The organism is Burkholderia sp. AU30280, from assembly GCF_020420125.1.
In the GTDB taxonomy this organism is placed as follows: Bacteria; Pseudomonadota; Gammaproteobacteria; order Burkholderiales; family Burkholderiaceae; genus Burkholderia.
On record NZ_JAIZRY010000011.1, the window covers coordinates 224,828 to 273,868 of the forward strand.

Here is a 49,041-nt window from a genome sequence, read left to right on the forward strand (position 1 = left end):
GGCCCGTGCTGAACGCTTGACGCGGCCGCGTATCGTGACTCAGAACGCGAGCGCCTGCTGCACCGGATGGCGGGCGCCGCGCTCGAACCCCGCGCCTTCGAGCGACAGCAGCGCGCGCTTGCGGTCGATGCCGCCAGCATAGCCGGTCAGGCTGCCCGACGCGCCGACCACGCGATGGCACGGCACCATGATCGACACCGGGTTACGGCCGACCGCACCGCCCACGGCGCGCGCGCCGCTCATCGGCAACCCGACGCGTTCGGTGATGTCGCCGTACGTCACGAGTTCGCCGAACGGAATGGCGAGCAATGCCTTCCATACCCGTCGCTGAAACGCGGTGCCGCGCAAGTGAATCGGCACCGAGAACGTTTCGCGCATGCCGGCGAAGTACTCGGCGACTTCTTCCGCGACCTTGCGCGCAAGCGGCGACCTCGCGGCCGCGTCCGAATCGGTCACGATCGCAAGCGGCGGGAAGTACTTCTGGCCGACGAAGTAGAGGCCGGTCAGCGCATCGTCCTCGATGCGCACGGCGATGTCGCCCAGCGGGCTCGGAATCAGGTGAGCGGGAGTCATCGCAAAACATCTCCATGAAGGCGCCACACGTGCAGTGCGGCATACGCGCGCCACGGCGCCCAGCGCGCCGCATGCGGCGCGGATGATGGCACACGGGCGCGTTCGGCGCGGGCGGGAAGCCACGCATCGTCGGCCGGGAACGCATTCGGCCACGCCATCGCGCGCATCGCGACGTACTGCACCGCGTGTTCGTCGAAGCCGGGCAGCGCGCGCAATGCGTCAAGCGTCGTATCGAGCGGCGCCATCGGTTCGAGCGAGAGCGTGCCGTCGTCGACGGCGCGGGAGAGCGACACGATCGCCTGTGCGGCGTCGCGTGCGATGCCGATCGTTTCGAGCGCGGAAGGCGGTAGCGCGGCCAGCGTCGCGGCGGATGGCAGCGCGTGCGTGAAGCCCGGCGGCGCGCCGTCCACCGGCGTGCCGAAACGTTCGGCGATGCGTGTCAGCACAGGCGCGCCGGCATGCGCTGCCGCAAGCCGTTCGCCCGCGATCGCACGGAGCGCGATCTCGACGCCGTCGAACGCGCCCGGTACGCGCAGGCCCGGCGAGCCGCTCGCGAGTTCGCCGAGATGCGCGTCGATCACGTCGGGGCGGCTGTCGAGATCGAACAGCCGCCGCACACGCGCGAGCACGGCCGGCACGACCGGCGTCAGCGCGGGCGACACGGTGACGGCCAGCGCGAAGCGCTGCGGCACATGCGCGACGGACAGCCAACCGGTGACGCGCCCGTTACCGCCGTTGCCGTTCCGGCTCGGCCATTCCACGACGCGCGCATAACCCTGCGCATCGATCCGCTCGACACCGGCGATCTGCCGCTGCGCGAGAAAGCGCATCAGGTCGGCCCACGCGAACGGCGGGCGATACGGCAGCGGGAATGTCATGTCGCCGTCGGCCGACGCGCGGGCCCCTTTGCGCAATCGCAGCGGATTGAGGCCGTAGCGCTGCAGGAACAGGTCGTTGAAGCGCCGCACGCTGCCGAACCCGGCCGTCGACGCCACGACAGCCACCGGCAGCGCGGTATCGGTCAGCAGCCGCTTGGCCATCAGCAGCCGGTGCGTCTGCGCGAACTCGACCGGCGATACGCCGAACTGCGCACCGAAGATCCGGCGCAGGTGGCGCTCCGTCACGCCCACGCGCTGCGCGAGCGCCTCGACGGAATGCGCGTTCAGGAACCCGTCCTCGATCAGCGTGGCGACCGCGTCGGCGAGATTGCCGGACAGGTCGAGCAGCCCGTGGCCGGGCGCGAGCTCAGGGCGGCAGCGCATGCAGGGCCGGAAGCCGGCTTTCTCGGCGGCCGCGGCGCTCAGGTAGTAGCTGCAGTTCGGCGCTTTCGGCGGCTTCACCGGGCAGACCGGGCGGCAATACACGCCCGTCGTCGCCACGCCGACGAAGAACCAGCCGTCGAAGCGGCGATCCCGCGAAAGCAGGGCGTCGTAGCAGGTGTCGGGATCGAGGCGCATGAGGCGACTGTAAACCATCCCGGCCCCCGATTCTGGCTGGAATCGGACATGTGTATCGACCGCCGTCCCCGCGCGCACCCGTCGGGAAAATTCGGGAAAAACGGTTAATGCCACGTTGCGAAACAGTCGTCTCTTTTGCCGCGATGAATTTGAGATGACTCATCGAAATCCCCGACTGACAGGGCGCCGGCACACGCCCTATCCTTTAAAAAACGTTTTCCTGATTGATCGGTGGGATCGGCCATGCGCGACAGCGCGCCGCCGTCCGCCCCGGCGCCGGTCGCCGGACAACGAACATCGTGCGGCGCGACGGGCGCGGCCGCGCATCGGAGACAATCATGCAATCTGCCGTCGTCGGCACGGTGCGCGCCGTCGCCAGCCGCTACCGCTGGACCGTCTGTGCGCTGCTGTTTTTCGCGACCGTCATCAACTACATGGATCGGCAGATCCTCGGCCTGCTCGCGCCGATGCTCCAGCACGACATCGGCTGGAGCCAGGTGCAGTACGGCCGCATCGTGATGGCGTTTTCCGCGTTCTATGCGCTGGGCCTGCTCGGCTTCGGGCGCATCGTCGACCGGCTCGGCACGCGTATCTCGTATGCGCTGGCGATGCTGGTGTGGAGCATCGCCGCGATGCTGCACGCGGCGGTCGGCTCGGTGATGGGCTTCGCGTTCGTGCGCGCGCTGCTCGGCATCGGCGAGGGCGGCAATTTCCCGGCCGCGATCAAGACGACGGCCGAATGGTTCCCGCGCCGCGAACGCGCGCTCGCCACCGGCATCTTCAACTCGGGCGCGAACATCGGCGCGGTGTTCGCGCCGGCGATCATCCCGGCGATCGCGGTGGCCTACGGCTGGCGTGCGGCGTTCGTGATCATCGGCGCGATCGGCCTCGTGTGGCTCGCGGTGTGGCTCGTGTTCTATCGCCAGGCCGATACGCGCGCGCTGGCCGCGGAGTACGACGAGCCGCGCGACGAAGCCGAAGCGATGGATGCGGCAAACGCGAATGCCGGTGCGCCGCGCTGGGGCGAACTGATCCGCAAGCGCGAGACGTGGGCGTTCCTGATCGGCAAGTTCCTGACCGACCCGGTGTGGTGGTTCTACCTGTTCTGGCTGCCGAAGTGGCTCAACGAATCGCGCGGGATGGACATGCAGCACATCGGCCTGCCGCTCGTTTGCATCTATGCGCTGACGACGGTCGGCAGCATCGGCGGCGGCTGGCTGTCGTCGATGCTGCTGCGCGCGGGCTGGAGCGTGAACCGCGCGCGCAAGACGGCGATGCTGATCTGCGCGTGTTGCGTGCTGCCGATCGCGTTCGTGTCGCAGGTGCAGAGCCTGTGGGTCGCGGTGCTGATCGTCGGCCTGGCCGCCGCTGCGCACCAGGGCTGGTCGGCGAACCTGTTCACGACGGCATCCGACCTGTTCCCGCGCCGTGCGGTGGCATCGGTGGTCGGCATCGGCGGGATGGCCGGATCGATCGGCGGCGTGCTGTTCTCGGAAGTGATCGGCCAGGTGCTGCAGCGCACGGGCCACTACTGGGTGCTGTTCGCGGTCGGCGCATTGGCCTACCTGATCGCGCTGGCCGTGATGCACGTGCTCACGCCGAAGATGAAGCCGGCGCAGCTTGACGCATGAGTGCGTGATCGCGCGTCGCCACGCGAACGCGCCGCCCAGGGGCGGCGCGTTTTCTTTTGAAGGTGCGAAGCAGGGCGCTCAGCCGGCCGCGGCCGTCGACGCGCGCATGATCAGCCGCGGCTCGAACGTCGAGTAGCTCGCATCGGTGCGGCCCGCGAGCGCATCGATCAGCTTCTGCATCGCGAGTTCGCCCATGTTCTCGCTCTGGATGTCGACGGTCGTCAGCGCGGGGGCCGCGTATGCGCCGTACGGCACGTTGTCGATGCCCGCCACCGATACGTCCTGCGGCAGCCGGAAACCGAGCGACGCGGCTTCCTTCATGAAGCCGAGCGCGATCAGGTCGTTGTAGCAGATCACGGCCTGCGGGCGCTGCGGCCCGAGCATCACGCGCGAGCACGCACGCTCGCCGGCCTCGGCGGTCGGCGCATGCGCATCGTGCACGTCGAGCGTGAGCCCGGCTTCCGCGAGACAGTCGCGCGCACCCTGGATCCGCTCGTCGTTCACGCGCGCCGTGCCGAAGCCGAGATACGCGATGCGTGTGTGACCGAGATTGAGCAGGTGGCGCGCGAGCATGTAGGTCGACAGCCGGTTGTCGATGCCGACGCTCGGAATCGGCAGGCCGGGGCTGCGGCGCAGCAGCACGAGCGGCTTGTTGAGATCGAGCATCCAGCCGGCTTCTTCATCCGGCATCCGCGTGCTGACGATCAGCCCGTCGACGCGCTGCGCGAGCGCCTCGATCAGCGAGCGCTCGCGTGCCTGGCTCTCCTCGGTATCGACGAGCAGCAGCGTGTAGTCGTGCTGCAGCGCGACGCGGTTCGCGCCCTTCACCACGTTCGTGAAGTGCGGGTTGCTGATGTCGAGGATCACGAGGCCGATCGTGCGCGTGCGGCCGGTGATCATCGAGCGCGCGAGCGGGTTCGAACGGTAGCCGAGCCGGTCGATGGCTTCCTTGAGCCGGGCTTCGACGGTCGGCGAGAAGCGCTGCGTGCCGTTCACGTATTTCGATACCGTCGCGACCGACACGCCGGCTTCCGCCGCCACATCGCGGATCGTCGGGGAAACTTTTTTCATCGGAAGGGTAACGTTTTCGTTCGATAACGCCGGATTGTGGCAGAAAAAGGGGCCGTGCGGCCACGCGCCGATATCGGGAAAGTGCGGATGGTTGCCAACGGGTTCGACCATTGACGTTCAGCGGCGCTCCCGCGTATAGTTGGAAAACGTTTTCCACCTCAGTCAGATTTCAGGTCAGATTCAAGGAGATTCGATGAACGCCTCATCCACCGGCACGCGCAAACCGTTCGGGCGCCTGCTGCTGACGGGCGCGGCCGGCAACCTCGGCCGCCAGTTGCGTAGCGCGCTCGCCGACTGGGCCGACGTCGTGCGCGTCAGCGACATCGCGACGCTCGGCGACGCGGCTGCGCATGAAGAAACCCGCGTCGTCGACCTGGCCGACCGGGCCGCGGTGATGCAGCTCGTCGACGGCGTGGACGCGATCGTCCACCTCGGCGGCATTTCGGTCGACGCACCGTTCGACGATCTCGTCGGCGCGAACATCACCGGCACGTACAACCTGTACGAAGCCGCGCGCAAGCATGGCGTGAAGCGCGTCGTGTTCGCGAGCTCGAACCATGCGATCGGCTTCCATCCGGTCACGGAGGTGCTCGACGCCGATTCGCCGTTGCGGCCCGACAGCCTGTATGGCGTGACGAAGTGCTTTGGCGAATCGCTGTCGCGCTACTACTTCGACCGCTTCGGGATCGAAACCGTGTGCCTGCGGATCGGCTCTTCGTTCGAAGTGCCAAAGAATCCGCGCATGCTCGTGACGTTCCTCAGCTATCGCGACTTCATCGAGCTCGTGCGCTGCTCGCTGCTGACGAATCGCGTCGGGCACGCGATCGTGTACGGCGCGTCGGACAACCCGGTGAAGTGGTGGGACAACACGAAGGTGGGTTTCCTCGGCTTCCGTCCGCGCGACAGCTCCGAGCAGTTCGCCGGGCTGTTCCCGGTGACGGCGCCGACCGCCGACTACGACGATCCCGCGCAGCGGTTCCAGGGCGGCGGGTTCGTCGTCGGCGAGCCGATGGAGCGCAAGGCCTAGGCGGTCATGGCAGGCTCCTCGACGTGATGCGGTTCGTGCGTCGCTGGCGCCATCATCGCGACGCGGGCGGCGCGCGTCGATTGCCTGCGACGCAAGCGAATCTGCGCGGCTGCGGAACGGCGCACGCGCGTGCCGGCAGAGACACCGTTCGCGCGGCACGGCAGCACCCATGCGTGTCGCCGGCCCGCCCGCATCGTCAGCCAGTGCAGCCGTGCAGCCGCGTCGCCGTCAATGCGGCTTGCCGCACGCCGGATCGGTGTCGTGCCGTTCGGCCGACTCGCACCAGTCACTCGGCCGCCACGCTTGGAACGTGACGGCTTTCGCCGCATTGGCGCGCGTGACGCGCACCGGGTCGGCCTTCAGCGCATCGCCGTTCGGGTCGTCGTTGGGCTGCCAGTTCCGCATGACTTCGCGATGGAACACCCAGGTGCGATGCGCGGCGTCGTAGCGAAACGTCACGCGGTCGCGCCAGTGGCTCGGCCCCGCGAATACGCCCTGTTCGACCGTGAAGGTGCGCGGTTCGATCGTCAGCGCGTTTTCGGCGACGCCATCGAGATACGGGTCGCCCATTCCGCCTTCGTCGGCTTTCATTATCACGGTGTCGTTGCGCGCCGCGAGCCGGTAGTGCCCGTCCTTGTCTGGCACGAAGATCATCAGCGGCCGCGGTGATGCCTTGCGCATCGAGTCGTCGGGCCGATGCGCGACGACGACATAGCCGATGCGGGCGCTGTCGGTCAGGCGCCCCGACGCGGCATCCAGCGCGGCGTAGCCGGCGGGAAGCTGCGCGACGATGTCGGCCGGAAGGTCGGGGGTGTCGGCGCATGCGGACGACGCAGGTATGTCGCCGCACGTCGCGGCGCAGGCGTCGCCGATGCCGAACGTCAGCAGTGCGGCGACGAGGAATCCTCTGATGCGGGGGATCGTCATGCGGATCGGGTCTTGAAGTCGCGCTGCGCCAGCCGGCGCACGCGCGTCGGCTCGTCTCGCCGTAGCGCGGGTTGACTGTTTTTCAGGTGACGCAGTGTAACGAGTCATGCGCGCTTGCGCGCTGGCCGCGGAACGGGCGCGGGCGCGGACACGGGCGGTTCGTCGGCCTGCGCGCACAGCCGGTCGAGCATCCGTTGCGCGGTTTCCGCGCAATCCTCGCCGTCCGGCTTGTTCTCGATTTCGTCGATCAATACCGCCAGATGTTGCCGGTTCTGCGCGAGACGCTGTTCGAGCAGCACGATTTCGTCGACCTTGTGCCGCAGCGCGACCAGCAGTTCGTCGCGCGGCCACGCGCCGAGATCGGGCGGCAACACCGCGCGGATTTCGTCGAGCGCAAAGCCCGCGCGCTGCGCACGGTCGATGATCGCGAGACGCGTCAACGCTTCCGACCCGTATTCCCGATAGCCGTTGGCCTGCCGACGGGCCGGTTCGAGCAGGCCGCTCGCTTCGTAGAAGCGGATGCGCGATGCCGCGATACCGCTGGCCCGCGCCAGTTCGCCTATTTTCATGCGGTGCTCCAAAAGGGCTTGACCTTAAAGTTGACTTTAAAGTTATCGTTGGGCATCGTCAATCGAGGGTGCCCTCCATGAACCTGTTTACACCGCTGACACTGCCCAACGGGGCGGTGATTCCGAACCGTCTTGCCAAGGCCGCGATCGAAGAGAACATGGCCGATGCGAATCACGCACCGTCCGACGCGTTGCTGCGCCTGTACCAGGCGTGGGCCGATGGCCAGGTCGGCCTGATCCTGACCGGCAACGTGATGGTGGACGGCCGCGCGATGACGGGGCCGAACGGCGTCGTGCTCGAGAACGACGCGCATCTCGACCGCTTCCGCCGCTGGGCGCAGGTGGCGCGTTCGGGCGGCGCGCACGCGTGGATGCAGATCAATCACCCGGGGCGCCAGATGCAGGCGGCGCTCGGCCAGACGACGCTCGCGCCGTCGGCCGTGCCGCTCGCGCTCGGTGCGCTGTCGAAGCGGTTCCCGGTGCCGAAGGAGATGACCCAGGCCGATATCGCCGACGTGCAGCGGCGCTTCGTGCGCGCCGCGCAACTCGCGGAGCAAAGCGGCTTCACAGGCGTGGAGATTCACGCGGCACACGGCTATCTGCTGAGCCAGTTCCTGTCGCCGCTGACGAACCGCCGGCAGGATCGGTGGGGCGGCAGCGTCGAGAATCGCGCACGCCTGCTGCTCGATGTCGTGCGGGACGTGCGCGCGACGGTGTCGCCGGAATTCGCGGTCGCGGTCAAGCTGAACTCGGCCGATTTCCAGCGCGGCGGCTTCAGCGCGGACGATGCGAAGCGCGTGGTCGAGCTGCTGAATCCGCTTGGCGTCGATCTCGTCGAACTGTCGGGCGGCAGCTATGAAGTGCCGGCGATGCAGGGCGAGGCGCGCGACGGGCGCACGCTGGCCCGCGAAGCGTATTTCCTCGAATTCGCACGCGACATCACGGCCGTCGCGCGCATGCCGTTGATGGTCACGGGCGGCATCCGGCGCCGCGTGGTGGCCGAGCAGGTGGTCGACAGCGGCGTGTCGATGGTCGGCATTGCGACCGCCTTGTCGATCGAGCCGAACCTGCCGCGCGACTGGCGGGCCGGCAAGGACAGCGCGCCGGTGCTGGAGCCGATCCGGTGGAAGAACAAGTCGCTGGGCGCGCTGGCCAACATGGCCGTCGTCAAGTTCCAGCTCGCGCGGCTGAGCGTGGGGCGGCGCACCCACCCGCAGGTGTCGCCGCTGCGCGCGCTGGTCGGGCAGCAGCTGGCCACGCAGTGCCAGACGCGGCGCTACCGGAAGTGGATGGCGGGGCGCACAACGGACACGCGTGCGTGACGTGCGCGCGCGGGGCTGAATCGACGGCCCCCCGCTGATCGGCCCGCCGCACGGCGGGTCGTCTCAAGGCTCGATTCTTTCGGATTGCCTTCTGAAATATCGAGCCTGTTTACTGCATTAATCAGAACCGGTAGTTCGCCACCACTTCGAACCGCCGGTCGTTGCCGAGCAGGTATTGCGTCTCGTTGTAGTACGCGGACTGCACGAAGCGGCGGTTGAACACGTTGTACGCACGCGCGGTGATCGTCGTGTCCTTGCGCGGCTTCCACGCGAGGCCGAGGTCGACGGTGGTGTACGACGGCATCACGAGCTGGTTCGCGGTATCGGCGAAGCGCTTGCCGACGTACTTGACGCCCGCGATGCCCGTCCAGTCCGGCGCGAAGCGCCAGCTCACCCACAGGTTCGCGAGCCGCTGCGGCACCGACACCGGCACGTTGCCCGCGCGCGAGACGGTCGCGCCGCCGGACGTCTGCTGGAAGTCGTCGTATTTCGCGCGCAGGATCGACACGTTCGCGTCGACGCGCCAGTCCTTCGCGATCTCCGCGCCGACCGTCGCCTCGAGCCCGCGCGACGACTGCTGGCCGACCTGGATCGACTGGTTCGGGTTCAGTGGATCGGCCGTCAGGAGATTGTTCTTCACGATCCGGTACGCGGCAAGCGTCCATTCCGCCTTGCCGCCGAGGAGCGACTGCTTCACGCCGATCTCGATCTGCCGGCCGGTCGCGAGCGTGAAGTTCGCCTTCGACGCATTCAGCGACAGCAGCGAGCTGACCGGGTCGGCCGCGACCGAATACTGGCCGTACACGGCGAGGCCGGGCTGCACGTCGTACACGGTGCCGATGCGCCAGCCCGTGTTCGCGAACACCTTCGTGAACGCGGCGCCGTTCACGAGATCGTCGCGGTTCACGCTCGCATGGTCGTAGCGCAGCCCGCCGATCACCGACCAGCGCGGCGTGATTTCCAGCCGGTTCTCGGCGAACAGCGCGTACTGGTTCGCCTGGCTGCGGTACTTCGGATAGGTGCCGGCCGTGTTGATGAAACTGCCCGGATCGAAGTTGAACGGATCGACCGTCGACGTACCCGAATACGGCGAGTTGTTGTCGTGCTGGAACGTCGTGTGATTGAACTCGAAGCCCGTCGAGAACGTGTTGCGCATGCCGAGCAGCGCGGTGGTCACGGTGGCCGCCGTCACGTTGCCGTACTGCTCCTGGTCGTGGAAGATCTCCGTGAAGCTGCTGCGCCGCACTTGCGCGGTCGACGGCAGGTACGTGTAGTACTCGGCGTCCTTCCAGTGACGGTTGCTCTTCATCCGGTACAGCGTGCTCGTCACGTTCAGGCTGTCGCTCGGCTGCCAGTTCGCCGATACCGTCGCCCAGCTGTCGCGGAATGCGATGTCGCTGTCGCCGACGTTGTAGTTCTTCTTGTCGAGCGCGCGATCGAGCGCGCCGTTCACGAGCGGCACGCCGAAATACTGCATCGGATGCTGGAAGCCCTGCGCATACGATGCCGTCACGTACAGGTCGGACGTCACGTCGTAGCGCAGCGCACCGGAGATCGACAGGTTGCGGGAATCGCCGCGATCGACCCAGTTCGACGAGCGGTTGCCGCTGATGTCGAAGCGGTACGACAGCTTGTCGTTGATCGCGCCGCCGCTGCCGAACGCGACTCGCGCCGTGCCCTCGGTGCCGCCGCCGACCTGCAACTCGTTCTGGATCGCGCCGCGCGTCGGCTTCTTCGGCACGATGTTGACGACACCGCCGATCGCGCCTTCGCCGTAGATCACCGATGCCGGGCCGCGCAGCACGTCGATATGGTCGACCGACCACGTGTCGAACGGAAACGTGACGCCGATCGCGCCGTACGGGCGCACGCCGTCATAGAGCTGCGTGACCGACGACGTGCCGACGAAGCCGCGCGCGCCGAGCTCCGAGTCGCCGTTGCCGGGATGCGGCGACGCGCTGATGCCGGCGGCGCGGCTCACCGCGTCGACGATCGAGCTGTCGCCGCGGGTGTCGAGCGTCTTGCGATCGATCTGCTCGACGCTCGCGGGCGTTTCGAGCGAAGTCAAGCCGAGGCGGCTGCCGGTGTCGAGCGGCTGCGTGAGCGGCGTCGCCTTCTGTGCGTTGACGCGAATCGGCGCAAGCGTGGCGCCGGTGTGCTTGACGTCGCTTTCCTGTGCCTGCCCGGCGGCCGAGAAGGCGGCGAGCAAGGCAGCCGGCAGCATCAATCTGAACTTCATGTTTCGGTTTCCTTCGAATCTTTGCAATGAGCACGGCTGCGGGCGGCGACGCATCAGAACGCGTAGCGCATGCCGGCGAACACACTGCGTCCTTCACCCGGATAGAAGATCGCGGTGTTCGCGGTGCGCGCATCCGCGACCGTGCTGATGTCGCTCACATAGCGCTTGTTGGTCAGGTTGCGTGCGTCGACGAACACGGACAGCCCGTTGCGGAAGTCGTAACCGGCCTGCAGCCCGAGCAGCGTGTAGCTCGGCACGCGCAGCGTGTTCGCATCGTCGGCCCATGCGCCCGACGGCACCCAGTCGAGGGTCGCCGCGATGTGGAAGCCGCTCGGGCGCGCGTAACCCAGCGTCGCGCGCAGCACGTTCAACGGCACGCCCGCGATCCGGTTGTTGCCGTACTGCGGGTCGTTCTTGAAGCGGAAGTCGTTCAGGTTCCAGATGCCCGACAGCGTGACCTTGTCGCCCGCGCCGCGACCGGTGACGTTACGCAGCAACTCGACCGACGCGCCGGCCTCGATCCCTTGCAGCACCGTCTTGTTCGCGTTGAACGTCGACGCCGGGACGTCCGGGTTCGTCGTGTACTGCAGCAACTGGTCGCGCACGAGCGAGCGATAGGCGGTCACGTCCCAGCTCACGCGCTCGCGCGAGCCGCGCGTGCCGAACTCGATCGTCCACGCGTGCTGCGCCGCGAGCGGCGTGAAGCGCGTCGTGTTCGAGAAGGTCTGCGTGAGGTCGGTGAAGTCGGGCACGTCCTGGCTGCGCGTGATGTCGACGTAGGCCTGGGTGTTCGCATCCGGCTGCCACAGCAGCCCGAGCTTCGGATTGACGCCGCTGTAGCTCGCATTCGTCGACTTGTAGTTCGGGTCGCGCGGCAGCCCGCCGTTGTCGATGTACTCGCGCACCGAGTGCAGTACCTTCACGCCGGTCATCAGCGCGACGGTCGGCACGAAGAACAGCCGGTTCTCGACGTACGCCTCGTAGTTGAACGCCGTCTGCGTCGAGTCGAGTGTCTGCGCGCCCTTGTCGCCGTTGACGTTCACGTACTGGTTCGCCTGCGTGCGGCCGCCGAAGAAGCGCGCACCGACGATCAGGTCGTTGCGCATCCCGCCGAGCGTGAGGTGCCCCGTGTAGCGCGGGGCGAAGCCGTAGGTCCAGCCGTCCTGGTCGAGCGCCTGGAAGATCGGGTGATAGAGGCTCTTGTGGATCGCCCACGTGTCGAACTGCAGTTCGCCCGAATCGAGCTTCACCGTCGTGCGGTTCGCGATCCGCTCGGTGCGCGTGTTGCGCGCCTGGTCGCCCGACACCGCGCTCGGCGCGGCCTTGGTCGGATTGTTCAGCGCGTCGGACAGCGACAGCGTGCCGGGCAGCAACTGGTCGACCACGTACACGCCGACATAGAAGCGCGTCTCGACCGTCGGGCTGAACCGGTAGCCGACGTTCGCATTGAACTGCTCGTATTGCCCCTTCGAATGATCGCGATAGCCGTCCGCGTGATTGACGCTGAAGTTCGCGAGGAAGTCGAGCGGGCCGAGCACGCGCGAGATTTGCGCACTGGTGCGCACCGTACCGTAGCTGCCGCCTTCCACGCGCACGATGTTCGGCGCATCGGCCGTATGGGCGGTCGGCGTGATGAAGTCGATCGCGCCGCCGAGGGTCGACGCACCGTACGCGAGGCCGTTGCCGCCCTTGTAGACCTGCACCGCCTGCAGCGCCAGCGGATCGATCTGGTAGTAGTCGCCGCTGCCGTCCGCGAGGTTGGTCGGGATGCCGTCCTGCAGGATCTCGAGGCCGCGCGTGTGGTAGGCGCGGGCGATCCCCGAGCCGCGAATCGACAGCCGCAATTCCTGCCCGTAGCGGTTTTCGACGAACACGCCGGGCACGTCCTTCAGCACGTCGCGCAGCGTGAATGCGTAGGTGTTCCGGTAGCTTTCGGCGTCGACGAAACCGACCGAGCCGACCGTCTGGCCGAGCGTGCGTTTCAGGTCGTCGGTCGATTTCGACGTCAGCGAATCCGCCGTGCGGGGCGCGTTGACGTTGATGGCGGGCAGCGTCGAAGCGGCCGGCGCTTCGGCCGGCGCGGCGGCGCTTTGTGCGCATGCGCTCGAGGCGAACAGAACGGAGATCGCGCCGGACAGCGCGACGGCAATACGGGTCAAGGGAAACATGTCGTTGTGTGTAGGGTTATCGTGAATGCGGAACGGAGACGGCACGCACCACGGCCGGCGCGCTGCGCGCGCTCGTGCGCGGGCTCGGTATCGGGCATCGGGGTGGTAGGCAATCGGTGCGAACGACGTCGGCACGGTCGTGCGTCGGCTCGTTCGAGAAGCGCGTCAGGCGCGGGCGGACGGTGGTCCGCGCGCGGCGAGCGTGTAGGGCTTCGACGGGTGGCGAGCGGAGAGGGTCGGTGGCTCGGGCAGCGCATGCCGCACGGCCGGGGAGGCGGGCAGGAACACCGCGTACTGCAGCGGCGGATGGCCGGCGAGCAGGCCGCAATAGCCGCAGCGGTCGACATGCCGGTCGGACGGCGAATCCGACGGCGCCTGCGGTTGCGCGTGCGTCACGAGCGTGTTGCCGGTTGCCGAGCAGATCGGCGCGGCCGGCAAGCCGTCATCGGATGCGGCGGCGCGCAGTTGCGAGATCAGCGGCGCGACCAGCGCGAGCACGAGCGCGAGCAGCCCGAGCCACGCCGTGGCCCGGGCTTGACGTGTCGGCGCGCGGCGTGTGCCGGCGCGCGATGGTTCAGGCGGCTGCGCGTGCCGCACGGCCGAACAGCAGACGGTCGATCAACCAGACCGCGACGATCGTCGCGCCCATCAGCGGAAAGACGATGCCGAGCAGCAGGAGCCCCGCGACCCAGCCGCGCATCGGCGGCGTGCCGCGTTCGCGCGACGGCGCGCCCAGCTTGCCGGCCGGGCGGCGTTTCCACCACATCACGGTACCGGTGACGGCCATCGCGGCCAGCCCGAGCGACAGGACCGCGCAGAGGATCTGGTTCGCGAGCCCGAAGTAGCGGCCCATGTGCAGCGACGTGCCGTACGACACGGCCCGCGATACCGCGCCGTAGTCGTCATAGCGGATGTCCTTCAGCACGGCCCCGCTGTACTGGTCGATGTAGATCGTGCGCTCGGCCTTCGGGTCGGCCGGGAAGTACGACGCGGTGAACACGCCGTCCGTGCCGGACGGCAGCGCGAGCGTGTAGCCGCTCGTCACGCCGAGGCCCGCGACGATCGCGATCGCGCGGTCCAGCGGCAGCGGTGCCGGCGTCGGCGCCGACGGCGAGTGCGGGACGGGCACGTTGCCGACCGCCCACGGCGTTTGCGGCAACGGCAGGTCGTCCATCACCATCCCCGGCATCGAATCGCCGGATGCGTGGTGATGGCCGGACGGCGCAGCGGCCTGGGCAGGCGCGGGCGCCGCGGCAGCACCCGGGCGCGTCGAGCGCACCGACCCGCCGCCCCATGCGCCTTCCGGCGCGCCGAGGTTCACGGTCGCGGCCAGCGCCTTGAAGTTCTTGCCCCACGAGCCCGACCACGGCAGACCCGTCAGGATGAACGCCACCGTGCCGGCTGCGAGCCAGATGCCGGCCGTCGCGTGGAGGTTTTTCCACAGCGGCCGGCCGCGCAGCGACAGGTCGGGACGCAGTGCCTGCCCGACGCGCGCCGCGCCTCGCGGCCACCACAGCGCGATGCCGGTGCCGATCATCACGAAGGTCCAGCACGCGGCGAGCTCCATCAGCAACTCGCCGGTCTTGCCGAGCAGCAGCTTGCGGTGCAGCATCCGGTCGATTTGCATGAAGCGGTTTTCGACGCTCAGCGTGCCGAGCACGCTGCCGTCGTACGGGTTCACATACACGCTCTCGCGGCTGCCGTCGCGCAGCCGGAACACGTATTCGGCGCTGCGGTCCGGTGCGGTCGAGACCTGGACGGACACCGGCGTCGCGCCGGCCGGCATCGCGGTGCGCGCGTTCGCGAGCAGCGCGTCGGCATCGAGTCGCGGTGTGGCGCGCGGCTCGACGACGAGCCGGTGCGGATACAGCAGCGGCTCGATCTGCGGCTGGAAGCAGTAGAGCGTGCCGGTGATCGCGAGGACCACCAGGAACGGCATGACGAACAGGCCGGCATAGAAGTGCCAGCGCCAGAGCGTCCGGTAGCCGGCGTGGGCGGATTGGGCGGGCGAGAGGGCTCGCTCGACGGTGGTCGACATGGTGTCAGCTCCTCGTGTTCGTTGAGCGGCCACGCCGGCGCGAGCCGGCGGACGTCAACGCGCGTTGCACCCGCCAGCGCGCATCGATGGAACGGGCGGCGCGGCGCCATGCGCGGAAGGGGCGCATGACGGCGCGCCCGCGCGATGCGGGCATGCGGGTGAACGCTTTGAATCAGGTCGTGTGAGACGAACGGCATGCAGGCCCGCGCACGTCGACGTGCACGAGCCGCTGGGTGGAACCGTCAGCAGAACAGCGGAGGTGCGCGGGAGGGGGGGCGATCGTCGAAGATCGATCGCACGACGGGAAACCGGTCGAAGCGAATCCGGAAGCGCCGCGGCGCGACGGCGGCGGGAAACAGCAGCACCCGCAGCACGAACGACGCCAGCGCCGTGAACAGCGCGGCGCCGAATACGCACAGGCTGTCGCCGCTGCCGGACGACGCTGTCTGGTCGGCATGCGCGTCATGCTTGAGCACATCGGCGAGCGCCCGCGCATCGTTGGCCGGTGTGATCGGCGCGCCGGCATCGAAGCGGGCGGCGAGTGCCGCCACGTTGACGATCAGCGGGCCGCGGCCCGAACACAGCACCACCGAACCCGCATCCGGACCGTCCGGATCGAGCATCACGGCGCCCGACATCAGCGCGCGGGACAGCAGCGTCACGAGGAGGAACCCCCACAGAAGCTGTCGCGCGACGCCTTGCCGGAGCAGGAAGTGGCGAAGTGCGTTCATGGCGCGCGATTGTACCTCCGTTTGCGCGGAGGAGCCGGCTGGCACGCTGATTCGCGGTATCAGCCCCGCGTGCGGCCGGAAGCGGATGGGGCGCCCGCCGCGGCTATCCGGAACCGAACGATCCGCTGCCGGGCGGTGCGTTCGCCGGGCCGTATGACCAGGTGCCGTCCGCGCGGGCGGTCAGCACGTTGCCCGAGCGCCGGTCGTACAGATGCCACTGTTCGTCGGCCGGATCCCCGCCGTAGGGCCAGGTCGTCAGCTTGCCGCCGAGGTCGAAGTTGAACGCCCACGAACCCGGCTGCGCGCCGGGCGCGACCGATTGCAGGATCTGTCCGTCGAGCCGTTGCGCGGCGGCCGCGATGTCGCCGGACCGGGATTCGCTGTGTGCGAGTTCGCGACCGTCGAGTGCGATCGACCAATGGCAGTAGCAGATCCACAGATGCCCGCTGCCGGCGACCGTCACGCGCCGCGACGCGAGCCTGTCGCGCGCCGCCGCGGACAGGCCGGGCGAGCCCGCGAGCGGTTCCCTGACGTACAGCGCGGGTTGCCCGAACTCGAACGTGAGAAAGCTGCCCTGGCCTTTCGTCACGGACCAGGCCGGGGTTGTGCAGATGGCCGGCCAGATCCGGTCGAAGTCGACGGTGCTCACGGCGCGCGCCTCACCTCGGCGAAACCGGGCTCGTCGTCGGCGGCGCTGCCGTCATCGCCGGCCAGCAGATCGGACAGGTCGGCCGGCGACAAGCGCCGCATCGTCCGCTCGACGTCGTGATCGTGGCGACGATCGTTCGGGTCGAGATGCTTCTGTGCCTTGCGGCCGTAGCGTTTCACGAACACGCCGAGTGCGCCGGCCAGTCGGGATTTCCGGTTCCTGGCGATCATGCGGCGAGGTCGTCGGGCATGCGCGTGCCGCGAATCGGGAGGGGCCGCCGCGGTCGTGCGTGACGCCCGCGGCAGCCGATGCATTGCGCCGGCTCAGGCCGGATATGCATCGTCGACTTTCAGGTTCGCGAGCCGGAACAGCGTGCGCAGCGTCTGCGGATGAATGTCGCGGTGCGCGGCGAGCGATGTCAGCATGAAGTCGAGCACCTTCGCGTAGCGGAGCAGCACGAGGCAGCGCGCGAGATCGGGCGTGCGGCCGCGCATGTCCTCGGCGAGGTGAACCATTTCGGTGGACAGCGAGCGTGCCATCTCGAGTTCCATCTGCTGTTTTTCGGTCCAGTCGGGCAACGGCTGTTCGAGCAGCTTCGCGAGAAAGAGCTGGAACGACGTGTCGGACGAATTGGGCAGCGTATCCATGAAGGGCCTCGTAACTTGCTCGGATCGTTCGGGCGTGTCCGGTGGATGCGCCCGACGGTGGGTTCGTGTCCGCGTGGTGAACGGCGCGGTTGTCACCCGAACGGAATGCAGGTTTCGTACCAGTGCCGCGAGACGATTGTTGAGTATTGTTGAGCCGCGAAGCGAGGCGGGCGGCGAGTCCCGCCGGTACTGGGTGGCGGAGGGGATCGAGGCGGCCATCTAGACGCGTGGCGGGACGCATATCGGGTACGCGGAGCGGCTCGCCAAGGCGAAATGCTTCACGGATGTAACGTAACGCCGGAATAAATTGCGTGGCGCGTTCCCCACCTGTCTGACGAAACGGGCCGGCGCGCGTGTGCCGCCTGCGCCCGCCGGGCGTCCGGGCTGCCGGAAGCGGTGGGACTGGATGTCCGCCATGGTCGGCAAAACCCGCCCGCGAATGTGACGGGTGTTTCAAAACCGAGACGGATTCGCGTGCGGCAATCCGGCTGCGCGCCCCGTCCAACTGGCCCAGCGAATTGAAGGCCAATTGTCCATGGGCAGACGGCGCGCGTTTGCCAACAATCCCCTGATCATCCTTGCGAGGTTCGACATGAGCGTCCACACCTTCTTCTCGGCCAATCTGCTGCTGGCCTACACGGCCTATTTCATCGGTACGGCCAGCCCCGGGCCAAGCAATCTCGCGATCATGTCGGTCGCCGCGAACCAGGGCCGCAAGGCGGCGCTCGCGTTCGCGCTCGGCGTCATTTCCGGGTCGATGCTCTGGGCGACGGTGGCGGCGCTCGGCGTGTCGGCCGCGCTGCTCGCGTGGTCGAAGCTGCTGGTCGCGATCAAGCTCTTTGGCGGGATGTATCTGCTGTGGCTCGCGTTCAAGTCGGGGCGCACGGCGCTGTCGGGCAAGGGGGCGGCGTCGCTGAACGCGGCGGGCGAGCAGCGGCTGTCGCGCTTCTATGTGCGTGGCGCGATGCTGCACCTGACCAATCCGAAAGCGATCCTCGTGTGGGTGTCGATCGTTGCGCTGTCATCGAACGGCGCGGGCGCGTCGCACGGCGCCGTCGTGCCGGGCTGTCTCGTGATCGGGTGCCTGGTGTTCGGCGGTTATGCGCTCGTGTTCTCGATGGACGGTGCGCGCCGGCTGTACGTGCGCGGCCGGCGCGCGATGGAAGCGTGTCTTGCCGTCGTGTTCGGCGTGGCGGGGATCCGGCTGCTGGTATCGAACGTCTGAGGTGGCGCACCCGCGCAACTAGCGGGCCGCGCGCCGGGTTGCCGGGCGCCCGGCGCTGCCCGGCTGCTCCGCCGGATGCGTGAACAGCGACACGATCGTCTGCCGCAGCCAGCGGTGCGCGGGATGGCTGTCCCAGCGCTGATGCCAGATCACGCAGTAGGGCCGTGCGGGCATGCGCACCGGCGGTTGCCGCGACACCAGTTCCTTTTCATGGATCGATAGATCGAGCAGTGTGGTCGGCAGCACGCCGATGAAATCAGACTCCCGGATGATCGCCAGCGCGGGCGAGTACGCATTCAGCGTGAGGACGAGATTGCGTTGCAGGCCGTGCGCGGAGAGCAGGCTGTCGTACACCGGCACCCGCATGCCCGAAAACCCGACGTCGAGATGCCGCGCCGCGAGGAAGCGCTTCAGCGTGAGCGGCCCCTTCGCGAGCGGGTGATCCTTGCGCATCAAGCAACTCCAGTGGATCGGCCACATCTCGTGCGTGCGCACGCCGCTGCTCGGGCTCGAGTCGTTCAGGTAGCCGCCGATCGCGAGATCGACGCCGCCACGGTCGAACATGCCCGGCAGGTCGGCGACGCTGAACGGCGTGAGCTCGATCCGCATCGACGGAGCATGCGTGCCCATGTACCGCGCGAGGCGCGGCATGATGCGCTCGACCGAGTAGTCCGACATCGCGATCGTAAAGGTGCCCCGATGTGCTTGCGGGTCGAACTGGTCGGGCGAGATCGCCTGCTTCAATGCGTCGAAGTGCGGCTGGACCGCCGACCACAGCTCGCGCGCACGCGCGGTCGGCCGCACACCCGAGACGGTCTTCTCGAACAGCACGTCGTCGAGCGATTCGCGCAGCCTGCGCAGCGCATTGCTGACCGCCGACTGTGAAAGCGCCAGCCGCTCGGCGGCGCGCGTGACGTTGCCTTCGGCCATCAATGCCGCGAACACGCGCAGCAGGTTGAGGTCGAGCTGGCGGAACACATCCTTCATCGCACATCTCCGGTTCGGGTGCCGGCATCCCGCACGTGGCTGCGGAAAGCGGAACGTTGCGGTTGCCAGTGTCCGGGCGACACGGGACGCGGGCAAGGTCGCGTTTGCCCTTGCAGCGAGCCGGCCTGGCGACCCGACGAAGCCGCATGCCGGCTCGCACCATTATTCACGTTGGTGATGATCATATTCCGGAAATCCGTTGGACGCGGTAACGGGGCGCATCGAACATGAGCACGAAGCCACCGCAGCCAGCAGGTGGAGGAGACAGACGATGAAAGAGGATGCAGTGAATCCGGCCGGCGCCCTGGCGTTCGATCGCCGTTCGGCGGAGGCGCCGCCGTCCGCGCGAACGGGCACGCTGCGCGACGTCGCGGCCGCCGCCGCGGGCAATGCGCTCGAGTGGTTCGACTTCGTGATCTACGGCTATTTCGCCAGCGTGATCGCGAAGCTGTTTTTTCCGGTGGCCGGGCAGGTCGGGTCGCTGTTGCTCGCGACGGCGACCTTCGGCGTGGGGTTCGTCGTGCGGCCGCTCGGCAGTGTCGTGCTCGGGCTGTACGGCGACCGATACGGCCGCAAGGCGGCGATGTCCGTCACGATCTGGCTGATGCTGGCCGGCACGGCCGCGATCGCGGTGGCGCCGCCGTATGCGCAGGCCGGCTGGCTCGGCGCCACGATCCTCGTGCTGGCGCGACTCGTGCAGGGCTTCGCGGCATCGGGCGAATTCGGCAGCACCGTTGCCTTCCTCGCGGAAAAGGCGCCGCCGCATCGACGCCATTTCTTCGTGAGCCTGCAGATGTCGAGCACGATGCTGGCCATCGTGCTGGGCGGCATGATCGGCACGATTCTGACGACGTCGCTCAGCCCGCATCAGATCGAAAGCTGGGGCTGGCGTGTGCCGTTCGTCGTCGGGTTATTGATCGGCCCGGTCGGCTTCTATATCCGCAGGAGCGTGTCGGAAACCGATGCGTTCGTGCACGGCGAAGCGCTGCCGGTTTCGCAGGTGCTCAGGTGCCTGTTCGGCGAGCACCTCGCGTCATTCCTCGCGGCGACCGGCGTGACGATCGTCAGTACCGCCGCGTTCTACATGTACCTGATCTACATGCCGACGTTCGCGGTGAAGCAGCTCGGGTTGCCGATATCCGCGCCGTTCATGAGCACGACGGTCGCCGGCATCGTGATGGTTGCGATCGCGCCGCTCGCGGGCCTGCTCGGCGACGTCTGGCGCCGGCCGGCCGCGATGGTCGCTGCCGCGATCGTCGTGCTGTCCGCGATTACGCTGCCGCTCTATACGTGGGTCATCGCGAGCCCTTCGCTGCGCAACCTGCTGATCATGCAGGCCGCCGCCGCCGCGCCGATGGGCGTGCTCGTCGGGCTGGTGCCCGCGCTCGCCGCGCGCGCGTTCCCGGCCGCGGTGCGCAGCACCGGCCTCGCGGTGTCGTACAACATCCCGACGACGGTGTTCGGCGGTTTTTCCCCGCTGATCGTCACGTGGTTGATCGCGACCACGCACAACAAGGCGTCGCCCGCGCTGTACATCGTCGCGATGTCGGTCGTGAGCCTGGTCGCGCTGCTCGGGTTCCGTCGTATGGCGAGCGAATAAGCGAGCCGAATTCAGTCGATGTGGGTATCGTTGAAACGAAGGATAACGAATGAAATGTGCGGGTGCAGCGACATCGCAATGACCGGCCCGTGCGGCCGCCCCCTCACCCTCAACAGGAGAAGTCACGCATGAAGTTCAAACCCACTTTCGCACCGCCCAGCGAGGCGGAACTCGAAGGGCGCCTCGACCGCGTGCGCGCACGCATGGCGGAAGCCGGCCTCGATCGTTATGTGGCGTTCTCCCCGGACAACATCTACTACCTGACGAACTTCGCGAACATCGTCCACGAGCGGCCGTTCGTGCTGGTCATTTCGCGCAGCGGCCCGCCGCAGTTCGTCGTGCCGCAGCTCGAGCAGCCGCATGTGCGGACGCGCTCGATCGGCGAACTCGAGCTGGTTCCATATTTCGAATTTCCAGCGCCGGCCGGACGCGAATGGAGCGACCGTTTCAACGCGCTGTTCGGGCCGGGCGAGCGTGTCGGTGTCGAGTCGGTGTGTCCGTTGCAGGTCTATGCGCAGACGCCGGGCGAGCGCGTATGCATCGACATCATCGACGACGTCCGGATGATCAAGTCCGACTACGAGATCGGCCGCCACGTGTATGCGTGCGGGATCGCAACCGACGCGCACAACTTGCTGCTGAGCGAAGCGCGCCCGGGGCTCGGGATGGCGGAAATGTCGTCGCGCATTCGCGGCTTCATCATGCAGCGGCTGCTGGCCGACGATCCGTCGCTGAACCCGTTGGCGACGCGGATCGTCGCGGTGTTCCAGCCGGGCAGCGTGTCGCACGATCCGCACAACTTCAGCAACATCGACATGCGGATGGAAGAGGGCGGCCCGCATGTGTCGATCGTCAATGCGGTGATGAACGGCTACGGCGCGGAAGTCGAGCGGACCTTCTTCCTCGGCCATGTGCCGGACGCGGCGCGACGCGCGTTCGACGTGATGTCGGAAGGGCGGCGGCTGGCGTTCGACGCGGCGATGCCCGGCGCGCTGCTGAGCGACGTCGATCGCAAGGTCAACGACTATTTCCGCCGCGCGGGGATGGGCGACCGGATGCTGCACCGGACCGGGCACGGAATGGGTGTCACCGCGCACGAGGCGCCGTTCTTCGCCGAAGGCTACGACCGGCCGATCGAGAAGGGGATGTGCCTGACGATCGAGCCGGGCATCTATATCGAGGGTGTCGGCGGCTTCCGTCATTCCGATACGGTGCTGATCGGCGATGAAGGCCCGGTTCAGCTGACCGGCGGGCCGCTCGATCTCGACGCATTGACGTTCCCGGTTCGGGCGTAGTTGCGCGCAGGGTCAAAAAAGCCGCTGCACGGGCGTGTGCAGCGGCTATTTCGCGAACGGCTCGCGTCAGAAAATGAAGCCCGTATTGATGAACTTCGAGTAGTGATCCGACACGATCGAATCGAGCAGCTGCTTGCTGCCTTCGGTCTGCTTCGCCGCGACCATCGAGCGGATCGAGAACGCGCGCAGCGCGTCGCTCACCGACAGCGTGCCTTCCGCCGAATCCTTGCGCCCCGCGAACGGGAACACGTCGGGCCCGCGCTGGCACTGGCAGTTGATGTTCACGCGGCACACCTGGTTCACGAGCGGATCGACGAGCGCGCCGATCTGCGCCGGATCGGAACCGAAGATGCTGACCTGCTGGCCGTGATCCGACGTCGTCACGTAGTCGAGCGCGGTGTCGACGTCGTCGAACGGCGCGACCGGAATGATCGGCCCGAACTGTTCCTCGCGGTACAGCTTCATCCCTTCCGACACCGGATACACGACGGCCGGATAGAACAGCGTCTTGCTGAACTCGCCGCCCGAATGGTTGACGACCTGCGCACCCTTGGCCTTTGCGTCGTCGATCGCGTCCGTCATGTAGGCCGTGCGATGCATGCCGGGCAGCGGCGTGATGCTGACGCCTTTCTCCCACGGCATGCCGATCTTCAGCTGTTCGAGCGCGGCGGTGAAGCGCTTCAGGAATTCATCGACGATCGAGCGGTGCACGAGCAGCATCTTCAGCGCGGTGCAACGCTGGCCGTTGAACGACAGCGCGCCGAGCAGGCATTCCTTCACGGTGAGGTCGAGATCGGCGTCGGGCAGCACGATCGCCGCGTTCTTCGCGTCGAGGCCGAGGATCGCACGAAGCCGGTGCGACTTCGGGTGCTGCTTCTTCAGGTGGTCGGCCACCTTGCTCGACCCGATCAGCGCGAGCACGTTGATCTTGCCCGACGCGAGCATGTGCGGCACGACCACCGCGCCCGGCGCATAGATCGTGTTGATCACGCCCTTCGGGAACGCGTCGCGGAACGCTTCGAGCAGCGGCTCGAACAGCAGCGTGCCGTACTGGGGCGGCTTGAACACCACGGTGTTGCCCATCAGCAGCGCGGGGATCAGCGTCGCGAAGGTCTCGTTCAGCGGATAGTTGTACGGGCCCATGCACAGCACGACGCCGAGCGGCGTGCGGCGGATCTGGCCGATCGTGCCTTCGGCGATCACGAAGCGCGAATTCGCGTTGTCGAGTTCCTTCAGCGCGTCGATCGTCTGCGTCATGTAGGTGACGGTGCGGTCGAACTCCTTCTGCGAATCGGCGAGGCTCTTGCCGATTTCCCACATGATCAGGTTCACCACCAACTCGCGCTGCGCGACCATCCGCTTGATGAAGTCCTGCATGCACGCGATGCGCTGCTCGACCTTCATTGTCGGCCACTCGCCGCGGCCGGCGTCGTACGCGCGCACCGCGGCGTCGAGCGCCGCGTCGCTTTCCGTTTCGCCCATCACCGGATAGCTGCCGATCTCGACCTGCTCGACGCCGCCGTCCGCCTGTCGCACGCACACCGGCGACAGCACGGTCTTGGTCGCGCCGTCCCACGGCCGTAACTCGCCGTCGACGAGCGACACGCGCTGGTGAATCGGCGAAGTGAGCCGGTACTCGGCGGGAATGTCCTGAAAGGCGGGAAACAACTGCTGCAGGGAGGCGGAATCGGGCATGACGGTCTCGTTTGACGGGGTGTCCGGGAAGGACGGGCGATGCGAATCCTGAGCTGAGCGATCCTCGATCCTGAATCGGCATCATGACGCGCGGACGACGACGCGTCACGCGTGGCCATGGCCGAATCAATGTTTGGAACCAGTTCCATTAAAAAGGAACGCCGGCGTGAACGCAAGATTTGCCGAACGGTGCCGCATGTGCCGTAAGCATTTGGAAAGACTGTTGCTGAATGCTTGGTATAACGCGCCAACTGCGCCCGCAAACGTTTCCCTTGGCCCGGATTGCGCGGATAATCGTTCGGCGCGGCGAAGAAAAAAATGAAGTGAGCCTGAGAGCATATGTAGTGAAGAACGGAAGAAGGTCCGCCGCACTGCCGATGCGAGGTCGGCTGCCCGGAGCGCCGGGTCGGGGTTGCCCGGTCCGGCGCGCACCGGACATTCGCAGCGGGCCACACGCGTCGCTCCCCATCCTCGTCGTCCTGGTTGCTTTCCCGTCCCGCCTTTAGAGAATATCGCGCGAACATTGTGCGTGTTTGGTATTTCGTCGATCATGTCGGCGCGCGACAGCGCCACGAATACACACAACGATACTGAGAGCGTTCATGCGGTCAAGAACGAAAAAAGCCGCTACCGTGCTGGCACGGGGGATGGCCTGCCTGTGCGCCGGAATGGCGTTGTCCGGTGCGAGCTACGCGCTGGAAGGCAAGGAATGGAAGCTGATGGTCGCCATGGGCGACTACGCGGCGGATAGCACCCCGCGGAACCTGGCGCGCGTCAGCGCGCTGCTTGAGCAGGGCGCGCGTCCGTATGACAAGACGGCGAAGCAGCGCTATGCGATGCCGGATGCCGAACTCACGCCGATGGGGCTGGCCGTCGTCAGCCAGGTGCCGGACGTCGTCGCACTGTTCATCGCGTCCGGCGTTGCGATCAACATGCCGATGTCGCCCAAGGGCTGGACGTTGCTGACGTACGCGATCAGCAACGCGACGCTCGGCGAACTCAAGCCCCACCAGCTCGAAACGATCCGCCTGCTGATCGACGCGGGCGCGAACGTCAACGCGATCGCGCCGAGCGGCGAGCCGCCGCTGGTGATGGCCGCGAATGCGTATACCCCTTCGCCCGAACTCGTCCGGATGCTGCTGAAGTCCGGCGCCGATGCCCGCGCCACCGACCCGAACGGATACACGGTGCTGACCGGACGCGCGGCATCCGATCTCGACATCCTCAAGCTGCTGGTCGACGCCGGCGCCAATCCGTACGCGCATGCGAAGACCGGACAGACGCCGCTCAGCTTCGTGTGCGAGCGACGCTACGAACTGGACGGTCAGCCCGACCCGACTGCGGCCGAGCGCATCGCGATTCTGCATGAACCGGGCACGCCGATCGAGCCGCAACGGGGCGAGCAACGCGCCCGCTGGGGGGAGACGCCGTTGCTGCGCGCGGCGATCGTGCACAACCCCGACTGCGTGAAGGCGCTTCTCGATGCCGGCGCGGATCCGGATGCGCCCGCGCTGATCGGCGCGGGCAGGGATGACGCCACCGGCAGCGTGCGCGAAGCCGTCGTGCGCGGCGCGAAGGCGACGCCTGACGTGTACGACCGCAGGGCCGTCGCACTGATCGAAGCAGCCCCACGCAAATAGTTGTCAGGCCGTGCACGTCGTGCGCCGTCGTGTTGCCCGTGAGGCGGACACGGGGCGCGTGCGTGCAGGGTCGTCGTATTCCGCCGGCGCGCGAGCGCCATCTTTTTCCAAATACTGTTCAACCACGGAGAATCCACACAATGAAACGAATCGCACTTGCCGCGCTCGCGCTGACGATCGCCTCGGGCGCCATGGCCGCGAAAGGCGAGCTCAAGGTATCGGCCGCGCAGATGATCGACGCTTATACGGGTTCGGGCGGCGACAAGTATTTCGACCAGCCGGTCGCGCTGACGGGCACGCTGCTCGGGCTCCAGAAGGGTTTCACGGGCAAGACGCTCGCGGAGATCGGCGAAGACGCGGATGCCGATCAGGCGGTGCGCGCGTCGTTCGTCGATGCGGCGGCCGAACAGAAGGCGCAGCGGCTGGTCGGCAAGCGCGTCACGCTGCATTGCGTGGGCGACTTTGCATCGGGGATCGCGACCGTTCGCGACTGCCGCCTCAAGTAAGACCGGGCGTCGACGGGCCGCGCCGGCCCGTCGACGCGCCGGCGGGATGTCGCGATGGCTTGCATCATTCGACGTCCTCGTCGTCCTCCTCATCGGCGTCGTTCGCATCGCGCTCCGGCGCCGCATACGCGCTCGACGGGCTCGTTCAGCAATGCGGGCGAGCAGATCGGCAAGACTTCCTCGCCGAACAGGTAGTCGGACGACGTGCCGGGCCAGGTCGGCTTGCCGTAGTGGATCGCGGCCTCGAAGTGTGTGTCCTTGAACGTAGCATCCCAAGCAGCCCTTCGATCCATACGGTCATAACGCACCGCGTCCACTCATTTCCTTTCTATTTCATTACGAAGTCCGCGCATCGATGCGCGAAACTGAAAGCGATTCGTCAGTAATCCGCAGTGTCAGCCGGATGTACGTTGCACGAAGGCGACATGTTGGAAATCAACTAATAACGCGAATCATTCTCGTTTAATATTTCGCTCCGTTACGAGCCGTGACGCGTCGCAACGGTGTTTTCGTACCGGCCATGCCGGCCGGTGCGACGGGGCAATTTTTTGTGCGCCGTCCGTTGTGCGCAGACACGAGTCCGCCTGTCGATTCGCCGGCTGATGAATCTGCGTCGGCCGCACGGGTTTGCGCTCACCGTTTTCCCTCAGCCTTTACTTCAACGATGAAACTCAACAAGAGCGCGTGCCATGCGCTGCTGATCGCCACGTCGCTGGCCGGCGCACGCACCTCCTTCGCGCAGGCAAGCGCCGCCGCCGCGACCCTGCCCGCGATCTCCGTCAATGCAACCGCCGAGCATGCGTCGTACGACGGCGGCCACTCGCGCGCGGCGACCAAGACCGACATGTCGCTGATGGACGTGCCGCAGACGGTGAACGTCGTGCCGCACGCGGTGATCGAGGACCAGAACGCGACGTCGATGCAGGATGCGCTGCGCAACGTGCCGGGCGTCGGCTTCTCGGTCGGCGATGGCCAGCGCGACCAGATCACGATCCGCGGCTTCAACAGCATCACGGACCAGTACGTCGACGGCATCCGCGACGATGCGCTCTACTATCGCGACCTGTCGAACGTCGACCGCGTCGAAGTGCTGAAGGGGCCGGCGGCCGTGCTGTACGGGCGCGGCTCGGCAGGCGGCATCGTGAACCGCGTGTTGAAGCGGCCGTTGGCGACGCCGGTCAACGACGTCGGCGTGACGCTCGGCACGCGCGGCGAGCGGCGCGGCGAATTCGACCTCGGCTGGAATGCGAACGATGCGGCGCGTTTCCGGATCACCGGCGCGGCCGAGAACTCGAACAGCTTCCGCGACCAGTTTCAGCTCAACCGCCAGGCGATCGCGCCGTCCGCGCAGTTCAAGCTCGACAGCGACACGGTGCTGAACGTCGAATTCGACTACCTGCACGACCGCCGTACGTCCGACCAGGGGCTGCCCGCGTATCTCGGCCGCCCGGTCGATGTGCCGATCAACACGTACTACGGCTCGGCCGACGCGGCGAACAGCTCGTACAACGACGTCTCCGCGAAGAGCGCGACGGTGTCGCTCGACCATCGCTTCAGCGATTCGCTGTCGTTCCATGGCGCGATCCGCGCGTACGACTTCTCGCTCGAACGCAAGAACTACGTGACGTACGAGCCGATCAAGACCGCCGCGCATCCGGTCGTGACGCTCGACCAGTCGACGCGCCAGCGCACCGACCACGGCATCGACGGGATGTTCGAACTCACGCAGAAGACCTCGCTGTTCGGCATGCGCCACGAGCTGCTGTACGGGCTCGAACTGTCGCAGCAGCAGAAGTTCGACACGATCTACAGCGTGTCGAAGGTGGCGACCTACGATCTGTTCGATCCGCAGGCGGTGATCCTGCCCGGCGTGCCGACCGGCGCGCGGGCGAAGACGAACGCGTCGACGGTCGTCGGGCTCGCGGGGGTCTACGCGCAGGACCTGATTTCGCTGACCGAACACTGGAAGGTGCTCGCGGGGTTGCGTTTCGACTACCTGAACCAGATCCGCCACGACTACACGTCGTCGAACGTCAACCTCGACCGCACCGATCGTGCGTGGAGCCCGCGCGTCGGCCTGATCTACGAGCCGCTCGACTGGCTGACGCTGTACGGCTCGTTCAGCCAGTCGTTCTCGCCGCTGGCCGACACGCTGATCAGCGCCGGCGCGTTCTCGAACGGCGCCGCGCTCGCGCCGCAGAAGACCACCGCGTATGAAGTCGGCTCGCGTTTCGATCTCGGCGGCAAGGCGACGGCCAGCGTTGCGCTGTTCGACATGCGCCAGACCAACCAGCAGATCGGCGACCCGGCGAATCCCGGCTATGCGCTGCCGATCGGCACGCAGCACGTGCACGGGATGGAGCTGGGCTTCACCGGCGAGATCGCGCCGAAGTGGTCGGTGTATGCGGGCTACGCGTACCTGAACGGCACGGTCGACGGCTCCGCGCAATCGACGGCGGCGGGCGTCGCGGTGTCGAGCAACACGCCGGGGCTGATGCCGCGTCACAGCGCGAACCTGTGGCTCAAGCGCGAGCTGCCGTACGGTTTCTACGCGGCGGCCGGCATGCAGTTTCAGTCGGCGCGCTACACGTCGGCGAGCGACCTCGTCACGCTGCCGTCGTTCACGGTGTTCAACCTGGGGGCCGGGTATCGCAGCAAGAAGGTCGACGTGACGCTCACGCTCGACAACCTGTTCGATCGCCGCTACTTCATCGCCGCGCACGGCAACGCGGACCTGTACAACATGCCCGGCGATCCGCGCACGCTGACCGCCACGGTGAAGTGGCACATGTGATGCACGTGATGCATGCGTCAGGCGACAATGCGGGTCTTCGTCACGATGCCCCGCACGTTACTGCCCATGATCCGCCAATCGATTGATGTGTCGCGCATGACCGGCCGCGCCCGCGTGCTGTGCGCCGTGTTGTGGCTGGCTTGTGGCCCGGTTGCGGCACGCGCGCAGACGATCCCGGGCGATGCCGAACCCGAATGCCATTCGGTGCATGTCGCCCGGGCGATCACGCTGTCGGGCCGTTACACGCTCGATTACGGCGACGAATCGAGCGGGCAGGACGTGTGGTTCGAGGAGGACGACGCATCGGCGCGGCACCTGCCTGACCGTTCGCAACGCGCGGGTGTGATCCGGTTCATGAACCAGCGCGATGCACGGCGCGGCCTGCGGCTGCCCGCCGCGCAACCCGAAGGCGTGTGCCGGTTCGACGGGCGCGCGACGCTCGTGATCCGCGATCTGGACACGGTGTGCCCGGGGCTGGAGGAGCCCGATCACGCGCGGCTGGTGAAGGTGGTGAAGGCCAGTCCGCCGGCGCGACACGCGTGCGAGGCCACCGCGCCATAAGCATGGCGCGACCGCGACGTTACTCGACGTCCTCGTCGTCCACCATCTCGCCGCTCTCCGCATCGGGATCCGGCGCCGCATACGCGCTCGCCTGCTCGAGCAGCCAGCCGCGAAACAGCTCCAGCGGCTTGCTGTGGCTGAACTCCGTCGGATACACGAGGTAGTACGCGGAATCGCCGACCGTCGCCGCGTCGCACGGCACCATCAGCCCGAGCTGCTGCAACTGTTCCTCGACGAAGAATTTCGGCACGAGCGCGACGCCGAGCCCGGCCGCGGCCGCGCTGATCAGCATCGTGTGCAGTTCGTAGCGCACGCCCTGCATCGTGCGGATGTCCTCGACGCCGTGCGCCTCGAACCACTGCGCCCACGCGCCGGGGCGCGTCGTCGAGTGCAGCAGCGGGTAGGCGAGCAGATCCTCGACGCTGCGCACGGGCCCGTCGAGCAGTGCCGGCGAGCAGATCGGCACGACTTCCTCGCCGAACAGGTAGTCGGACGACGTGCCGGGCCAGGTCGGCTTGCCGTAGTGGATCGCGGCCTCGAAGTGGGTGTCCTCGAACGAGAACAGGTCGGTGCGGCTCCCCATGTTCACGCGCACGTCGGGCGTGCGGTCGTAGAAGCTCTTGATGCGCGGGATCAGCCAGTGCGACGCGAAGGTCGGCAGCACCGCCAGCTCCAGGTAGCCGCCGCCGCTGCCGTGCGCGATGATCGACAGCGTGTCGCGGTCGAGCGCCTCCAGCGCGCGCCGCACCTGCGTGCCGTACAGCTTGCCGGCGCGCGTCAGCACGACGCGCTGCTTCACGCGCGCGAACAGCCGCACGCCGAGGCTCGCCTCGAGCGTCGCGATCTGCCGCGATACCGCGCTTTCGGTCAGGAACAGCTCCTTGGCCGCGTGCGTGAAGCTTTCGTGGCGCGCGGCGGCTTCGAAAGCCACGAGCGCGCCCATGTTGGGGATCTTGAATTTGCGCATGATGTCAGGGTCTGTTTAGATATGGAACGCGCATGCGTTGCCACGAGAACGGCCGCTCGCGAGGCGTGTGACGCCGCGAATACTGACGTATTCGCAAGGAGCACAACGCAGCGAGCGGCCGTTCTCGTGGCAACCCCAAATTAAGAAAAATCATGTCACGGGAATGCCCGAAATCGCCCGTATGGCGGCGTCGCTCGTCACTTGTTTGGCTCGGCCAAACGGCGCTCCTCACTCCTTGCCCTACGAGCGATTTCGGGCATTCGCATGTGCGTTCCATATCTAAACAGGCCCTGAATTCATCTGACGATCAGGCCCGCGCGACACAAGGCGGGAGGCGGAGCAGCGGAGCGGCCGATAATTCCAAAAACTCATCACGTATCAATTTAATCTCGCTTTACGCCCGGCTGCAACCCTTTGAATAATGCTCCCCACGCAAGGCCGCGCGCCCGCTGGGCGGCCGGCCAACGAGTTGCCGGCACGTTTGCCGGCGGTCCCCCGAGACGAGAATCCTGATGCGCAATCCGAATATCGAGAGCTTGCTGACGAAGCTGCTGGGACAGGCGAAGACCGACGCCCTGTTCTCGACCCTGAACATGCCGGCCATCCTCGCAGAATGGGAAGACGGCGTCGTCACGCGCGCGGAAATCGCGCAGGCGATGAACATGGCGCTGTTCGAAGGGCTACTCGAGCGTTCGGCGAACGGCCGCGCGTATACGGCCGACGCGATCGAAAGCGGCGGCTCGGTCTATTTCGACCACGGCGCGCTGCGCACGGTACGCTGGCCGCACACGGGCGCGCTGCCGCCGGGCGAGGCCGCGTTCACGCGCATCCTGCGTCCGCTCGGCTTCCGCCTGAACGGCCGCTACCCGCTCGACAAGCTCGGCATGACGGGCCGTGCGTATGCGCATGAAGACGCACCGGACGAAATCGCGCAGTTCTTCGTCAGCGAGCTGCATCCGGAACGTTTCTCGAAGGAATTCCAGCAGGCCGTGACGAACGTGGTGAGCACGTCGCGCGATCCGCTGTCGCCGGCGGCCGTCGCGCTGCTGTGGGAAGTCGAGCGCGAAGGCTGGCTGCCGCTGGAGGCCGCGCACGCGCTGCTGCCGGAGATTGTCGGGGCGTTCGCGCGCCAGCACGACGTGCCGAACGAACTCGACTACGAAACGCTGCTGCTCGAATCGGCGGAAATGGCGTGGATCTCGACCGAAGGCAATGCGTTCAACCATGCGACCGACCGCGTCGCCGACGTGTTCAAGCTGGCCGACGACGAGAAGGCGAAGGGCCGCCCGATGAAGCCGGAAGTCGAGCGTTCGCGCTCGGGCCGCGTGTTCCAGACCGCGTATCGCGCGGATATCGTCGAGCGGGAATTCCGCACGCGCGACGGCGGCACGGTGAAGCGCAACGTGCCGGGTTCGTTCTACGAGTTCATCACGCGCAAGCGCACGTTCGACCAGGCGGCGCGCCGCTGGGTGACCGACCTGCGTTTCGATGCCGGCAACGCGCAGGGCATCTTCAAGATGACGGCGAACGCGGCGAAGTAACGCAGGCGATGTGGCCGGCGGTGCGTGCGGCGGCGCGATCGCCGTGCCGGCGCCGGCGGGCCGCCGCCGATGGATAGGATGACCGATCGGGCAGGGCGCGACCGCGTCCTGCCCGCTTGCGTGTGGCGGCGTGCGTCAGTCGCGCGGCGCCGTCGCGTCGCGCAAGGTCCGCGCGTCGTAGCGACGCGCGCTGTCCGCCGCGGTCCCCGGTTCGACGACGCGGAACGTGGCCGGATCGGCGCCGTCGATCTCGACGAGGCTCACGTAGCCGACGATATACGCACGCTTGCTGTCGCGCGCGAAATCGTCGTCGAGGAATTCGAGCGTCGGCAGGTGCACGCGCTTCGTCGATACCGGTCGGCGGCCGAAGAACAGCTTGTCGCCGGCGCGCAGGAACGTCGGGTGCAGCACCTGGAGCGCGCTGGCCGGCACGTCGACCTGCAGCGGCTTGCCGTCGCAGAACAGGCGCTCGCCGTCCCACGCATAGCTGCCTTCGACCTGCAGCCGGTCCGGGTCGATGCCTTTCTTGACGACGCCGAGATGAAACGCCCGCGTCGCGTCGCGCGCCCAGCCGCCGGACAGCACGCGGAACGCGGCCGGATCGGCGCCGCGCAGCGGCTGCGGCTGGGAGGGTGTGAACGCGTAGAACACCGTGACGCCATCGGTGAAATAGTGCGGGCCGAGCACGCGCAGCGCATCGATCGGCTGGTCGGAGAAACGGGTCAGCTCGATCGGCGTCTCGGCACTGGCCCGGTATGTCCAGTGAATGCCGTGCGCGTCGCCGCACAGCCAGTCGACCGCACCGAAATCGAACAGCGTCTCGCGGGCGGCGAAGGTCGCGGGATCGAAGCCCGTGAGCGCCGCGTCCCCGAAGCGCACCGTCGTGTCGGCCGCCGGCTGTTGCTGCCGATGCCACCAGTAGTCCCGCAGTTCGGGGCGCATCGTGAAGAAGCCGCGCCAGTCGTCGAACATGCGCGTCTCCTGCGCCGTCTGCCGCTCGCCGGATTCGATCGGGCCGGCCCGGTCGGTGCATCGCAGGGTGCCGGCCTCGTCGGGCCCGCACAGGAAGCTCGCGCGATCGATGTCCTTCGGCCGGCCGTAGTAGTACACGCGATCGGCATCGGCGAAGTAGCCGCCCGGGAAGCCGATCGCGCTCGCGCCATGCGAGCCGTTGATGCGGCGGCCGTTCATGTAGATCGATTCGTCGTCGGTCGCGATGTACTCGTGCTCGCACCGCTCGAACGTCACGCCGCGGCCGTCGGTCGGCCGGTTCCAGGTTTCGTAGACGAGCGGCCGGAAGGCGTGCGGGCTGCGCGTGCGGATCGTCCTGCCGGTGATGTAGTACGCCTGCCGCGCATCGCGCGCGTAGCGCTGGTTCAGGATCTCGAACGTCTCGAGATCGGCATCCTCGATCCGGTAGTAATACAGCCTCACCATCGCGCTGCCGAGTTGCCCTTGCACGATCACGTGTACGCCGTCGGTGAACCAGCGGCCGTCGATGCAGCGGAACGCGTGCGGCCGTTCGATCGGCAGCGGCCTGCCGTCCTTGCCCCGCAGCGGCAGGCCGTCCGGGCGGCGGATCACGGTGCCGCCTGCGATCGCGTAGTCGGGATGGTTGGTGTCCTGCAGGGGCGGCTGGGGCATGGCGGATGGCGCGCGGGCGTCGTGGCGGTCGCCGTAGTATGCCGTGGAATACGGGCGGCGCGCGCCGGCGCCGCGCCGTCAGAAGATGTGCGTGATCAGATAGAACAGCACCAGCAGCCCGACCGGTACGCCGAGCAGCCAGGCGATCAGGTATTTGCCCATGTCGTTGTCCTGGTGGCCGCGACGCCGTGGGCGCCGCGGCGGTTGCGTTGTCGCGTTACAGCTCGCGGTCGAATTCCTTCAGCTGCTTCTCGGCCGCGTCGCGGGCGATCCCGTAACGCTCCTGGATCTTGCCGGCCAGATACTCGCGATTGCCGTCCGCGACGGCCAGGTCGTCGTCGGTCAGCTTGCCCCACTTGGCCTTCAGCTTGCCGGAGAGTTGCTTCCACTGGCCCTTGATCTTGTCCTCGTTCATCGTGTGCTCCTTGTCATGCAGGGATAAAGGAAGGCGCGGCGGCGTGCCGCGCCGGGAGGTCAGGCCTTTGCCTTCAGGCCGGATGCGTCGACGTGCTTCACGCCCTTGACCGCGCGCGATACGGCGATCGCCTTCTTCACGGCGATCTTCGTCGGCAGCACGCCGGTCAGCGTGACGACGCCGTCGACCGTCGTCACGCTGATGTCGACGCTCTTCAGGCCGTCGACGGTGGCCAGCCGGCTCTTCACCTTGGTCGTGATCCACGTGTCGGTGACGGGCTGGTTCGATTCGGCCTTCATGCCGTTGTCGGTCGATGCGTCCTGCGCAACCGCGTTCGTGAGCGGTGCGGCACCGAGCAGGAAAGCCGCGCTGACGGCGAGCAGCGTCGAAAGGTGGCGGGTCTTGTTCATGGATGGGTCCTCCTTCGGGAAAAACGTGTCAAATCCAAATGAGCGATTGCGAGCCGTGTCGTCCGTCACCGGGCGATCGGCGTGTCGTAGCCGGGCTCGCGCGGCGGGGTGTCCGGGCGCGGCACGTCGGGCGGCAGCGGAACCGGCGGATCGGTGCCGGGCGGCGGTTCGGGCGGGCTGTCCGGAGGCGGTTCGGGCCGCGTCGGATCGGGTGTCTGATGCAGCTTCATCGTGCTTCTCCTCTACGGTTCGGAAAGGCAGCGCATGAGCGCCGATGCAGTACCAGCGTACCCACGCGAACGGGCGCCGACATCGCGCAAATTCACCTGATCGGCTAGTGCGTTTGCACGGGGTGTCGTCAAGGGGAGGCGCTGCGCGTGGTGGCGGGGACGCGCGGGAAGCCGGTGCGGCGGATGTCTTGGGGATCGGCGAGGTGCCGCACGGAGCCGGCGCGGCGCGAATGTACTATGACGGATAGTGCATTCGCATCTGTCGCGCACCGGTGCGGCACGCGATCATCGCCACACGCGCCGGCGCGGCGCGTGTCGGCGCAGCGGCAACCGGGCCGGCGGTCATGCAGACGACAGGGACAACCATTCGATGGACGAACAGGTAAACGAACAGGCGCTGAAGTCACATACCGACCGGCGCCAGCTGCACCAGATCATCGCGGGGCTCACCGAGGGCGTGATCCTGATCGAGCCCGACCAGCGGATCGTCTGGGCGAACGAAGCCGCGCTCGCGATGCATGGCGTGACCGAGCTGCAGGCGCTCGGCGCGACCGTCACCGATTACCGCGAGCGCTTCCGGCTGCGCTACCGGAACAACCACCCGGTGCGCGACGGCCACTATCCGATGGATCGCGTGATCGCGGGCGAGGAGTTCAGCGACGTGACGGTCGAAGTCGAATCGGCCGCCGACGAGACCGTGAGCTGGGTCCATCGCATCCGCAGTCTCGTGCTGACGAACGCGGCCGGCGAACCCGACTGCCTCGCGCTCGTGCTGCACGACGCGACGGAATGGGCGAGCGCCGAGGAGCGCTTCGAGCGCACCTTCAACGCGAACCCGGCGCCGGCCGTGATCTGCCGGCTCGCCGACCTGCGCTACGTGAAGGTCAACCAGGGCTTTCTCGACATGACCGGCTACGCGCGCGACGACGTGCTCGGCCGCTCGGTGTACGAGGTCGACGTGCTCGAACAGGCCGAGCGGCGCGAACTCGCGATCGAGCGGCTTGGCGAAGGCGCGACGATTCCGCAGATGGAGGCCGTGCTGAAGCGCGCGGACGGCAGCGCGAAGGCCGTGGTCGTCGCCGGGCAGCCGATCGACATGAACGACGAGGCCTGCATGCTGTTCACGTTCATGGATCTCGAGCCGCGCAAGCAGGCCGAGCGCGCGCTGCGGCAGAGCGAGGAACGCTTCGCGACGGCGTTCCGGATGGCGCCGGTCGCCACCGCGATCGTCACGGCCGAGCGCTTCGAATTGCTCGACGTGAACGATGCGTTCGCCACGATGACGGGCCATGCGCAGGACGACCTGCTCGGCAAATCCGCGGACGAGATCGGGCTGTGGGCCGAACGCGGCGCGTGGCAGCGCATCGAAGGCCGGCTCGCGCGCGACGGCAACGTGCGCAACGCCGACGTGCAGATTCGCACGCGCGAAGGCGATGTGCGCGATTGCGTCGTGTCGGCCGACCCGGTCGCGATACACGGGCGCGACTGCCTGCTCGTCGCGCTGCTCGACATCAGCGATCGCAAGCGCACGGAGATGGAGCTCGTCTACGCGATCGAAACGGCGATGCAGGATGCGTCATGGTTCAGCCGCACGCTGATCGAGAAGCTCGCGAACGTGCGGCGCGCGAATGCGCCGGATGCGGGCGCCCAACTGTCGGACCTGACCGCGCGCGAGCGCGACGTGTTCGACCTGCTGTGCCACGGCCTGGCCGACAAGGAAATCGCCGGCCGCCTCGGGCTCGCGCCGAACACCGTGCGCAATCACGTCGCGACGATCTACGCGAAGCTCGACGTGCACAGCCGCGGCGAGGCGATCGTGTGGGCGCGCGAACGCGGGATCGTCGGCGCGGCCGACGCGAATGGCGCGCGCGGCGAGAAGGGTGGCGAAAAGGGCAAGGACTGACGCCGTCGGTACGAATGCACCATGTGCGCTGGTGCATCCGCATCTGCCGCGCGCGGCGCCCGCTTGCGATCCTGTCCATTCGGCGGTGCGGCGCTGGCCGTTACATCGCCGGTTCTCCCCAACCATCGCAGGAGACGACCATGGACAGGAATCGCATCGAAGGCAGGCTCAAGCAGGTCAAGGGTTCGGTCAAGGAAGCGCTCGGCAAGGTGACGGGCGACCGCAAGACGGAAGCGGAAGGCGTCGCCGAACAGCAGGCCGGCAGGATTCAGGAGCAGGCCGGCGAGGCGGCCGATGCGGTGCGCAAGCAGACGGGCACCGATCGGCGCTGACCGATGACGCGGCGCCGCGGGCGCCGCGCTGGCCGGCCGGGCCGTCATCGCAATGGTGATGAGCCGCCGGCATGACCGCCGCCGGCCTTGATGGACGGGCGCCGGCGTGGCGTCCCACGGCAACTGTCGACCCACGGCCCACCGTTGCGCGGGCCGCGGCCCGGCCGCGAACGCGGAACTTGATGACAAATCCTCACAACGTAGTTCCGAATTTTCGTTTGCTGCACGGGTATTGGCTATCCACAATCCATTCACCTCTTTCGCGATGAAAGGCTCTTCGGAGACGGAGCCGCGGCGATCGACCGGCCGGTTTGCGGGCATCGCATGACGCCCCGGCGGCGGACGAGATGACCGGCACGCGGGAGGTTGCCGACGCGCGGCGGTCGCGCGTTGCATCCCGGCCCCCAGAACAAGGATTGTCATGACGTTCCGCATTCGTTCGCTTTCCGGCGTCGCATTGACTGCCGCGATCCTCGCGCTCCAGACCGGCGCGGTTCATGCGCAGGAGACGGTCGTCAAGGTCGGCGTGGCCGGCCCGCTGACGGGCGGTGGCGCCGCGTACGGCAAGGACATCGAGAACGGCGTGCGCATGGCCGTCGACGAAGCGAATGCCGCGCATACGACGGTCGGCGGCAAGCCCGTGAAGTTCGTCGTCGCGTCGCAGGACGACCAGAGCGATCCGCGCACCGGCGTGCAGGCCGCGCAGCAGCTCGCGGACGCGCAGGTGGCCGTCGTGATCGGCCACTTCAATTCCGGCACGACGCTGCCCGCATCGAAGATCTACGCGAAAGCCGGCATTCCGATGATCACGCCGTCGGCGACCAATCCCGACATCACGCGCGCCGGTCTCGGCACCGTGTACCGCGTGATCGCGACCGACACGCAGAACGCCGGCAACGCAGGCGCCTATGCGGCGAGCGTGACCCGGGCGAAGCGCATCGCGATCATCGACGACCGCACCGCGTTCGGCCAGGGCGAAGCCGACGAATTCGAGAAGGCCGTGAAGGCGAACGGCGGCACGATCGTCGCGCGCGAATTCACGAACGACAAGGCGGTGGACTTCAGCGCGCAGCTCACGAAGATCAAGAGCACCCAGGCCGATCTGGTGTTCTTCGGCGGGCTTGACGCACAGGCCGCGATGCTCGTGAAGCGCATGCGCCAGCTCGGCATCCGCGCGCAGTTCCTCGCGGGCGGCGGCGTGATGAACGCGAACTTCATCAGGCTGGCCGGCAATGCGGCGGAAGGCGCGGCCGTGTGGGAATACGGGCAGCCGCTGTCGCGCCTCGCGAAGGGCAAGGAGTTCGAAACGAAATTCAAGCAGAAGTATGGCGTCGACATGCTCGCGTATGCGCCGTTCGCGTACGACGCGACGTGGATCGCAATCAATGCGATGCAGAAGGCGAACTCGACGAAGCCGGCCGATTTCAACGGCGCGCTGAAGGGCACGCGCTACGACGGCATCACGGGCACGATCGCGTTCACGAACACGGGCGACCTGAAGAACCCGAGCTCGACGCTGTATGAAGTGAAGAACGCTGCGTGGCAGCCCGTCACGACGAAATCGGCGGATTGAACGCACCACGCGCGCGGACTTTCGCGGCGATGCCGGACGTGCTGAAATGCCGTCAGCGACCGGTTGCGCCCGCAGCGCACGCCGGTGTTGCAGCCGCACGAGCCTGCCCGCGCGACGCCGCGCGTGACGCGGCACGAACAACCCACGGGCGCGGCCGGCTGGCCGCGCCCAACATGTGCAACTGGAGTCAGTCGTGAGTTCTCAAGTCGTCATCGTCGGCGGAGGTGTGATCGGCAGCTCGATCGCCTATTTCCTGCGCGCCACCGATCCCACGGTTTCCGTGACCGTCATCGAGCGCGACCCCACCTATGCGCGCTCGTCGTCGGCGCTGTCGGCCGCGTCGATTCGCCAGCAGTTCTCGACGCCGCTGTCGATCGAGATGTCGCTGTTCGGCATCGACTTCCTGCGCACGATCGGCGAACGGCTCGAAGTGGACGGCCACCGGCCGTCGATCGACCTGCACGAAGGCGGCTACCTGTTCCTCGCGACGCCGGCCGGCGATGCGACGCTGCGCGAGAACCATGCGTTGCAGACGAGCCTCGGCGCGGACATCCGGCTGATGGATCGCGATGCGCTGCGCGCGAAGTTTCCGTGGCTGAACGTCGACGATCTCGTGTCCGGCGCGTATGGCGTGAGCGGTGAAGGCTGGTTCGACGGCTACGGGCTCGTGCAGGCGCTGCGCAAGAAGGCGCAGGCGCTCGGCGCGCGTTATGTGGCGGCCGATGTGAAGTCGGTCGAGCGCGACGGGCGCAAGATCACGCAGGTCGTGACGGGCGACGGCGAGCGTTATGCGTGCGACACGCTGGTCAACGCGGCCGGTGCGTGGACGCGCACGCTGTCGTCGATGATGGGCATCGACATTCCCGTGTATGCGCGGCGCCGCAGCATCTTCAACGTGTCGTCGCCGGCGAAGCTCACGGATTGCCCGCTGCTGATCGATCCGACCGGCGTGTATTTCCGGCCGGAAGGGCGCACGTATATCTGCGGGACGTCGCCCAGCCCGGATCGCGACCCGGACGACCTGCCGCTCGACGAAGTCGATCACGACCTGTTCGACGAGGTGATCTGGCCGACGCTCGCGAATCGCGTGCCGGAGTTCGAGGCATTGCGCGTGGAGAACTGCTGGTCCGGGTACTACGAGTACAACGTGTTCGACCACAACGCGATCATCGGGTATCACCCGGAACTCGACAACGTCGTGTTCGCGAACGGCTACAGCGGCCACGGGCTGCAGCAAGGGCCGGCGACGGGGCGCGGCGTCAGTGAACTCATTCTGGGCGGGCGTTACGACACGCTCGACCTGTCGACGCTCGGCTGGTCGCGCGTGCTGGAAAACCGGCCGATCGTCGAAAAGAACGTCGTGTAGCGCGGCGTAATCCGCCCGGTGTGGTGGGCGGGATTCTCCTTGTGTCTCGACTCATTGGCCCGACCGTGTCGGGCCTTTTTTTGTTGCGCGTGTCGTGGCGCGTGTCAGCCTGCGCCGTAGACCGCGTCGCGCAGATCGAGCGTGTACTGGCCGTTCATTCCTTCGTAGAGCGTGTTCGACAGCGACACGACGGTGAGCCCGCGGGCGCGGTCGACGAACCACGAATGGCCATAGACGCCGCCCCAGCGCCAGGTGCCCACGGACTCCGGCGACGCGGCCGCTTGCGGGTCGCGCAACACCGAAAACCCGATCCCGAAACCCGCGCCGGGCAGGTCGGGCAACTCGAGGTTGCCGGTGTGGACGCGCCCCATCTCGTCGACCAGGTCGGCCGGCAGCAGCGTGCCGCCGCCCGCCCGCAGCGTGTCGAGCACGTTCAGCACGTCGCCGGCGGTGCCGACCATCCCGGCGCCGCCCGACGCGAACGCTCCCGGGTCGAGCGCGCGCGACGGCGAGTACGTCACGCCGACGGTTCCTTCGAAGATGGGCACGGTTTCGCCCTCGGCGAGCCGGTGCGGCTGCGGCGTGTCGTTGACGTAGGGCGTCGCGAGCCGCGCGGCGTCGCGTGCGACGAATCCCGTGTCGCGAATGCCGAGCGGGCGGAGCACCAGCGCATCGATTGCATCGGCGAGCGGCAGCCCGCTGACGGCCTCGATGACCGCGCCGACCACGTCGATGGAGATCGAATAGTTCCAGCCGGTGCCGGGTGCGTACTGCAACGGCACGCTTGCGATCCTGCGCATGTTTTCGGCGAGCGTGATCGATGCGCCATCGAGCCCGTCGGAGACGTCCGCTCGTGCATACGCGCACATCGCGTCGGCTTCCGCGTAGCGATAGCCGAGGCCGGCGGTGTGCGTGAGCAGGTGACGCACCCGGATCACCGGCACGCTGCCGTCACGCAGTGCCGGACGGAACTCGGGAAGCCAGCGCGTGACGTCGTCGTCAAGCGACAGCTTGTGCTGTGCAACGAGCGCCATGGCGGCCGCCGAGACGATCGGCTTCGTCACCGACGCGAGCCTGAACAGCGTGTCCTCCTGCATCGGCGTGCGCGCTTCGCGGTCGGCGAATCCGGCTGCGCGGCGATAGACGAGTTCGCCGTCGCGTGCGACCAGGACGACCACGCCGACGAGGCGTTGCGTTTCGAGTTGGCGGGACAGTACCGCATCGACGCGCTCGGCGAGCGCGGGATCGGCCGACGGCTGCCGTGATGATGCTCGGTTGGGGATCATCGAAGACTCTGTCGTGAAGGGGGGAGTCGACATGGTAGGCGGCACGCGGCGAAAGTGCCATTTGTCCATACATGGAACAGGGCTTCGAGGGCTTCGTGTGCTGCAACGGTCGGCGTGGACGGCCACGGGGCGGGCGGTTCAGACGGGGGCGCCCACGTCGGGCATGCGCCGGGCGGCCGACAAAATATGCGCCAAGCGGCGTGCGGTGTTCGTTAGAATCTGCTTTCGTCGAGACAATAACGCAATTGCATGGGTGCAGCGCGGTATCGCATGACGGACACTGCTTGCCCAGATTCCATCGTTCATCTTTCACCGGAGGCGAGCATGCCAGGATTACTTCCCGATGTTGACCGCGAGGGGCTCCTCGAATATTCGGTGGTGTACACCGATCGCTCGGTCAACCATATGTCGCAGCGCTTCCAGGGCGTCATGCGCGACATCTCCGGCACGCTGAAGAAAGTCTACAACGCGAAGTCCGTCGTGATCGTCCCCGGCAGCGGGACGTTCGGCATGGAAGCCGTCGCGCGGCAGTTCGCAACGAACAGGAAGTGCCTGGTCATCCGCAATGGCTGGTTCAGCTTCCGCTGGTCGCAGATCTTCGACATGGGCAGCATTCCGTCCGAAACGACGGTGCTGAAGGCGCGCCCGGTCGAAGCGGGACGGCAGGCCGCATACGCGCCGGCCCCGATCGACGAAGTGGTCGCGGCGATCAAGGAACACAAGCCGGATCTGGTCTTTGCGCCGCACGTCGAAACCGCGTCCGGGATGATGCTGCCCGACGGGTATCTGCGCGCGGTGGCGGATGTCGTGCATGCGGTCGGCGGGATGTTCGTGCTGGATTGCATCGCGTCCGGCACGGTGTGGGTCGACATGCAGGCGAGCGGCGTCGATATCCTGATCAGCGCGCCGCAGAAAGGCTGGAGCGCGTCGCCGTGCTGCGCGATGGTCATGCTCGGCGCGCTGGCCCGCGAACGCATCGATGGCACGACCAGCACCAGCTTCGCGTGCGATCTGCGCAAGTGGCTGCAGATCATGGAAGCCTATGAGGGCGGCGGGTTCGCGTACCACGCGACGATGCCGACGGACAGTCTCACGACGCTTCGGGATGTGATGAAGGAAACCGAGGCGTACGGCTTCGACAAGGTGAAAGAGGAGCAGCTCGAGCTGGGCAAGCGCATTCGTGCGCTGCTGGCTGAAAAGGGTTTCCGGAGTGTGGCGGCGCCAGGGTTCGAGGCGCCGGGTGTCGTGGTCAGTTATACGGACGATGACGGGATCCGGACCGGGAAGAAGTTTGCCGACGTTGGCTTGCAGATCGCGGCTGGCGTTCCGTTGCAATGTGACGAGGGGGAGGATTTCAAGACCTTCCGCCTCGGGTTGTTCGGTCTCGACAAGCTGCATGATGTCGATGGGGCGGTTGCGCGGTTTGCGGACGCGCTGGATCGGATTCTTTAAGGCGTTTTGCGGGTTTGGCGAGGCAGTGGATGGTGGGTGGCCGCGCCAGCGGTCCATCGCCTCGCCGGATTCATGGTCATGGTCTTGTCCGATGCGCGCGTTCGGGTGCCGGGTTCGAGGTACGCATGCGCGGCGAGGTCGGTTCCTCCGCCTGTACGGCTAACCTGAAGGGTTCGCATGGCATACGTCGTTCGACAGGAAGTCCCGTCGGTATCTGCATATATCGACATTCGTCTTGCCGCGGGGTTGAGCAGAAAGTCGGAGCAGGCCGCGACGATCGGGTTGAGGAATGGCCTGTTCAGTGTCGTAGCGTATTGCGACGGCGTCCCGGTCGGAATTGGCCGGGTAATCGGCGACGGCGGCTGTTTCTTCGAGATCGTCGATATCGCGGTATTGCCTGCTCACCAGAAGAAAGGCGTGGGCGACCAGATCATGCGGGCGCTCATGGGCTACATTCACGAGCATGCGCCGCCGACTGCCTATGTCAGCCTGATGGCGGATCACGGGACGCCGAAGTTCTACGCGCGCTACGGGTTTCAACCGTCGCTGTTGCCTGAGAAAGCGGGGATGTTCCTGCGGATTACGTAACGTGCGGGATGCGTGAGTCGCGATACGGGCCTGGGGCGGAATTCGTTGTCCTGCACGAGCCGTTCGCTCCGGACGAGCCGGACGTCCGGCACGGTAGTTCAACTATCGAGACCGGACTGTGGCGCCTTGCTCTTCGGAAGATCAATGACATGCATCCGCTTCCAGCGACCAGACGAATTTTCCAATAGCGCCACGGAGTTGCAGCACGTTCGAATCGCCTGCCGGGCAGACAGCCGACGTTCGAGCTCAACGGCGGCAAAATGTGCTGTCGCAGCGTCCCCGTGCGCGACAGTCAAATGTGGAACGACGCCATCGTGTGCACCGCCGTAAGGGCGGAACCTGGGGAATCGCTCGACCAGTGCAGTTGTCAAGGCGACGAACGGGGCTGGCGGATCGGGCGAAAGGTAGGTGGTAACCGCGAACCGCCCGACCTTCGTCAACGAAAACTCGAACGACTGCACAACACTCAGTGCGCTTTCTGCCTGATGAAGTACATCGGGTGTAATTTCGTCAGGCGGCATGAAAGGAAACAGAACGGTGATATGCGCCGGAACGCCCAAGTTGCAGTTAGCATCAAACCGGCTCCGGAGGTCCGCTACCGCTGATTCGGCCGCGGCAACCTCAACGACGAACGCTGTTGTGAACACTCGGGAAATCCTTTCGCGTCTATTGACGGTTTATGGGCGACTTATGTCGGCAACCCTTCCCTTCACAGCCGGTGGTTTTTCTAAGCGATGACGGTAATTCGGGGCCAGCGGTCCGTGTATCTTTTCTGCTCGATTCGCCGATGGTAGGTATCAATGCTGACGCGCGCTGGATTGCGTCGTACGACCATGGAAAAGAGGTCGTCGAGTCCGTATGGTGCGCAGACTTCAATCGTCCCGTCCCTGAGCAAAGTCAGTCCTACCGCCGTTGCGTATTCCGGCCACGATGCAACGGCTTCGGCCAGTGAACGGAGGGGGAGCACTGGGTGCCCAAATGTGCTCTCGAACCAAAGATGAACAGCGGCCTGATTCGTGACCTCCCACGGAATGTCGGGACGCTGCGCCGTGAGGCCGCGCCGGATTTCCGCATCGCGCGTCGGCGACAAATCGGACGGGTCGAAGTAGGCCACATCGACGTCAGCGGATCGTGTCGGAGCCGCATATCCGTGCAGCGAGTCCCAGACCAGATTGCGAATGGCCCCAGCGCCGATACACCAGGACTCGAGGCCCATGGTACGTACCGCGGACAGCGCAGACATACACCAGGATGACTGTCGTGCTATTTCAACCAGTCTTTCATGGGGTTTCATCGTGGATTGACCTGCCCTGAACGAACGGGACAGGAGAGATTGTCATGGAATCCGGTTGCGTCGTCGAGTGGCCGGTATCGGGGCGGCGTCGGTCCGGCGGGTTCCGACCCATTGCGGTCCTTAGATGATTCTCGAAGCGGCCGTTCGATGCGCCATGCGAACCCCCTGCAGATTTAAATTTTACCTGTCTTGTTCCGGCTTGAAGAACCGGGCCTCGAACACGTCTTTGGTCTCCCTCACCAAGATTTTTCGTCCGCAGTTCCAGCATGTAAGTAGAAGTTCGGACCGCCGAGCGAGATCAGCGATCAGGTCGTCCGCGCCTTTTGCGACATGATCCTCATCGAGGAAGCCTTCCCTCGCGAGCAGAGATATGCTTGTTCCGCAAAACAGGTTTCGTGAACGAATTGATCACACTTGCATCGGCTCCATGAGCCCACTTCTTATTCCCCTCGCGTCTAAAAGCCGCGTCTAAATAATGTGCAGTAGGCATTTCTGACTGCCCTTCGCCTGTCTGTCCTTATTTTGACGATACATTCAGTTGCGCTCGTGTGGATTCAATTCCAGCAGTTGTCGTGCTAGCCGACCGGTGATCATCAGGCCGCATTTGCCGCAAACTCCGTTGTCGGTTTCCTTGCCGCAGGAAGGGCAAAACCACCGTCCCAGCCTGAACTGCGCCGACTTGCAAGTTAAAGAGGGGCCTTTCAGCGCAAGCGTCTCGAATTGCTCCCGAACAGCGGCGCTAAAAAGCGCCCCCGACAAGGAACACCGGAGCTCTCCGCCGGTCGTTTCAACGAGATCGGCGGAACAGTATGGACAGTGCATAAGCTTTAACGTGTGGTCTCGGTGCTTGTCGATGATTCCGGGCTTCGTGTCGAACGGCCGCATTTGGCGTTTGCCCACGAAAGCCCTCATCGTTTCCGACTCCGAGCAATCCTTCAATCTTGCCGACGACGGACAAGACAAATGATGCGAGCCGAAAGTTACCGCATCAAGCAATACAAAACATCGGGACAACCTTCCTCATTCCTGCTTCCATCGCCGTATGCAACTGCAACGAACCCATGCCGTTCATAAAACGCGGCAGCATCGCGATTCATCTGGAACGTATGGAGCTGGAGCCTGCCGACCGTCTGCGACTTCACTGATTCCAGGAGGGAAGAACCAATCCCGCGTCGCTTGAATTCGGGGCATACATACAACTGGTCAAGCCACGCCACGCCGTCGGCGATGACGTGTGCGGCCATGCCGACGATGCGCCGATCGTTCACGGCAACGGTAACGTTGCCCGAAGGCACGAGGATGTTGGCAATCCAATCGCGGACGGCGGCTTCGGAATGCGCGAGCGGCGCGTAGGATGCCAGCGTGTTGCGCGACCGGAGATAGACTTCGGCTACCTCCGCGGCATCGGCCGCAATCGCTCGACGCAAGATCAAGGGCATGTATCTCCCGCTCCGAAATCTTCAAAAGGTGCTCAACGATAGCAGCACGGAACAGAACTTCCAAGATCGCGCGGACTGCGCTGAAACCGGCGAGACCGGAAGTTCAACGCGACCTATCGAGTGCGCGGTACAGCGAATCGACAGCGCGATCTCGTGACCGATTCGCTGCTTCATTCCGCGATCCCCGGGATTCGACATTCTCGTATCATCTGTCCGATTCGCCGGGACCGCATGACCTGGCGATTCCGCACAAACGAGAGGACGAGCGATGAAGGTCGAAGGGCGCGGCCACGGCACAGCGATCGAGCAAAACACGGCGGCAGAGCCAAAGCGTGACGGTATCGCACGCGTGACGAAGAGCACCGACCCGCGCGACTACCAGCATGCACCCGGTATCGCCGCCGTCATGCCGAAAGCATTTCCCGACGGTTTCGTCGTCCCGGAGCATCGGCATCGACGCGCACAACTCGTCTACACCACGACGGGCATCGCCGAAGTCATCGCGTGCCGGTCGCTCTGGATGATCCCGCCGCATCGCGCACTGTGGATTCCGCCCGACCTGCCGCACGCGATGCGCGCCCACGGGCCGCTCGAATTGCGCACCGCCTACGTCGACCCGCGCGCATACCGATCGGCAACCCCGATTCAGCCGAGCCTCGTCAACGTGTCGCCGCTGCTGCGTGAGTTGATCGTGCGCGCGTCGTCGTTCCCGGTCGAGATCCATCCCGACGGACGCGACGATCTCGTCATCCAGCTGATGCTGGCCGAAATCGAGTGGTCCCCCGAGCAGCCCCTGCGGCTGCCGTCCGGCCAGGACCGGCGTCTTGCCCGCGTCTGCGACGCGATTCTGGCGAATCCGGCCGAGCCGCGAACGCTGGCGGAATGGGCCGATGAAGTCGGTGCGTCGAGCCGGACACTGGCCCGGCTTTTCACTGCCGAAACCGGGCTTTCGTTCAGCCAGTGGCGCCAGCAGGCCCGGGTTTCGGCCGCGCGCCCGCTGCTGGCGTCGGGGCGCTCGGTGATCGCCGTCGCGGCCGAACTCGGCTACGAAACCGCGAGTGCCTTCTCGACCGTGTTTCGCCGGTTTGCCGGCATGACGCCCAGCGCTTACGCGAAACTGTCCGATTCCGCGTAGCACTCGTCTTTCCAGCAAACGCAGGGCGTGGCGCCCACGCTTATCGTGTCGGTCATCGAACCCACTGACCGAACGAGGTAAGCCGACATGACACGACACGACATCGAATTCCTGTCCGAAGCCGCCACACTGCGAGGCTGGTACTACGAGCCGGCGCAGCGCATCGCCGATACGGCAACGTATCCGGCCATCGTGATGGCGCACGGTTTCTCCGGCGTGAAGGAACAATATCTGGACCGCTACGCCGAGGTGTTCGCCGCCAGCGGTTTCGGCGTGCTGCTCTACGATCACCGGAATTTCGGCGCGAGCGACGGGTATCCGCGTCAGGAGATCGACCCGGTGCAACAGAAGCGCGGCTATCGCGATGCGATCAGCTATCTGCTCACCCGCCCCGACGTCGACGCCGCCCGCATCGGCATCTGGGGCACCAGTTACAGCGGCGGCCACGTGCTCGAAGTCGCGGCGATCGACCGGCGTGTCAAATGCGTGGTGTCGCAGGTGCCGACGATCAGCGGTTATCAGTCGGCATTGCGCCGTACGCGTTCCGATCTGGTGCCGGCGATGCTGGCTCGCTTCGCTGAAGATCGCAGGCAGCGCTTCGCGGGCGGCCCGCCGGCGATGTTGCCGGCAGTGAGTGCCGATCCCGCGACAGCCTGTGCGATGGCCGGTGCGGATGCGTACCGGTTCTTCACCGAGTCGGCGGCGCGGTGTGCGCCGAACTGGAAAAACGAAGTGACGTTGCGCAGCGCCGAGCTGTCGCGCGAGAACGAGCCGGGCCAGTATGTCGATCGCATCTCGCCCACGCCGTTGCTGATGATCGTGGCCGACCAGGATCTGCTGACGCCCACCGACCTGTGCCTCAACGCATGGGAGAGCGCGCTGGAGCCGAAGCGCTTGCTCTTGCTCGAGGGCGGACATTTCACGCCGTATATCGAGCACTTCGATGCAACCAGCCAGGCGGCGGTGGAATGGTTCACGCTGCATCTGTCTGGCGCGTGTTGATCGGGCTCATTGCAGGGCGTGCGTGCGGCATCCGGGGCTTACGCGAATGGCAACGCCGCTGGCTTTGACGGCGACTGCGTTTGCAGGGCAAATGGAAGGTTGAAGCGACGCCGGCGAACGACGCGCGGAGCCGAGTCGTCACATGGGCTCGCGGACGATGCGTCACCACTTGGCCGCACACGACAGCGGCCGAGGCTTCGACCGAGGCTTCGTCATATGGAGTAATAGCTGTAATTTGGCCTGAAATTTTCTTTCGGGCGGCTCGGGCTAGACTGGCCTCGCCTTGATACCCCCCCAAGGTGTTGTTGTGTTCTCGGTTGGGCCCGCGCTCCGGTGCGGGCCAATTTTTCGGGTGGGCGCCACCGGCGGCCGAACGATCGCCGACCGGATGCACATTGGAGGAAACCTAACGTGACAGTACGCCCGACAGTCCGCGATGCCGGTTCGCTCGTGCGGATCGCCGCGTTGAGCGCGGCGGCGGCCGCCGCGATGGTGTCTGCCGTGCCGCTGGCGTTCGCGCAAGCCAGCGAACCGGTGACCAGCAGCGTGTTCGTGCACCGGTCTTACGATACGGGCAATAGCGCGATCAATGACAACTTCCAGTACATCGCGCATCCGCCGATACAGCCGGTTGCCGCGAGCGCGCCGCCGGTCGCGCGTGGCGCGCACCGCGGCCGCCGCGGACAGACGGGCACCACGAATACAGCCGGCGCAACGGGCAGCGGGTCGAACAGCGCGGCCATTCCTTTGCCGACGATGCCGGCGGACGGTTCATCCGGCACGCCGGTTGCGCAGTAGCCGTTTCTTTCCGAATCCTTCCAGGCAAGCCTGTCGATCGACGATCGGTTGCAACGCCGTGCCCGGTGGTCGGCTATCGCCAGGATCACGATGACGTCAGGTCGTACGGTGTGACCGCTCGATGAGGGGTGAGCGGGATCTCTCCTTGTATCTCGCTCGTTGGCCCGACTGTGTCGGGCTTTTTTGGGGTTCAACGCGGAATTCCGGGGAACGCGGCGCGGATCTTGAGGAAGAAATACTCCTCGTCGCGATAGCCGTAGGCCCTGCGCTTGATGACCTTGATGGTGTTGTTGATGCCTTCGACAACGCTGGTA

The 49,041-nt window shown here is 66.5% G+C and carries 47 protein-coding genes and 1 pseudogene (1 of these 48 running past the window's edge); 21 read left to right on the forward strand and 27 right to left on the reverse strand.

The genetic code is table 11. The annotated features are described in order from the left end of the window. On the forward strand, positions 1–20 hold the 3' portion of the coding sequence (locus tag LGN17_RS25025; RefSeq protein WP_226199074.1) for an AraC family transcriptional regulator. 799 nt of this gene lie to the left of the window's left edge; 20 of the gene's 819 nt are visible here — the last part of the coding sequence; its start codon lies beyond the left edge, outside the window; it ends in the stop codon at positions 18–20. A 19-nt stretch (positions 21–39) separates the two neighbouring features. On the opposite strand, the gene LGN17_RS25030 is transcribed toward LGN17_RS25025, so the two are convergent. Then, entirely contained in the window at positions 40–573 is a 534-nt protein-coding gene (locus tag LGN17_RS25030; protein ID WP_226199076.1) for a methylated-DNA--[protein]-cysteine S-methyltransferase, read from the reverse strand. Continuing rightward, positions 570–2,048, reverse strand: coding sequence for a DNA-3-methyladenine glycosylase 2 family protein (locus LGN17_RS25035; protein ID WP_226199078.1), 1,479 nt, complete (start codon positions 2,046–2,048; stop codon positions 570–572). Before LGN17_RS25035 ends, LGN17_RS25030 begins: the two co-directional genes overlap by 4 nt. A gap of 320 nt (positions 2,049–2,368) precedes the next feature. Between LGN17_RS25035 and LGN17_RS25040 the strand changes: the two genes are divergently transcribed. Then, positions 2,369–3,661, forward strand: coding sequence for an MFS transporter (locus LGN17_RS25040; protein ID WP_175965562.1), 1,293 nt, complete (start codon positions 2,369–2,371; stop codon positions 3,659–3,661). Between the two features lie 78 nt (positions 3,662–3,739). On the opposite strand, the gene LGN17_RS25045 is transcribed toward LGN17_RS25040, so the two are convergent. Then, positions 3,740–4,843 (reverse strand): LacI family DNA-binding transcriptional regulator, encoded by a 1,104-nt coding sequence (locus LGN17_RS25045; protein ID WP_226199080.1) that lies wholly within the window; start codon positions 4,841–4,843, stop codon positions 3,740–3,742. An 82-nt stretch (positions 4,844–4,925) separates the two neighbouring features. Between LGN17_RS25045 and LGN17_RS25050 the strand changes: the two genes are divergently transcribed. Beyond that, positions 4,926–5,759: an NAD-dependent epimerase/dehydratase family protein gene (locus tag LGN17_RS25050; RefSeq protein WP_175965564.1), complete on the forward strand. Its 834-nt coding sequence runs from the start codon at positions 4,926–4,928 to the stop codon at positions 5,757–5,759. 228 nt (positions 5,760–5,987) lie between these two features. Here the strand turns inward: LGN17_RS25050 and LGN17_RS25055 are convergent, their stop codons facing one another. Next, positions 5,988–6,686: a hypothetical protein gene (locus tag LGN17_RS25055; protein WP_226199081.1), complete on the reverse strand. Its 699-nt coding sequence runs from the start codon at positions 6,684–6,686 to the stop codon at positions 5,988–5,990. Positions 6,687–6,790: 104 nt separating this feature from the next. Then, positions 6,791–7,255, reverse strand: a complete 465-nt coding sequence (locus LGN17_RS25060; protein WP_226199082.1) for a MerR family transcriptional regulator — start codon at positions 7,253–7,255, stop codon at positions 6,791–6,793. A 77-nt stretch (positions 7,256–7,332) separates the two neighbouring features. Here LGN17_RS25060 and LGN17_RS25065 point away from each other — a divergent pair, with 77 nt between their 5' ends. Next, positions 7,333–8,577: an NADH:flavin oxidoreductase/NADH oxidase family protein gene (locus LGN17_RS25065; protein ID WP_226199083.1), complete on the forward strand. Its 1,245-nt coding sequence runs from the start codon at positions 7,333–7,335 to the stop codon at positions 8,575–8,577. Between the two features lie 121 nt (positions 8,578–8,698). Here the strand turns inward: LGN17_RS25065 and LGN17_RS25070 are convergent, their stop codons facing one another. The 8 genes from LGN17_RS25070 to LGN17_RS25105 form a co-directional block, all read right to left on the reverse strand. Continuing rightward, complete coding sequence (locus tag LGN17_RS25070; protein WP_226199084.1) at positions 8,699–10,816, reverse strand: TonB-dependent receptor; 2,118 nt, start codon at positions 10,814–10,816, stop codon at positions 8,699–8,701. Between the two features lie 53 nt (positions 10,817–10,869). Next, a complete protein-coding gene (locus LGN17_RS25075) occupies positions 10,870–12,984 on the reverse strand; it encodes a TonB-dependent receptor family protein (protein ID WP_226199085.1) in 2,115 nt (704 codons plus the stop codon). Positions 12,985–13,149: 165 nt separating this feature from the next. Then, a complete protein-coding gene (locus LGN17_RS25080) occupies positions 13,150–13,581 on the reverse strand; it encodes a DUF2946 family protein (RefSeq protein ID WP_226199086.1) in 432 nt (143 codons plus the stop codon). Continuing rightward, positions 13,559–15,022: a PepSY-associated TM helix domain-containing protein gene (locus LGN17_RS25085; protein ID WP_226199087.1), complete on the reverse strand. Its 1,464-nt coding sequence runs from the start codon at positions 15,020–15,022 to the stop codon at positions 13,559–13,561. Before LGN17_RS25085 ends, LGN17_RS25080 begins: the two co-directional genes overlap by 23 nt. A 242-nt stretch (positions 15,023–15,264) precedes the next feature. After that, positions 15,265–15,753: a DUF2946 family protein gene (locus LGN17_RS25090; protein WP_226199089.1), complete on the reverse strand. Its 489-nt coding sequence runs from the start codon at positions 15,751–15,753 to the stop codon at positions 15,265–15,267. 103 nt (positions 15,754–15,856) lie between these two features. Beyond that, positions 15,857–16,402: a hypothetical protein gene (locus tag LGN17_RS25095; protein ID WP_226199090.1), complete on the reverse strand. Its 546-nt coding sequence runs from the start codon at positions 16,400–16,402 to the stop codon at positions 15,857–15,859. Then, on the reverse strand, positions 16,399–16,632 hold the full coding sequence (locus tag LGN17_RS25100) for a hypothetical protein (protein ID WP_226199092.1): 234 nt from the start codon (positions 16,630–16,632) through the stop codon (positions 16,399–16,401). Before LGN17_RS25100 ends, LGN17_RS25095 begins: the two co-directional genes overlap by 4 nt. 93 nt (positions 16,633–16,725) lie before the next feature. Beyond that, a complete protein-coding gene (locus LGN17_RS25105; RefSeq protein WP_175015743.1) occupies positions 16,726–17,049 on the reverse strand; it encodes a DNA-binding protein in 324 nt (107 codons plus the stop codon). A 592-nt stretch (positions 17,050–17,641) separates the two neighbouring features. Between LGN17_RS25105 and LGN17_RS25110 the strand changes: the two genes are divergently transcribed. Then, positions 17,642–18,274 carry a LysE family translocator gene (locus LGN17_RS25110; RefSeq protein WP_226199093.1) on the forward strand — a complete coding sequence of 211 codons (633 nt, stop codon included), beginning with the start codon at positions 17,642–17,644 and terminating at the stop codon, positions 18,272–18,274. A gap of 18 nt (positions 18,275–18,292) precedes the next feature. On the opposite strand, the gene LGN17_RS25115 is transcribed toward LGN17_RS25110, so the two are convergent. Further along, entirely contained in the window at positions 18,293–19,261 is a 969-nt protein-coding gene (locus LGN17_RS25115; protein ID WP_226199095.1) for a LysR family transcriptional regulator, read from the reverse strand. Positions 19,262–19,532: 271 nt separating this feature from the next. On the opposite strand from LGN17_RS25115, the gene LGN17_RS25120 reads away from it, so the two are divergent. Together LGN17_RS25120 and LGN17_RS25125 are read left to right on the forward strand one after the other, a co-directional pair. After that, positions 19,533–20,861, forward strand: a complete 1,329-nt coding sequence (locus LGN17_RS25120) for an MFS transporter (RefSeq protein ID WP_226199097.1) — start codon at positions 19,533–19,535, stop codon at positions 20,859–20,861. 128 nt (positions 20,862–20,989) lie between these two features. Continuing rightward, positions 20,990–22,156, forward strand: coding sequence for a M24 family metallopeptidase (locus LGN17_RS25125; RefSeq protein ID WP_226199098.1), 1,167 nt, complete (start codon positions 20,990–20,992; stop codon positions 22,154–22,156). Positions 22,157–22,222: 66 nt separating this feature from the next. Here LGN17_RS25125 and LGN17_RS25130 read toward each other — a convergent pair whose 3' ends face one another. Continuing rightward, the gene (locus LGN17_RS25130) at positions 22,223–23,851 is read right to left on the reverse strand and encodes an NADP-dependent glyceraldehyde-3-phosphate dehydrogenase (protein WP_226199100.1); all 1,629 of its coding nucleotides are present in this window, start codon (positions 23,849–23,851) and stop codon (positions 22,223–22,225) included. 602 nt (positions 23,852–24,453) lie between these two features. On the opposite strand from LGN17_RS25130, the gene LGN17_RS25135 reads away from it, so the two are divergent. After that, entirely contained in the window at positions 24,454–25,491 is a 1,038-nt protein-coding gene (locus LGN17_RS25135; RefSeq protein WP_226199101.1) for an ankyrin repeat domain-containing protein, read from the forward strand. 140 nt (positions 25,492–25,631) lie between these two features. Next, a complete protein-coding gene (locus LGN17_RS25140; protein ID WP_226199102.1) occupies positions 25,632–25,997 on the forward strand; it encodes a hypothetical protein in 366 nt (121 codons plus the stop codon). 131 nt (positions 25,998–26,128) lie between these two features. Here LGN17_RS25140 and LGN17_RS25145 read toward each other — a convergent pair. Next, positions 26,129–26,263, reverse strand: a pseudogene (locus LGN17_RS25145) (LysR family transcriptional regulator); the annotation flags it as partial. Positions 26,264–26,661: 398 nt separating this feature from the next. Here LGN17_RS25145 and LGN17_RS25150 point away from each other — a divergent pair. Both LGN17_RS25150 and LGN17_RS25155 read left to right on the forward strand, forming a co-directional pair. Continuing rightward, entirely contained in the window at positions 26,662–28,791 is a 2,130-nt protein-coding gene (locus tag LGN17_RS25150; protein WP_226199103.1) for a TonB-dependent receptor, read from the forward strand. 27 nt (positions 28,792–28,818) lie between these two features. Beyond that, the gene (locus LGN17_RS25155) at positions 28,819–29,352 is read left to right on the forward strand and encodes a hypothetical protein (protein ID WP_226199104.1); all 534 of its coding nucleotides are present in this window, start codon (positions 28,819–28,821) and stop codon (positions 29,350–29,352) included. A 19-nt stretch (positions 29,353–29,371) separates the two neighbouring features. Here the strand turns inward: LGN17_RS25155 and LGN17_RS25160 are convergent, their stop codons facing one another. Then, a complete protein-coding gene (locus LGN17_RS25160) occupies positions 29,372–30,319 on the reverse strand; it encodes a LysR family transcriptional regulator (RefSeq protein WP_226199105.1) in 948 nt (315 codons plus the stop codon). A gap of 512 nt (positions 30,320–30,831) precedes the next feature. Between LGN17_RS25160 and LGN17_RS25165 the strand changes: the two genes are divergently transcribed. Next, positions 30,832–31,860 carry a DUF1338 domain-containing protein gene (locus LGN17_RS25165; RefSeq protein WP_226199107.1) on the forward strand — a complete coding sequence of 343 codons (1,029 nt, stop codon included), beginning with the start codon at positions 30,832–30,834 and terminating at the stop codon, positions 31,858–31,860. Positions 31,861–31,995: 135 nt separating this feature from the next. Here LGN17_RS25165 and LGN17_RS25170 read toward each other — a convergent pair whose 3' ends face one another. The 4 genes from LGN17_RS25170 to LGN17_RS25185 all read right to left on the reverse strand — a co-directional run bounded on the left by LGN17_RS25170 (position 31,996) and on the right by LGN17_RS25185 (position 34,559). Next, a complete protein-coding gene (locus LGN17_RS25170) occupies positions 31,996–33,504 on the reverse strand; it encodes a DKNYY domain-containing protein (protein ID WP_226199108.1) in 1,509 nt (502 codons plus the stop codon). Positions 33,505–33,721: 217 nt separating this feature from the next. Beyond that, positions 33,722–33,919 carry a CsbD family protein gene (locus LGN17_RS25175; RefSeq protein ID WP_175864337.1) on the reverse strand — a complete coding sequence of 66 codons (198 nt, stop codon included), beginning with the start codon at positions 33,917–33,919 and terminating at the stop codon, positions 33,722–33,724. Between the two features lie 59 nt (positions 33,920–33,978). After that, positions 33,979–34,329: a BON domain-containing protein gene (locus LGN17_RS25180; protein ID WP_175954506.1), complete on the reverse strand. Its 351-nt coding sequence runs from the start codon at positions 34,327–34,329 to the stop codon at positions 33,979–33,981. Between the two features lie 65 nt (positions 34,330–34,394). Further along, positions 34,395–34,559 carry a hypothetical protein gene (locus LGN17_RS25185; protein ID WP_226199110.1) on the reverse strand — a complete coding sequence of 55 codons (165 nt, stop codon included), beginning with the start codon at positions 34,557–34,559 and terminating at the stop codon, positions 34,395–34,397. Between the two features lie 370 nt (positions 34,560–34,929). Between LGN17_RS25185 and LGN17_RS25190 the strand changes: the two genes are divergently transcribed. The 4 genes from LGN17_RS25190 to LGN17_RS25205 all read left to right on the forward strand — a co-directional run bounded on the left by LGN17_RS25190 (position 34,930) and on the right by LGN17_RS25205 (position 39,733). Further along, the gene (locus LGN17_RS25190) at positions 34,930–36,462 is read left to right on the forward strand and encodes a helix-turn-helix transcriptional regulator (RefSeq protein WP_226199111.1); all 1,533 of its coding nucleotides are present in this window, start codon (positions 34,930–34,932) and stop codon (positions 36,460–36,462) included. 140 nt (positions 36,463–36,602) lie between these two features. After that, a complete protein-coding gene (locus LGN17_RS25195; protein WP_175954499.1) occupies positions 36,603–36,794 on the forward strand; it encodes a CsbD family protein in 192 nt (63 codons plus the stop codon). Between the two features lie 421 nt (positions 36,795–37,215). Further along, positions 37,216–38,367, forward strand: a complete 1,152-nt coding sequence (locus tag LGN17_RS25200) for a branched-chain amino acid ABC transporter substrate-binding protein (protein WP_226199113.1) — start codon at positions 37,216–37,218, stop codon at positions 38,365–38,367. Positions 38,368–38,560: 193 nt separating this feature from the next. Beyond that, positions 38,561–39,733 (forward strand): NAD(P)/FAD-dependent oxidoreductase, encoded by a 1,173-nt coding sequence (locus tag LGN17_RS25205; RefSeq protein ID WP_226199115.1) that lies wholly within the window; start codon positions 38,561–38,563, stop codon positions 39,731–39,733. Between the two features lie 104 nt (positions 39,734–39,837). On the opposite strand, the gene LGN17_RS25210 is transcribed toward LGN17_RS25205, so the two are convergent. Beyond that, positions 39,838–41,019 (reverse strand): serine hydrolase domain-containing protein, encoded by a 1,182-nt coding sequence (locus LGN17_RS25210; protein ID WP_226199117.1) that lies wholly within the window; start codon positions 41,017–41,019, stop codon positions 39,838–39,840. A gap of 324 nt (positions 41,020–41,343) precedes the next feature. On the opposite strand from LGN17_RS25210, the gene LGN17_RS25215 reads away from it, so the two are divergent. After that, positions 41,344–42,471, forward strand: a complete 1,128-nt coding sequence (locus tag LGN17_RS25215) for an aminotransferase class V-fold PLP-dependent enzyme (protein ID WP_226199143.1) — start codon at positions 41,344–41,346, stop codon at positions 42,469–42,471. Between the two features lie 177 nt (positions 42,472–42,648). Then, on the forward strand, positions 42,649–43,059 hold the full coding sequence (locus LGN17_RS25220) for a GNAT family N-acetyltransferase (RefSeq protein ID WP_226199118.1): 411 nt from the start codon (positions 42,649–42,651) through the stop codon (positions 43,057–43,059). A gap of 98 nt (positions 43,060–43,157) precedes the next feature. Here the strand turns inward: LGN17_RS25220 and LGN17_RS25225 are convergent, their stop codons facing one another. The 4 genes from LGN17_RS25225 to LGN17_RS25240 all read right to left on the reverse strand — a co-directional run bounded on the left by LGN17_RS25225 (position 43,158) and on the right by LGN17_RS25240 (position 45,792). Continuing rightward, positions 43,158–43,706: a 2'-5' RNA ligase family protein gene (locus LGN17_RS25225; protein WP_226199119.1), complete on the reverse strand. Its 549-nt coding sequence runs from the start codon at positions 43,704–43,706 to the stop codon at positions 43,158–43,160. Between the two features lie 80 nt (positions 43,707–43,786). Next, positions 43,787–44,353, reverse strand: coding sequence for a nucleotidyltransferase family protein (locus LGN17_RS25230; RefSeq protein ID WP_226199120.1), 567 nt, complete (start codon positions 44,351–44,353; stop codon positions 43,787–43,789). A 534-nt stretch (positions 44,354–44,887) separates the two neighbouring features. Then, complete coding sequence (locus LGN17_RS25235) at positions 44,888–45,265, reverse strand: hypothetical protein (protein WP_226199121.1); 378 nt, start codon at positions 45,263–45,265, stop codon at positions 44,888–44,890. Between the two features lie 68 nt (positions 45,266–45,333). Beyond that, positions 45,334–45,792 (reverse strand): GNAT family N-acetyltransferase, encoded by a 459-nt coding sequence (locus tag LGN17_RS25240; protein ID WP_226199122.1) that lies wholly within the window; start codon positions 45,790–45,792, stop codon positions 45,334–45,336. Between the two features lie 268 nt (positions 45,793–46,060). On the opposite strand from LGN17_RS25240, the gene LGN17_RS25245 reads away from it, so the two are divergent. The 3 genes from LGN17_RS25245 (at position 46,061) to LGN17_RS25255 (ending at position 48,727) form a co-directional block, all read left to right on the forward strand. Further along, entirely contained in the window at positions 46,061–46,927 is an 867-nt protein-coding gene (locus tag LGN17_RS25245; protein WP_226199123.1) for an AraC family transcriptional regulator, read from the forward strand. 87 nt (positions 46,928–47,014) lie between these two features. Next, positions 47,015–47,929, forward strand: a complete 915-nt coding sequence (locus tag LGN17_RS25250) for an alpha/beta hydrolase (protein ID WP_226199124.1) — start codon at positions 47,015–47,017, stop codon at positions 47,927–47,929. 411 nt (positions 47,930–48,340) lie between these two features. After that, positions 48,341–48,727, forward strand: coding sequence for a hypothetical protein (locus LGN17_RS25255; protein ID WP_226199126.1), 387 nt, complete (start codon positions 48,341–48,343; stop codon positions 48,725–48,727). Positions 48,728–48,917: 190 nt separating this feature from the next. Here LGN17_RS25255 and LGN17_RS25260 read toward each other — a convergent pair. Further along, a partial coding sequence (locus LGN17_RS25260) for a transposase (protein ID WP_147299358.1) occupies positions 48,918–49,041 on the reverse strand: 124 nt, incomplete at its 5' end.

Coding starts and splice junctions, on each gene's coding strand:
- LGN17_RS25030 (WP_226199076.1), bottom strand. CDS start 573: ATGACTCCCGCTCACCTGATTCCGAGCCCGCTGGGCGACATCGCCGTG.
- LGN17_RS25035 (WP_226199078.1), bottom strand. CDS start 2,048: ATGGTTTACAGTCGCCTCATGCGCCTCGATCCCGACACCTGCTACGAC.
- LGN17_RS25040 (WP_175965562.1), top strand. CDS start 2,369: ATGCAATCTGCCGTCGTCGGCACGGTGCGCGCCGTCGCCAGCCGCTAC.
- LGN17_RS25045 (WP_226199080.1), bottom strand. CDS start 4,843: ATGGTCGAACCCGTTGGCAACCATCCGCACTTTCCCGATATCGGCGCG.
- LGN17_RS25050 (WP_175965564.1), top strand. CDS start 4,926: ATGAACGCCTCATCCACCGGCACGCGCAAACCGTTCGGGCGCCTGCTG.
- LGN17_RS25055 (WP_226199081.1), bottom strand. CDS start 6,686: ATGACGATCCCCCGCATCAGAGGATTCCTCGTCGCCGCACTGCTGACG.
- LGN17_RS25060 (WP_226199082.1), bottom strand. CDS start 7,255: ATGAAAATAGGCGAACTGGCGCGGGCCAGCGGTATCGCGGCATCGCGC.
- LGN17_RS25065 (WP_226199083.1), top strand. CDS start 7,333: ATGAACCTGTTTACACCGCTGACACTGCCCAACGGGGCGGTGATTCCG.
- LGN17_RS25070 (WP_226199084.1), bottom strand. CDS start 10,816: ATGAAGTTCAGATTGATGCTGCCGGCTGCCTTGCTCGCCGCCTTCTCG.
- LGN17_RS25075 (WP_226199085.1), bottom strand. CDS start 12,984: ATGTTTCCCTTGACCCGTATTGCCGTCGCGCTGTCCGGCGCGATCTCC.
- LGN17_RS25085 (WP_226199087.1), bottom strand. CDS start 15,022: ATGTCGACCACCGTCGAGCGAGCCCTCTCGCCCGCCCAATCCGCCCAC.
- LGN17_RS25090 (WP_226199089.1), bottom strand. CDS start 15,753: ATGAACGCACTTCGCCACTTCCTGCTCCGGCAAGGCGTCGCGCGACAG.
- LGN17_RS25100 (WP_226199092.1), bottom strand. CDS start 16,632: ATGATCGCCAGGAACCGGAAATCCCGACTGGCCGGCGCACTCGGCGTG.
- LGN17_RS25105 (WP_175015743.1), bottom strand. CDS start 17,049: ATGGATACGCTGCCCAATTCGTCCGACACGTCGTTCCAGCTCTTTCTC.
- LGN17_RS25110 (WP_226199093.1), top strand. CDS start 17,642: ATGAGCGTCCACACCTTCTTCTCGGCCAATCTGCTGCTGGCCTACACG.
- LGN17_RS25115 (WP_226199095.1), bottom strand. CDS start 19,261: ATGAAGGATGTGTTCCGCCAGCTCGACCTCAACCTGCTGCGCGTGTTC.
- LGN17_RS25120 (WP_226199097.1), top strand. CDS start 19,533: ATGAAAGAGGATGCAGTGAATCCGGCCGGCGCCCTGGCGTTCGATCGC.
- LGN17_RS25125 (WP_226199098.1), top strand. CDS start 20,990: ATGAAGTTCAAACCCACTTTCGCACCGCCCAGCGAGGCGGAACTCGAA.
- LGN17_RS25130 (WP_226199100.1), bottom strand. CDS start 23,851: ATGCCCGATTCCGCCTCCCTGCAGCAGTTGTTTCCCGCCTTTCAGGAC.
- LGN17_RS25135 (WP_226199101.1), top strand. CDS start 24,454: ATGCGGTCAAGAACGAAAAAAGCCGCTACCGTGCTGGCACGGGGGATG.
- LGN17_RS25140 (WP_226199102.1), top strand. CDS start 25,632: ATGAAACGAATCGCACTTGCCGCGCTCGCGCTGACGATCGCCTCGGGC.
- LGN17_RS25150 (WP_226199103.1), top strand. CDS start 26,662: ATGAAACTCAACAAGAGCGCGTGCCATGCGCTGCTGATCGCCACGTCG.
- LGN17_RS25155 (WP_226199104.1), top strand. CDS start 28,819: ATGCGGGTCTTCGTCACGATGCCCCGCACGTTACTGCCCATGATCCGC.
- LGN17_RS25160 (WP_226199105.1), bottom strand. CDS start 30,319: ATGCGCAAATTCAAGATCCCCAACATGGGCGCGCTCGTGGCTTTCGAA.
- LGN17_RS25165 (WP_226199107.1), top strand. CDS start 30,832: ATGCGCAATCCGAATATCGAGAGCTTGCTGACGAAGCTGCTGGGACAG.
- LGN17_RS25170 (WP_226199108.1), bottom strand. CDS start 33,504: ATGCCCCAGCCGCCCCTGCAGGACACCAACCATCCCGACTACGCGATC.
- LGN17_RS25175 (WP_175864337.1), bottom strand. CDS start 33,919: ATGAACGAGGACAAGATCAAGGGCCAGTGGAAGCAACTCTCCGGCAAG.
- LGN17_RS25180 (WP_175954506.1), bottom strand. CDS start 34,329: ATGAACAAGACCCGCCACCTTTCGACGCTGCTCGCCGTCAGCGCGGCT.
- LGN17_RS25185 (WP_226199110.1), bottom strand. CDS start 34,559: ATGAAGCTGCATCAGACACCCGATCCGACGCGGCCCGAACCGCCTCCG.
- LGN17_RS25190 (WP_226199111.1), top strand. CDS start 34,930: ATGGACGAACAGGTAAACGAACAGGCGCTGAAGTCACATACCGACCGG.
- LGN17_RS25195 (WP_175954499.1), top strand. CDS start 36,603: ATGGACAGGAATCGCATCGAAGGCAGGCTCAAGCAGGTCAAGGGTTCG.
- LGN17_RS25200 (WP_226199113.1), top strand. CDS start 37,216: ATGACGTTCCGCATTCGTTCGCTTTCCGGCGTCGCATTGACTGCCGCG.
- LGN17_RS25210 (WP_226199117.1), bottom strand. CDS start 41,019: ATGATCCCCAACCGAGCATCATCACGGCAGCCGTCGGCCGATCCCGCG.
- LGN17_RS25215 (WP_226199143.1), top strand. CDS start 41,344: ATGCCAGGATTACTTCCCGATGTTGACCGCGAGGGGCTCCTCGAATAT.
- LGN17_RS25220 (WP_226199118.1), top strand. CDS start 42,649: ATGGCATACGTCGTTCGACAGGAAGTCCCGTCGGTATCTGCATATATC.
- LGN17_RS25230 (WP_226199120.1), bottom strand. CDS start 44,353: ATGAAACCCCATGAAAGACTGGTTGAAATAGCACGACAGTCATCCTGG.
- LGN17_RS25235 (WP_226199121.1), bottom strand. CDS start 45,265: ATGAGGGCTTTCGTGGGCAAACGCCAAATGCGGCCGTTCGACACGAAG.
- LGN17_RS25240 (WP_226199122.1), bottom strand. CDS start 45,792: ATGCCCTTGATCTTGCGTCGAGCGATTGCGGCCGATGCCGCGGAGGTA.
- LGN17_RS25245 (WP_226199123.1), top strand. CDS start 46,061: ATGAAGGTCGAAGGGCGCGGCCACGGCACAGCGATCGAGCAAAACACG.
- LGN17_RS25250 (WP_226199124.1), top strand. CDS start 47,015: ATGACACGACACGACATCGAATTCCTGTCCGAAGCCGCCACACTGCGA.